Source organism: Ruminococcus sp. XPD3002 (genome assembly GCA_900119535.1).
GTDB classification, from domain to species: Bacteria; Bacillota; Clostridia; order Oscillospirales; family Ruminococcaceae; genus Ruminococcus; species Ruminococcus flavefaciens_H.
Genome location: FPJT01000003.1, coordinates 57,672 through 115,342, shown reverse-complemented (window position 1 = coordinate 115,342; position 57,671 = coordinate 57,672). Strand labels below are relative to the sequence as shown.

Here is a 57,671-nt window from a genome sequence, read left to right as displayed (position 1 = left end):
AACGGTACAGAGACCGTAAAAAATCAACGACCGAAAGGAATCAAATATCATGAAAAAGTTTATTGTAAATGAGAACAGCATAGGATACAAGTTATACGAAATGCATTACGCTTTCACAGAAGTCATCTTCTGCTTACTGATACTCCTTGATATCTTCACTCCTGTCAAGCTCACTACAATGGGAGCTATCGGACTGTATTCATGCATGCTCATCTCAAACATCATAAACATCATCGTAAAGAAGCACACAGTAAAAACAATAACAGCTGAATAAGGAGAATAATTATGGAACTGCTTAAAATAGAAAATATCGAGAAATACTACGGAAACAAATCAAGCCTTACAAAAGCACTGGACGACGTATCATTCACAGTAAACAAGGGCGAATTCGTTGCAATAATGGGCGCTTCGGGAAGCGGAAAGACAACTCTCCTGAACTGCATATCAACTATCGACCGTGTAACAGCAGGTCACATCTATCTTGAAGACACCGACATCACAAAGCTCAAAGGCAAGGAGCTGAACAAGTTCCGCCGCGACAAGCTGGGATTCATCTTCCAGGATTTCAACCTTCTTGATACTCTCACGGCTTACGAGAACATAGCACTTTCACTTTCGATACAGAAGACACCTGCAAAGAAGATAGAAACTGCTGTAACAACAGTTGCCGAGCAGCTTGGTATCACAGATGTACTTAAGAAGTACCCTTATCAGATGTCAGGCGGACAGAAGCAGAGAGTTGCATCAGCAAGAGCTATAGTTACTTCACCGAAGATAGTTCTTGCAGATGAGCCTACAGGAGCGCTTGACTCAAAGTCATCAAAGATGCTTCTGGAGCGCTTCAACTACCTCAATCAGGAGCATGATACCACAATAATGATGGTAACTCATGATTCATTCTCTGCAAGCTATGCTTCAAGAGTAATATTCATCAAGGACGGCAAGCTCTTCAATGAGATAAGCCGCGGAAACAGCTCCCGCAAGGAGTTCTTTGACAAGATAATCGATGTTGTAACACTTCTCGGAGGTGACGTTAGCGATGCTCTTTAAGATATCACTCAGCAATATACGCAAAAGTCTTCGTGACTATACTATCTATTTCTTCACACTTATAATCGGCGTAGCAATTTTCTATGTATTCAACGCTATCGGTACTCAGACAGCATTCCTTAAAGTATCTGAGAGCACAAGAGAGATAATCGACATACTCAAGACTCTTCTTTCGGGAATGAGCATATTCGTATCATTCATCCTCGGACTTCTTATAGTGTATGCAAGCCGCTTCCTGATGAAGCGAAGGAACAACGAGTTCGCACTTTACATGCTATTGGGTATGGGCAAGGCAAAGATATCCGCTATACTTCTTATCGAGACCATGATAATCGGAATAGCTTCACTTGTTTGCGGACTTCTCATCGGTACGGGACTCTCTCAGGTTATGAGTGCCCTTGTAGTAAACCTCTTTGACGCAGATATGACAGCTTACCGCTTTACAATATCAGGCGAAGCTATCATCAAGACTATCATTTTCTTCAGCATCATGTATGCAGTTGTAATGGTATTCAACAGCATCGTGATAAGCAAGTGCAAGCTTATCAACCTTATCCAGTCGGGCAGACGCTCAGAAAAGATAAAGATGAAGAACCCGTGGCTCTGCACATTCGTATTCATCGTAGCAACAGCACTTCTCATCTGGGCATATCTGACAGTTAACTCTGAAACAATTTTCGCAAAATCAATGAATCTTATGATAATCTGCATCATTGCAGGTGCAGTAGCAACACTCCTTATCTTCTGGTCTGTTTCAGGACTCATCCTCCGTCTTGTTATGTCAGCCAAGAAGCTTTACTTCAAGTCACTCAACAGCTTCACATTCCGTCAGATAAGCAGCAAGATAAACACAATGGTAGTTTCTATGACACTTATCTGCCTTATGCTCTTCGTAACTATAGGCACTCTTTCAACAGCATTCTCTATCCGTACTTCAATGAACGAATCCCTTAAGACTCTCTGCAACGCAGACGCTGAATTTTTCGGAGACAATATTGATGCGAAAAAAGATTTTGATGTAGTTGAGAGATTCAGAGAATTCGGATTTGATCCTGTTAAATACTTCGACGAATATGTAACAGTGTCTTCAAACGGCTTAAGCAACATCAGTATCAGAGATACAATGGGCGAGGTGGCAGACACCAACGATTCTATTCTCATAACTGCATTAATGGATATGCAGGAGGAAGTTATAAGCCTCAGCGAATACAACAAGGCAGCAGAATTCTTAGGCAACCCTACTTTCACTCTTGACGAGGATCAGTATATCATCGTATGCGATATGCCTACAGTTGACGAGATGCGTAATGCTGCTCTTTCAACAGGCATAAAGATAACGGTTAACGGTCACGAACTTTCACCAAAGTACAAGAATGTACAGGAAGGTTATCTCATTATCAGTGCACAGCACATGAATGTAGGACTCATTGTAGTACCTGACAGTGTTGCAGAAGGTTTTACAGAAACAAGATCATACCTTCTCGGAAATTATCCCGAAGGCGACAAGGAGACTATCCGCAGAACAGATGAAGCCCTCATCAATGAGTATAATTCAAAGATACAGGGAAACTACGAGCAGTTCGTAGGAAACGATAAAGGGCTTTATGTTGGACTCGATACACACCTGATGATATCTGATTCTTCCATCGGACTCGGTGCAATGGCTACATTCCTCGGGCTCTATCTCGGTATAGTATTCCTCATTTCAAGTGCAGCAGTTCTCGCACTTAAGGAGCTTTCAGAAACTATCGACAGCATTGGCAGATATGACATGATCCGCAAGCTTGGTGCTGACGAAAAGGAGATATCACGTTCACTTTTCGCACAGACAGGAATATTCTTCCTTATCCCTATGGTTCTTGCAGTTATCCACTCTGTATTCGGTATACAGTTCGCACAGAATCTCCTCAGAGCGGCAGGCATCAGTAATTCGATCAGCTCGCTTGTTGCAACAGCAATAATAATCCTCGTTATCTACGGCGGATACTTCATCGTAACTTACCTTTGCAGCAAGTCGATGATAAAAGAACGCAAGTAATCTTCCATACATCAATTTCCATAACGGCAGTACCCTCATCCACGGATGAGGGTACTCAGCTTGTCAAAAAAGCACAGATTTATAAGGGAACGCCCTCTCTTGCAGGGCGTTCCCTCTTTCAAAACAGTCCACCGGACTGTTTTGAAATTCACCCTTTGCTGAGCGCTTATAAGGCTATATGTGGGGCTTTGCCCCACACCCCACCAAAGGCTCTGCCTTTGGAATCCGCTAAAGGGATAGTATCCCTTTAGAATCCCCGAATTAATTATTTCATTCTTTTTTAACACCTTCAGTACCTTCATCTGCGGATGAGGGTACTGTTTTTTAGTTCAGAAACTCATTTGAAAATATTTATTAAAAAAGTCATAAAACTATTGAAACTTCTGTAAAAGTGTGGTATGATTATAGGTAGAGAAAGATGTATTTTGTTAAATAGAGAGATTTTAACCAAATATAAAGGATTGAGACGATGAAAAGAATAAAATATTTTGCGGCACTTCTCACAGTGACCGCTGTTTGCCTTTCGAGTTTTCTGTCCTGCGGCAGAGTCGTTCCAAAAGCTGAGGTGAGAAACACTCACTCGGTACAGCAGGAAATGAACGACGCAGGCAGTGAGGGCGAAGCAGATACAGAAACGGATCCCGAAACTGTTGCCTACATCTGCGGACGTCTGATAGATACCCTCGGAAGCTATGATACAAAACTGACCATAAGCGGTCATGTTTCAAAGGAAGAAATGGCTGATGCAGTAAGGATGATGAAGGACAAGGCTCCCGATATTTTCTGGATGAACGGCTATACTATAACAACGGATTCGACCATGACGCAGATAGAATTCCGTGTGCTGAACGGTTATACAGCCGATGACCTGAGTTACATGCACACGCTTCTTGAAGAAGCTGCGGACGAGATCATCTCTCAGATACCCGATTATTACGACGATTACGAGAAGATACTCTACGTCCACGATCAGATCATCGAAAAAACCGACTATGACACTTCCGGTGCGGCTGCGGACAGGAATGGTATCTGGGGTACATCATACGGCTGCCTTGTGAACGGAAAGGCAGTTTGTCAGGGCTATGCGGAGGCTTTCACCTATGTCATGAACCGTCTCGGCATCGAGAACGGATTTTGCTGCGGAGATTCCTACAGGGGACGCCATGCCTGGAACTACGTCAAGGTGGACGGCGAATACTACTGGATAGACGTTACATGGGATGATCCCGAAAGCGACTTCTCCGAGGAAGGCGAGCTTCGTCATACCTATTTCCTGATAAACGACGAGATGCTTCTCAGGACAAGAAGTCTCGATCCCGTACAGAAGGGACTCCCCGAATGTACATCTCTTAAGGACAACTATTTCCAAAGGAACGGCGCATATTTCAGCAGCTATTCCTCCGCTTCAATGGGACGTCTCCTTGCTTCAAGCGGAAGCGGACGTACACAGGAGTATATGTTCTCGGATGAGAATGTGTACAAAGAAGCGGTAAAGGGACTGTTTGAAGAGGACGAGATCTGGGAGCTTGGTGACTACGTTGAGCTCGGCGAGGAGATATGCTACTCCCAGGACGATATGATGTATGTGATAAAGATAGGCTACTGAAAGCTAAAAATGATAACAGCCATAAGAGATGATGTTCTCCTATGGCTGTTTTTGTATTGTTATGACTCGAAATCAAAGCGCAGGTTTATTTCAGATACGGTTTGAGGTACTGACCTGTATAGGAATCCTTGCATGCGGCGATCTCCTCGGGAGTACCGCAGGCAACGACCATACCTCCGCCGTCGCCGCCCTCGGGACCAAGGTCGATGATATGATCTGCGACCTTGATAACGTTCAGGTTATGTTCGATCACAAGTACCGTATTTCCCTGATCGGTAAGCTGCTGGAGCACATCGATAAGCTTGTGGACGTCCGCAGTGTGGAGTCCCGTCGTTGGCTCGTCGAGGATGTAGATAGTTTTTCCTGTGGAGCGTTTTGAAAGCTCTGTGGAGAGCTTAACACGCTGAGCCTCACCGCCTGAAAGTGTAGTTGCAGGCTGACCTATCTTGATGTAGCCGAGTCCGACATCCTGTAGAGTTTTCAGCTTGCGGGCGATCTTCGGAAGATGCTCGAAGAACTCAACTCCCTCATCGACTGTCATTTCAAGTACGTCGTAAATGGACTTGCCCTTGTAATGTACTTCGAGAGTTTCTCGGTTATAGCGCTTGCCTTTGCAGACTTCGCATGGTACATAGATATCGGGGAGGAAGTGCATCTCTATCTTAAGGATACCGTCACCCTCACAGGCTTCACATCGTCCGCCCTTGACGTTGAAGCTGAAGCGTCCGCTGGAATATCCTCTTGCCTTAGCGTCTGGAGTCTGTGCGAAAAGGGTGCGTATATCGTTGAAAACGCCTGTATAAGTTGCAGGATTGGAACGAGGAGTACGTCCGATAGGGGACTGGTCTATGCAGATGACCTTGTCGAGGTTTTCGGTACCCTCAATCGCTCTGAACTTGCCTGCCTTTATCTTTGCGCGGTTGAGCTTTGCCGCAAGGTGCTTGTAGATGATCTCGTTCACAAGAGAGGACTTTCCGGAACCTGATACACCTGTTATGCAGACCAGTTCGCCGAGCGGTATTTTAACATCTATGTCACGGAGGTTATGCTCCTGAGCGCCGAGTACGGTGAGGAAATTTCCATTGCCCTGACGGCGCTTTTTAGGTATCGGAATGGACTTCTTTCCGCTGAGATAGAGTCCCGTAATGGAGTCCTTGCATTTGAGAAGCTTGTCCACAGTACCCGAGAACACAACGTTTCCGCCGTGTATACCTGCACCGGGACCGATGTCCACGATGTAATCTGCGGCAAGCATGGTATCGTCATCGTGTTCGACTACTATAAGCGTGTTGCCAAGATCTCGGAGGCGCTTCAAAGTAGCTATCAGTTTGTCGTTGTCGCGTTGATGCAGACCGATACTCGGCTCGTCGAGGATGTAGAGGACTCCTACAAGAGAAGAGCCTATCTGAGTTGCAAGGCGTATACGCTGACTTTCACCGCCTGAGAGTGTACCTGAGCTTCGTGAAAGAGTGAGGTATTCCAGTCCCACGCTGCTGAGGAATCCGAGACGCTCCTTGATCTCCTTGATGATGCGTTCACCGATGAAGGCTTCCTGCTTTGAAAGTTTAACCGAGTTGAAGAAGCTGAGAGCGTTTTTTACCGAAAGGTCTGTAAGGGCGCTTATATTTTTGTCCCCGACAGTTACCGCAAGGTATTCGTCACGGAGTCTTTTGCCCTTGCATACGGGACACTCCACTTCGCTCATACATTCTTCTATCTCGTTTTTGGAGTATTCACTGTTTGTTTCGCTGTATCGGCGTGAAAGGTTATTGCAGATGCCCTCGAAAGGGGTACTGTACTTTCCTCCGCCAAGCGACTTGGGACGTGTGAGTTCGAGTGTCGTATCTCCAGTACCATAGAGGAAAACATCAAGCTGTTCCTGAGACAGTTCCTTTACAGGGACATCGAGAGGAATACCGTAGTGCTTGGAGATCGCACGGTAGTACATCATTGCTATCGAGGTCTCGTCGAGACTGTTCCAGCCAGAAGCCTTTATAGCGCCTCCCTCAATGGTAAGTTCCTTGTTGGGAACGATGAGGTCGGGATCGATATGCCTGAAAACTCCAAGTCCCATGCACTTCGGACAAGCACCCATCGGGTTGTTGAAGGAGAACATTACAGGTTCAAGCTCGCCTATACTTATGTTATGCTCGGGACATGCGTAGTTCTGTGAGAACAGCATTTCCTCGCCGTCAATGACGTCTACTACTGCAAGTCCCTCGGTGAGCTTGAAGATAGTTTCAAGGCTGTCGGTGATACGGGACTCGATGCCCTCCTTGATGATTATACGGTCAACTACGATCTCTATGTTGTGCTTCTTGTTCTTGTCGAGCTTTATCTCGTCCGCAAGCTCGTACATGATACCATCTATCCTGACTCTTACGAAGCCCGATCTTCTTGCACTGTCCAGTTCTTTAGCGAACTGTCCCTTCCTGTTTCGTGCTATGGGAGCAAGAAGCTGTAATTTAGTACCCTGGGGCAGTGCCATAATAGCATCAACCATCTGGTCAATAGTCTGCTGAGAGATGACTCTTCCGCATTTCGGACAGTGAGGAACACCGATACGTGCATACAGCAGACGGAGATAATCGTATATCTCGGTAACGGTGCCGACGGTTGAACGAGGGTTCTTGGAAGTCGTTTTCTGGTCTATGGAGATAGCAGGGGAGAGACCTTCGATGCTGTCCACATCAGGTTTTTCCATTTGTCCCAGGAACATTCTTGCATAGGATGAAAGGCTCTCGACGTATCTTCTCTGACCGTCGGCGTAAATCGTATCAAAGGCAAGGGAAGATTTACCCGAACCCGAAAGTCCTGTCATGACGATAAGCTTGTCACGGGGGAGTTCAAGGTCGATATTTTTAAGGTTGTTAGTCCTTGCACCTTTGATAATAATTTTATCTATCATAAGATAACTCCTTTAACGAAACATTTATTCTATCAGGAATATTATAATATAATAAAGGGAGAAAGTCAAGGCGAAAAAAGTAATATACTGCATAAGCAGAGAACAGAGATCAGAAAGCAGAGCGTAGTTAGCAGAAATCAGAGTGCAGAAATCAGATAGCAGTGTGTAGAGCAATAATTTATCTCCAATAATTCGTCACAATTAACGTCAAAAACTGTTCATCCGCCTAAAGAGTGCGAAAAACCTTGACAAAAACCTGTTTGCAGAATATAATTTATATAAGGGTAAAAGATCCCCGTATGAAAGTAAATATCAATTGAAACAATGGCGTTTCGATTGTGGTAGGTATGGAGCAGCGCCCATGCCCTGCAGTCGGATGCGCTTTTTTTATTATTGAGGAGGAATTTGCATGTCAGAGGTAAAAAACAGCAATGTTGCCGAGTTTTTCGGATGTAACGTGTTCAGCGATTCGGTGATGCGCGAGCGTCTTCCCAAGAACATATACAAGTCGGTACAGCGCACAAAACAGCTTGGTATCGCACTTGACAGCGAAGTTGCAGACGTTGTTGCAAACGCTATGAAGGACTGGGCAGTCGAAAAGGGTGCAACACACTATACTCACTGGTTCCAGCCGATGACAGGCGTTACAGCTGAGAAGCATGACGCATTTATCAACCCCTACGGCAAGGGCGAGGTGATCCTCGAATTCTCGGGCAAAGAGCTCATCAAGGGCGAACCCGATGCATCTTCATTCCCCTCAGGCGGACTCCGCTCCACATTTGAAGCAAGAGGCTATACAGCATGGGATCCGACTTCCTGTGCCTTCATCAAGGACGATTCACTGTACATCCCTACAGCTTTCTGCTCCTACACAGGAGAGATACTCGATAAAAAGACACCGCTTCTCCGCTCAATGGATGTACTCAGCACTCAGGCGCTGAGAATACTCCGACTTTTCGGCAATACCGAAGCAACAAGAGTTACTACTACAGTAGGTCCCGAACAGGAGTACTTCCTCATTGACAAGAAGTATTACGATATGCGTGAGGACCTTGTTATTACAGGACGCACACTTTTCGGTGCGAAGCCTCCAAAGGGACAGGAGCTTGAGGACCACTACTACGGCAACATCAAGCAGCGTGTATCCGACTATATGAAGGATCTGGACGAGGAACTCTGGAAGCTGGGCATTTACGCCAAGACAAAGCACAACGAGGTTGCTCCCTCACAGCACGAGCTTGCACCTGTTTTCACAACATCCAATATAGCTGCCGACCACAATCAGCTGACAATGGAGATAATGAAAAAGACTGCTATCAAGCACGGTCTCTACTGTCTCCTCCACGAAAAGCCGTTCGCAGGCGTTAACGGATCGGGAAAGCACAATAACTGGTCAATGTCCTCCAATGACGGACAGAATCTTCTGGATCCGGGAGACACACCACAGAACAATTTACAGTTCCTGACATTCCTCTGTGCTATCATCAAGGGCGTTCACGAGTACGCTCCGCTGCTGAGACTTTCCGCAGCTTCCGCAGGCAACGATCATCGTCTCGGTGCGAATGAAGCTCCCCCTGCAATAGTTTCAATGTTCATCGGAAGCGAGCTTGAAAGTGTTATCGAAGCTCTCGAAAAGGGCGAGAAGTTCTCATCCGTTGACAACAAGACATTCGAGATCGGCGTTGATGTACTTCCCGATTTCCCGAAGGATACAACGGACAGAAACCGTACCTCACCGTTTGCATTCACAGGCAACAAGTTCGAGTTCCGTATGCTTGGTTCATCCGATTCTATCTCATGCACAAATACAATACTCAACACTATCGTGGCTGAGGAGCTCTGTCAGTTTGCAGACGAGCTGGAGAAGTCCAAGAACTTCAAGAAGGACCTTAAGGCACTTCTTGTTAAGACTATCAAGGAGCACAAGCAGATAATCTACAACGGCAACGGCTATTCCGAAGAGTGGCTGAAGGAAGCTGTTGAAGTAAGAAAGCTCCCTAACCTTGTGTCCACCGTTGACGCACTTCCCGAGTACATCACTCCAAAAAGCGTTGCACTTTTCGAGAAGTTCCACGTATACAGCGAAGCTGAGCTTAAGGCACGTACAGATGTGTTGCTTGAAAACTACAGCAAGGTCATAAACATAGAGGCACTGACTATGATAGACATGGTCAAGAAGCAGATACTTCCTGCTGTTATGCGCTACACCAAGGAAATATGCGATGCAGGAGCTTCAAAGCAGGCAATGGGAATACCTGCGGACGTTGAAAAGGACCTTGCATCAAAGCTTTCAGCGCTCAACGAGGGCATCTACAAAGAGACTGCTGCACTTGAAAGCAAGGTAATAACAGCACAGGGCAAGACAGGTGTACTTGAAACAGCACGTTTCTACTGCGATGAAGTATTCACACAGATGCAGGTGCTCAGAGCCATAGTTGACGAGACCGAAACAAACGTCAGCGAAGATGTATGGCCGCTTGTACCGTACACAACACTTCTTTTCTCAGTATGAGACTGATCTCTCTTTTTGTCTGAGTCTTTAAAAAAATTAAGCCTGACACAGCACTCATTAATTTCCGGGTGCCGTGTCAGGCTTTAAATATGTGTCAAAAAGCATAAGGGAAACCCTTTCAAAAGGTTTCCCTCAATAAAACTCGTATTATTCCTCACTTGTAAGTAGCTTTCTTGCCTGTGGTATCTTGAAGAGAGCAAATGCGCCGATCGCTGTGAAGATGATCTCGGGAAGCATATAAGCACCGTTGTAAAGCAGGCTGTAGAGGTAAGTATTATCGGTTGAGAAGCCGTTCCAGAGTTCACCGAATGACTTCCAGATAACTACGCCGCTGAGGAAGTGGCATCCGAAGCGGAGAAGAAGTGCGAAGATAGTACCGAATATCCAGCCGACTGCGCCGCCCTTGCGAGCTATGCCTGCGAAGCCGATGACCGTATAGGCAAGCAGGTAATCAAGGAAGATGCACGCAAGAAGCATACCGATCGAGAGTCCCCAGCCGAAGAGACCGTCCGTGATACCCTGAATGAACTGGAAGAGAGCGAATACGAAGCCTGCACAAAGTCCCTTGCCTACGCCGTACTTTATACTGTAGAGACATATGGGGAGCATGGAAAGGAGAGTTATCGAACCTCCCCAGGGCAGCTTGTACACTCTGATGAAGCTGAGTACGATCGCAAGAGCTACCATTACAGCGCCCTCAACGAGCATTTTGATGTTAGTCTTTTTCATAAAAAACCTCCTGATAAAATATAAGCGCGTATCTGTCAGATACGCGCTGAATTACATTCAAGCTTCCTATCGCTTCTGACGGACAGGTTCAAAGGGTGTGATCTCAACTGTACGGGACAGTACCCCTGCTTATGCTGTTTCTATACTGTTTGCGTTGTGGAGTTTGAGCTTCTCTACAGCCTGTTCTCTCATCTTATATTTGAGTATCTTACCTGCTGCATTCATCGGGAAACCGTCAACGAAGTCCACATATCTCGGACACTTGTGCTTTGCCATACGAGCGAGGCAGAAGTCCTTGATCTCCTGTTCGGTAGCTGTTTCGCCGTCCTGGAGGATGATGCATGCCATTATTTCCTCACCGTAGTCCGCATCGGGAACACCGATTACCTGAACATCCTTTACCTTCGGGTAAGTGTAGAGGAAGTCCTCGATCTCCTTGGGGTAGATATTCTCACCGCCGCGGATTATCATATCCTTGATACGGCCTGTGATCTTGTAGTAACCGTCAGATGAACGGCGTCTTGCAAGGTCACCTGTGTGGAGCCAGCCCTCAGAGTCGATAGCTGCGGCAGTAGCTTCGGGCATCTTGTAGTAGCCCTTCATAATGTTGTAGCCTCTTGCAACGAACTCTCCGTCTGTATCGTCGGGGAGATCCTCGTTAGTCTCGGGATCAACGATCTTGCACTCTACACCGAAAATAGGTCCGCCGACTGTATTGACACGCTGTTCAATGCTGTCGGTAGTCTTGCTCATTGTAGTTGCAGGGGAAGCCTCAGTCTGTCCGTAAGTAATGCATATCTCGGACATGTGCATCTTCTCGATAACTTCCTCCATAGTCTTGATAGGACAAGGTGAACCTGCCATGATACCTGTTCTCATGTAAGAGAAGTCTGTCTTGTCGAAGTCCTCGTGACCGAGCATAGCTATGAACATGGTCGGTACGCCGTGGAAGCAGGTTATCTTCTCCTTGTTTATGCAGGCAAGTCCCTTTCTCGGTGAGAAACGGGTGATAGGTGACATAGTAACGCCGTGTGTAACGGAAGCTGTCATAGCGAGTACCATACCGAAGCAGTGGAACATAGGAACCTGTATCATCATGCGGTCAGCAGTTGAGAGGTCCATGCAGTCGCCGATAGCCTTACCGTTGTTGACAACGTTGTAGTGAGTGAGCATAACGCCCTTCGGGAAGCCTGTAGTACCAGAGGTGTACTGCATATTGCAGACATCGTGGATGTCGATAGTCTTACGGACAGCCTCGACTTCGCTGTAAGGAACTTCCTTAGCCTTTTCGAGAGCTTCTTCCCATGTAAAGCAACCCTTGTTCTTTGAATCGCAGGTAATTACGTTTTTAAGGAATGGGAGCTTTGCGGAAACGAGTTTACCGGGCTCGCATGTATCAAGCTCGGGACAGAGCTCCTTGATAATGTCAACGTAGCTTATATTCTTGATACCGTCCGTCATAACGAGAGTCATTGTATCGGACTGTCTCAGGAGGTACTCAGCCTCGTGGATACGGTATTCGCTGTTCATGGTGACGAGTACTGCGCCGATCTTTGTGGTAGCCCAGAAAGTGATGTACCACTGCGGAACGTTAGTAGCCCAGATAGCAACGTGATCGCCGCGTTTTACGCCCATAGCAAGGAGTGCGCGGGCAAATGTGTCCACATCGTCACGGAACTCGGGATAGGTGCGTGTATATTCCAGTTCGGTATAGCGGAAAGCGTACTGATTTGGGAACTGCTCGCAGATACGGTCGAGGATATCGGGGAAGGTGTAGTTAAGGATCCTTTCCTTCGGCCACGGATACTGACCGTCGCCTCTGCTGCAGGTCTGGAGCGGATGCTTGTGCTTCTTCTTGTAAGGAGCCATATATTCAGCGAACTGAGGGATAACGATACCTGCATCGCTGAGGTCAGGAGCCCAGCGCTTTACCCATTCAAGGGAAATGTAGCCGTTGTAGTTGATAGTATCGAGAGCCTCGATCATTTCCTTTACAGGGATATCGCCGCTGCCCATAATGCGGTACTGAACCTTTCCGTCAGCACCCATAACGCTGTCCTTGACCTGTATATACTTTATGTATTCGCCGAGATTACCGATAGTAGTCTCGGGAGCTTCGTTATTGTATCTGTATGGGTGGTGCATATCCCAGAGCGCAGCCACCTTGCGGCTCTTAACAGCGTTAAGCACCTTTGCAAGACGTGCAGAGTCGCTGTAAACGCCGTTCGTCTCAACGAGGAGAGTAACATTGTACTCCTCAGCGATAGGAACGAGTTCCTTAAGAGCTGAAACTATGTAATCGTCATCGACCTCGCCGCCCGGTGCAGGCTCAAGGTCTCCGAGGATACGGATGAAAGAGGTATTGAGCTTCTGAGCAAGACGAGCGTACTCAGTTATTTCTTCCTTAATTTCAGCGAACTTATCCTTGAATTTAAGGCAGGCGCCTGAAGTAAGGCAGGGGATCTCAAGACCGAGAGAATTGAGTTTCTCTACAGTTTTTGGAAGCTGCTGCTCCGTAAAAGGCTGAGCCTTTACGGAATATATCTGATTTCCGAGACCTCTTATCTCGATTCCGTCGAAACCAAAGTCTTTTGCCATTGAATAAATATCTGTCCATGAAAAATCGGGGCAAGCTAAAGTTGAAAAACTAATTTTCAATAGTATCAGTCCTTTTCTATATGATTTTTTACGTACTTATTAATTATATCACGATAGTGGGTAAAAATCAATAGCAAAGATAAAATTTACTGATTTAACGTAGCAAAGTGATTGCGGTGCCTGTTTTTCGCTATTGCTTGACACTTATTATAATGTGTGATATAATTTTTTATTATGGGTTCGGTTCAGGGACCGTTATATAATACTTTTGGAGAAGAAATATGATAAAAGATATAGTAAAGGATCCTGTTTTCCTTCAGCTTCCCTCTGAGAAAGCCGAAAGAGAGGATCTTCAGACCGCCCGTGACCTCTGCGACACCCTTGCGGCGAACAGCGACAGATGCGTAGGCATGGCGGCAAATATGATCGGAGTCAGAAAGACTATCCTTGCGGCAGTCCTTTCGGGAGGCATAACAGTAATGATAAATCCCGTCATAAAGGATCACTCGGCAAGATCTTTCGAGACCGAGGAAGGCTGCCTTTCCCTCAGCGGAGTCCGCAAGGCTGAAAGGTATGAAATGATAACTGTTGAGTACACGGACATGAAGTTCAAAAAGCGGAAATGTACTCTCAGAGGATTCGAGGCGCAGATAGTTCAGCACGAGATCGATCATTTCAGAGGTGTTCTGATTTGAAGACAGTCAGACGCTTTATCAGTTCCCAGCCAGTACTTGCGGCGGCATTTGCGGCGGCGCTTGTTACGGTTTTCATAGTACCTCCCGACAGGGAGTACATAGGTTACGTCAACAGAACGGTGCTCATCCAGCTGTTCGGACTTATGACGGCAGTTGCTGGACTGCGTTCGGCAGGTATATTCGACTCTGCAACACGCTATCTTCTGCAAAAAACGGGAAACATCCGCAAGCTTGGACTGTTTTTCGTGTTCATATGTTATTTTTCGGCGATGATAGTTACGAATGATGTTGCACTTATCACATTTGTTCCGCTCACGCTGCTGATATACAAGCAGATAGATGACGAAAAGAGCCGTATCCTGACCATAGTCCTTGAAACGATCGCGGCGAATATGGGCAGTATGATGACTCCCGTAGGCAATCCACAGAACCTGTTCCTTTACGATCAATACAAGCTGTCGGCGATGACTTTCCTGAAAATGACGCTTCCCGCAGGTCTTATCAGTCTTGCGATACTGATAGTCCTTACACGGCTTTTGCCTGCGGAAAAATGCAAAGCTCCCGAAAGCAGTATACAGAAGATACCTGTTTACAGGACTGCGGTTTACGCACTGCTTTTCGTGGTATGTCTTTTGTCGGTATTCCGGGTTATACCCGATTATATATGTCTTGCGGCAGCAATTGTCGCTGCCCTTATCACCGAACCGAAGCTTCTCGGCAAGGCGGACTATCCGCTGCTTCTGACCTTTGTGTGCTTTTTCGTGTTCGTTGGAAATATCGCAAGGATCTCATCAGTCAGGGACATGCTCTCTCAGCTCATTGGCGGACGGGAGATCCTTTCGGGAGCGATACTCTCGCAGTTCATAAGCAACGTTCCTGCGGCTGTAATGCTGGCAGGATTCACCGATAACGGTACAAAGCTCCTTATTGGAGTAAATATAGGCGGTATGGGTACACTTATCGCATCACTTGCAAGTCTTATTTCCTTCCAGTTCTACAGGAAAGAGGGTAACGCACAGCCCGGAAAGTACATGGCTGTATTTTCCGTAACAGGCTTTGCGATGCTTGCACTGCTGCTGATACTCTGCTGCCTGATATATCAGTAAAAAAAACGAGGTGTTGAAATGAATATACAAACAGTCTTATTTGCAGTTGAAGTGCTGGTCTATCTTTGCATAGCCGTTATACTTTTTGCATGCACTTCTACGGATAATTCTCCGCTTACTTCAAAGATTAGAAAGCATTCCAAAAAAGCACTGTCCATATGCTGTATTCTTTCTTTGTTTATCATGGTACTTGGTTCAACAGCAATTAATCTCAGCGGCTACAAATATGTGGGCGGATTCAACATGGCCGCCTTTGTTGCATATCTTGTGTACGATCTGAAAGAGGGAAAGTACAGGGCTCTTAAGGCATTCCTTGCACGTTCCTTTGTAGTGTGCATAGCCGCAGAGGTATTTGTGTTCAACTTCAATTCTTCACATCTGTTCGGTGACTATACGGAAAAGACACTGGACCTGAGTACTGCTGTTACTCAGAACTACGATGCAGTATCAAATACCAATATGACCGAGGGTTATTCCACTATCGAATTTATTGGAATAAACATGCCTGTCGGAACTCTCAGCGTGGACTGTACTTCATCGACCAAGCGTTCAGTGAAGTTCAGCATCGACATAACCGATGATACAAACAGCGCAAGCTACCGTTCAAATATTGCGGCAATGGAAGCGCTGAACGACTATACACGTACACAGACGATACCGTGTAATTTCTCGGGCAATGTACACGACCTTAAGCTTTCATTCTCAGCTGATGCAGGCGAGGTGATAACCGTAAGGAGCGTCACTGTCAACAAGCCTATAATGCTTCATTTTTCACTTATCAGATTCCTGATGATGTTCCTCGGAAGCATATTTGTCTTCGCACTCAGACGCAAGGAAATGCTCTACTGCGATTACGAAAAGCGCCGCAAGTCGGTAAAGGTCATAGCGTCTTGCTTTACACTGGTGCTTATGGGATTCTCACTCTACCTTACAATGGCAGGCAAGATCACTGATAATGGTACATGGTCCCTTAAGGACGATTTCCGAATGACTACAGGAAACCAGATATCACAGGAGATAGTTGACGCATTCGAGAATGGTTCTGTTGAACTGAACGAAAAACCGGGACAGGACATACTCAGCGTTGAAAACCCCTATGACTGGAGTCAGCGTAACTGCTATTACCTCTGGGATCACCTTCTCTATAACGGCAAGTACTATTCCTACTACGGCATCGGTCCGGTACTTGCATTGTTCCTTCCTTACCACATGATAACAGGTTTCTACTTCCCGAGCTGCTGGGCAGTATGGCTTTTCGGAGTTATAGGAATCCTCTTCCTTACAAAGGCTTATCTTGCATTTGCGGACAGGTTCTTCGGTAAAACTGCCGCTTCACTGGTACTTCTCGGACTTATGATAATGCAGATGTCCACTGGTATCTACTTCTGCTATTTCCACGCTAACTTCTACGAGATAGCCCAGGCTTCTGGCTTCATTACCACTACTGCGGGAGCGTTCTTCCTTATCACCTCCAACGTTATAGGCGAGGGCAAGGTCAAGAACTGGCGCATTGCACTGTCCACATTCTGTCTTGGAATGGGAGTTCTCTGCCGACCGACTCTTGCTGTTTACTGTATAGCATCGCTCTTCTTTATCTACGCAGGCATGAAGAAAAAGCTTGCAGAGAAGAAGGACAAAGGCAGCGTAGTGCCTTACCTGTTATGTGCGCTTCTGCCGTATGTAGTTCTCGGTTCTGTACAGGTATGGTACAACTACGCAAGATTCGGCAATCCACTTGATTTCGGCATACAGTACTCACTTACCATTAACGACTTCACCAAAGCTCAGTATCATACCCACTTCGTTCTCATCGGCTTCTTCAACTATCTGCTTTCATTCCCGTCCTTTGCTGAGAACTTCCCGTTCTTCACAGCGGATTATGCAAAAACGTTCCAGCCGAACGGTTATTACTTCATAGCAACAGGAGCTTCACTCGGTCTCCTCTGGAGAGCTCTTCCGATACTTGGCTACGGTCAGGCAGTAAGAAGCTACAAGCTTTCCGAGAACAAGAACAAGAGATTCTATGCACTGCTCATATTTGCAGTATGTATAGCTTGTCCCTTTGCGATAATCTTCTCCATATGGGAAAGCGGATTCGGTACAAGATACTGCGTGGACTTTGCATGGCAGATAATACTCGGCGCACTTGTTATCTCATTCTTTATCTGGAGACGCTCACAGGAAAACACAAAGGTACATCTTAACACACTTATGATAGCTTCTGCGGGCATCAGTCTCGTAATGAACTTCATACAGATATTTACCTATGAGAACCCTCTTGAACAGTACAATACAATGTGGCAGCAGGATATAGTTGCATTTGCAAGACTCTTCGAGTTCTGGAAGTAACACAAAAGCGCTCCGATTGATCGGGGCGCTTTGTAATAACGTCTTAATGAGTGGTTTTACATTGCAACGTCTGAATGTGTTACAAATCAGATAATCTGAGGAGCGTAAAAAATTCGCGGCTCAGAAAAACTGAACCGCGAAACTGCGCTTGGCGCTGGTGCCGATGGCGGGGGTCGAACCCGCACGGTGTTGCCACCAACGGATTTTGAGTCCGTCACGTCTGCCAATTCCATCACATCGGCTGAAATTAAGTTGCCGTAAAAACAACAATACTATTATACAACATTTTAATAAAATTGTCAAGAGAAAAAAGGAGAACTGCAGGAACAGTTCTCCTTAATTTTATATACCATAGAATCTTTTGAAGTTTTCGGAAAGAATGAGACGATTTTCTTCTTCGGTGAAACCGAGAGTAAGGAAACGTTCCAGTTCATCTGTATGGCTCCACATTGGAAAATCTGAGCCGAAGAAGCATTTCTCAACGCCGTAGGCCCGTATCATGTGAGCTGCTTTCTGAGGAGAAAGGAAGGCGAGTGAGCTGCTTATATCGAAGCAAACATTTTCATCAAGTCCTGTGAGGTATTCCTCAGCTTGTTCCCAGCTCTGATATCCGCCGAGATGAGCAGCCTGGATCTTAAGCTTCGGGAAATTCTTATGTATATTGGCGATACGCTTTGGAGCTGAGAAATCGTATCTGTTATCGCCGCAGTGTATCATAAGAGGGATTATGCCTTCTATCTGCTCGTATATCTTGAAAGCTTCGGGAGAATCGGCATTGAACTTCTGGAAATCAGGATGCAGTTTAACGCCGTGGAGTCCGAGACTGAGTATCTGCTTGACATCGCCCTCGATATCCTCAGATAATGCGTGAGTAGTACCGAGCCCGTAATACTCTTTGTGTACCTTGCACTCAGAAGCTATAAAGCTGTTGATCGAAGATATCTGGTGCGGAGTTGTTGCAGTAGAGCACACAAGATAGCGTTTAACGCCAATCTTTTTACCGCTTTCGATCAGCTTGCTGCTTACGCCTGTGCTGTCCATTTCGAGTTCATAGAAATGTCCTATATTAACTGTCGCATTTTCTGCAATTTTCTCGGGGAAAATATGAGCATGTGCATCAATGATCTCATACTTTTCAAAAATTTCCTTATTCATATATTCTACTCCTTAAACCAATTTGCCAAAGAATATTATAACGCTTTCGGAGTCATTTGTCAAATAAAGTTAGCCAAGCTCAATACAAATAATCTATAGCGAGTGATAGTAAGGACAAATGTTTGCATATGAACCGTCCTTCATACGGAAACCGTCCGGGATAGTACCGAGTTGAATGAAGCCGAGACGTTCATAAAGATGTCTTGCGTGAATATTAGATTCGACAACCGCATTGAACTGTAATACTCTGAAACCGAGTTCTCTTGCCTTCTGCATACAGTGGATAATGAGCTTTTCGCCTATATGGAGTCCGCGTATATCGCTGTCAACTGCATAGCTTGCGTTGCAGATATGACCGCATCTTCCGATATTATTAGGGTGGAGGATATAAAGACCGCAGAGCTTTTCACCGACAAATGCCGCACCGCAGAATGACTGCTGTGCGAAGAATTCCCTTCCTGTTTCAAGGAAAAGAGGTTCCTCCTGAGGAAAAGCAATGCCTTCTTCAACTACCTGATTCCATATTCGTATCATGTCATCAAGGTCATTTTCTGTGTATTGTTTTATAGTTATGTCCATTTATAAAAGTCCTTTCTTAAAGTCTGCATTTGAAGTCGTCATAGCCAAATGAGCGAAGAAGCTGAGCTGAACCGTCCTCCTTAAGAAGGTAGATTGAGGGGAGCGGCATACCGTTGAAAGTATTGTTCTTGACCATTGAATAGATAGCCATATCCCCGAAAACAAGCCTGTCACCAATTGAAAGGGGAGAGTCGAAGGAGTATTCACCAATCGAGTCACCAGCAAGGCAGGTCTGTGAACCAAGACGGTAGGTGAACTTCTTTTCATCGGGGAGTCCAGAATCGAAAAGCGGGGGACGATAAGGCATTTCCAGAACATCAGGCATATGGCAGGCCGCGGAAGTATCGAGGATAGCTATTGGCATATCATTCTTAGTAATATCCAGAACTTCTGTAACAAGATATCCTGCATTGAGGGCAATTGCTTCACCCGGTTCAAGAAAGACTTCCAGACCGTACTTCTCCTGCAGGTGCTTAATGCATTTTTCAAGACGGGGGATATCGTAGTCCTCACGGGTTATGTGATGACCGCCGCCGAGATTAATCCATTCCATATCTCCGAGTATATCACCGAATTTTTCCTCAACTGCTTCAAGAGTAGCTTCAAGGTCATCTGAATTCTGTTCGCAGAGAGTGTGGAAATGCAGACCGCTTACGCCTCTGAGATCGTTCTTACGGAAGTTTGCGAGTGTGATCCCGAGACGTGATCTGGGAGAACATGGATCATATATCTCGTGACCTTCCTGAGTTGAGTGTTCGGGATTTATCCTCAGACCGATTTTTTTGCCTGCGCTTAGTACCTTATCCCTGTATTTGTCAAGCTGACTGAATGAATTGAAGATAATATGACCGCAGTAACCGATTATCTCGTCGATCTCATTTTTTCTGTAAGCAGCGGAAAAAACGTGATTTTCCTTACCCATTTCTTCATAGCCGAGTTTCGCCTCAAAAAGACCGCTGCATGCAGTACCGCAGAGATACTGACCGATCATCGGATAAAGATGGTAGCAGGAGAAAGCCTTCTGAGCAAGCAGTATTTTGGCGCCTGTTCTTTCCTGAACGCCTTTCAGTATCTCAAGATTGTGTTTAAGAACGGATTCGTCGATAACATAACATGGAGTATCAAACATATCCTTGTCGAGCATTTTATCACCTCATTAAAAAATATGCCATATTAACAAAATAAAGTTGAAATATGTTCATTTATATCGTATAATATGTATAACTTATTTATTTCGGGGGAAAATTATGAATCTGCAGTCTATTTTTATTACAAACGGTATTGGCTGCACGATCCTGATCATTCTGCTTATAAGCAGTCATCACATCAGAAAGAGAAGGATGTTAGGGGACAGACTTTTCTCAGCTATGATATTGCTAAACATATCAGCATGTGTAACAGAGTCTCTGTCGTTCTTTATCGACGGAAAGACATTCCCGTTTTCATATGCTGCCATTATGATCAGTGATATGTATCTATATGTAGTTAATATCGTTATATCGTTCATATGGTTGATATACGTTGACCTGCGCCTGTACGGCGACGTATCAAGATTGAAAAAATACTACGTCAAAGCGGCACTCCCAAGTGTTGCAGCTCTGATAATTCTGTTTTTGAATGTGCGTTTCAGACTTATATTCTATATAGACGAGGAAATGGTATATCATAGATTACCTACAGGATATCTGTTCCTTGGATTTACGCTGTTCAATCTTTTGGGAGCTGTATTCGTAAGACGCAGGCATTATATTAAGTTCGGAAATAACCAGTTCTTTCCTATGTACATGTTCATAACTCCTGTAATGGTTGGAATAATAGTTCAGATGTTAGTCTACGGAGTATCACTTGTATGGTGCTCTGTATCCCTTGGACTTGTTGGAATTTACATGACATTACAGAACGAGCTTTCGTACATTGATCCGCTTACGCGTCTGTATAACCGAAATTATCTAACTCATATGATGAGCGAGATATCCCGTAAGCACAGTGTATCAGGCGGAATAATGATAGATCTTGATTTTTTCAAGGATATCAATGATACATTCGGTCATGCAACAGGTGATGAAGCGCTTGTAGATGCTGCCAAAATAATAAAAAGTGCAGTACCGGGTGATGCATCATCGTTCCGTTTTGCAGGTGATGAATTCATTGTTATATTCCGTGATATCAATGAACTTAAGCTCAAAAAGACAGTAGCTGATATACGTGAAGAGCTGGAACAGTTCAATAACAGCGGACTAAGGGGATACACACTTTCATTTTCGATAGGATATTCGTTATTTGATCCCGAAAAAATGGGCGGTGACGACTTCCTGAACGAAATGGACCGCTATATGTACGAAGAAAAACGAAGAAAACACAGCAGACATGCTGAAATAGCCTGAAGATCGGACTTTAACAGTCCGATCTTTTTTACTTCAGAGATACCCTTAAAAGTATAGGACGGGGTTAACCGTCCTATTGTTTTATCAGTCAACGAGTACAGGATCGAAGTCCTCTTCCCAGGGAAGTCCCCACTTGTTAAGAGCATCCATGAACGGATCGGGATCGAATTCCTCGATATTGTAAACGCCTGCTTTTTTCCATGTGCCAGTCATTATCATCATAGCGCCGATCATAGCAGGTACTCCTGTAGTGTAGGAAATAGCCTGTGAGCCGACTTCCTTGTAGCACTCCTGATGATCGCAGATGTTGTAGAGGTAGTAGTTCTTATCCTTGCCGTCCTTTTTGCCGCGGAAGATACAGCCGATGTTTGTCTTGCCGACTGTTCTCGGACCAAGTGAAGCAGGATCGGGGAGTACAGCCTTAAGGAACTGAAGCGGTACTATTTCCTTGCCCTCATACATGATAGGCTCGATAGATGTCATACCAACATTTTCGAGACACTTAAGGTGAGTGAGGTAGCTCTGACCGAATGTCATGAAGAAACGTATGCGCTTGATGCCCTTGATATTGAGAGCAAGTGATTCAAGTTCCTCGTGGTGGAGAAGGTACATGTCCTTTTCGCCGACACCCTTGAAGTTATAAACGCGCTTTATCTCCATTGGTTCAGTCTCAACCCATTTGCCGTCCTCGATGTAGCTTCCCTTAGCGGAGACTTCACGGATATTTATCTCAGGGTTGAAGTTTGTAGCGAAAGGATAACCGTGATCGCCGCCGTTGCAGTCGAGGATATCGATGTAGTTTATCTCATCGAACTGGTGCTTAATTGCATAAGCGGAGAACACACCTGTAACACCGGGATCAAAGCCGCTTCCCAGTAGAGCAGTAATGCCAGCCTTCTCGAACTTCTCACGGTAAGCCCACTGCCATTTGTACTCGAACTTAGCAGTATCAAGAGGCTCATAGTTTGCAGTATCAACATAGTGAGTCTTTGTAGCAAGACAAGCGTCCATTATAGTGAGGTCCTGGTAGGGGAGAGCGAGGTTAAGGACTACATCAGGCTTGTAGCTGTTGATAAGAGCAACAAGCTCGTCCACGTTATCAGCGTTGACCTGAGCGGTCTCGATAACGGTCTTTGTTGTGGGCTGAAGCTTCTCTTTCAGCGCGTCGCACTTGGACTTGGTACGGCTTGCTATCATGATACCCTCGAATACCTCGCTGTTCTGACAGCACTTGTGGATCGCTACGGAAGCAACTCCTCCGCAGCCGATGATCATACATTTTCCCATTTTGATTCCTCCGTATCTGAAAATATTACCTTTAAAGGCTGTAGTTTATTCCGGTAATGCAGTTCATATCGGTGATACAGACTGCTGATTCAACCGGTTATCATTGATTTTATGTATAAAGCAGAAATAAGCAGGCATATTCCGCTGACAGCAAAGAGAACGATCGCAAAAGTCTTTCCTGATGTTTCCTGCGGACAGTAGTAAGTCTGAGGATCGTCAGGGTTTACATAGAATTCTACGTTGTCACCCTCATGTAATTTGAGTTTTGAAGAGTATACTCTGCTCTGAGCTGTGTAATCCTGACCTTCATATGTATAGGAGTATACAGGTGCATATGTATTTCTGTCAGATGAGCTTGAAACTATATCTGTAACGATCGCAGTAGTTTCATATGTACACTCTTTTTTCAGCTTTGTGTCATTTTTCAGGAACAGAAATCCTGCAACGAAAGTAACTATTGCCATTACGATCATAACAGCTGTACTTGCGGGTTTTGATAATGTTGCATTTCCATGTGATTTAGTTATCATAACTGAACTCCTTTATAAAGATAGTATTGATATCAATACAGATGATTATCCATGCGGTATTTGATTACGGCATTTCTTATGAAAACATAGAGTCTGTCGATACCTGTAAACAGTGTAGCGATACCTGTGAAGAACAGGATGATAGAAATGATATATGCGATCCAGTGTATCTTCAGTGCGGACGCTGCGGCGTTTACATCATCGTACTTGGTATATTTATAACCCGAGATGTGCTGTGGTTCAGCGGTAGTGACTATATACTGCGCATACGGATCATAAGAGTTTTTGTTATTGTCATCATTGGGATCTATGGCACCCATTTTTGAGAACATATCTCTCGGATTGTCAGATAAAGTCTCGTCAGCGACATCATTGATGACCTTAAGAGTATTCTTGAACTCAGTCTTGAATGTAACGATACTTGTTACAAAGCAGAAGATAGAAGCGGCTAAATAGAAAGCGAAAGCATATTTTTTAGCCTTGTTGAATAAGGGCTCGTATTTTGCCAGCTTTTTCTTCAGAGTATCGGTCTTTTTAAATTTCTGTTCCGGGACAGGTTCAGTCATTTTTTCTGCGGAAGAGTTCTCGTCCTTTTTCTTTTCGGAAACAGTTTTACTCTTTTTTTCGGAAGAAGGACTGCTTTCAGCATTTTCTTTTTTGTCAGCAGCTTTTTTTACTGTCGGAGTATTATCTGCTGCAGTTTTAGTCTTATCAGCCTTAGCTTCAGAGACCTTGACTTCCGGTTTTTCTGCCTCTGCTTCAATAGTAGCCTTGACTTCTTTTGTGGTATTTTTCTGTTGGTTACTTGGTTTCTGAGAATGTTTTTTCTTTTTGTTTTTTGCCATTTGTATCACCTGAATTATTCAGAATTAGTGTGCTTTAAACTTAATTTTTATCTTTGAATCATCCTCCGGGGTATCAGCGACGTTTATCCTTCCGTTATCGTAGCTGATACTGTTGAGCTTACTCTTTATTTTTTTAAGCTTCAAGTATAAAGAGAGGATAAATGCTGCATACATGATCGGGAAGACCAATAATACGCCATAGAGAGAAATGTTTTTACTCTGCTTCGGATCGTAAAAATGTTCAGGATCGGAAGGATCTATTTTCAGGGCTACCTTTTCGCCAACGTTGTATTTAGGAGTTTGCGAGTAGACACGGCTCTGTACATTATAGGTCTTTCCGTCAAATTCGTAGGTAAAAACAGGCGCATATGACGGATCGCTGCTGAGATCATCCTTGTTCTTTATGTGACTGTCTTCGGGATAAGAGTACTCTGTCAGTGAAGTGACCTCAGCGGTGACATTTTCTGTACAGCCTTTACTGCTTCTTTCGCTCATTGTGGAGTTAAAAAGACTGGAAAGCACTAAATACGGCAGCAGTGAGACTATAAATCCGATAACGATCAGGACAATAAGAACTGCTTTTGCAGTAGGCGAGAGATCAAGAAGTTTCTTGAATTTCTCGTATTTGCCCATTAATGAAGCGACTTTCGGATCGTCGTTATAGTATTCCATGATCTGCCTCCTTTATGACATTGCAAGGAGCATCTCACGGATGATCTTGCAGGCAACGGCAGTAGAAACTCCGCTCTGATCGTATACGGGACTAAGCTCGTTTACATCACATCCTACGATATCAAGTTCACTGCAAACAAGTGTTACAGCTTTGCGCAGCTCGTCAAAGGTAACTCCGCCTGCCTCGGGAGTACCTGTACCGGGGAATACGGACGGATCGAGAACATCAAGGTCGAGGGTGAAGTAGACCTTCTTGCCTTTAAGCTTTTCAACAGTTTCTTCGAGTCCGTCAAAATTGAAGCGGTGCATTTCGGTATGCTCATCTGCAAATACGAACTCATCACGGTCGCCGCTTCTTATTCCGAACTGGAAGATATGGCCGTCACCGACTATCTCGTGGCATCTTCTGAGGACGCAGGCATGAGAGAGCTTCTGACCGAGGTAATCGTCACGGAGATCGGCGTGTGCATCGAAGTGGATGATATAGAGGTCGCTGAACTTGTCGCTTACAGCCTTTACAGAGCCGAGAGTAACAAGGTGTTCGCCGCCTATCATGAATGGTACTTTACCGTCCGAAAGTATCCGGTCCGAGCGGACCGATATGTCATCAATAGTACGTGTAACGCTTCCGAAGGGGAGCTCAAGGTCGCCGCTGTCGAAGTAGGAGTAGTCTACCATATCCTTATCCTGATACGGACTGTAGGTCTCTATGCCGAAGCTGTCATTCCTTATGGCAGAGGGACCGAATCGCGTACCGGGACGGAAGCTTGTAGTGCCGTCAAAGCCTGCACCGAAAAGCACGATCTTAGCGTCATCATAGCTGCTGTCGCAGGCGATAAAGGTCTGTACGTTATTATTCAACATCTCTGAGCATCTCCTCAACGTAATTTGGCAGGGCAAAAGCACCGTCATGCAGGTGCGGATTGTAGTATCTTGTCTGGAGTCCAAGCATGCTCCACTTCATACCGTTATGGTCGCGGACGGGATGGTACTTCTTTGAAGCGAATCCGAAGAGCCAGTGTCCGGAGGGATATGTGGGGATATGAGCCTGATACACTCTGCTTATGGGAAAACTGTCCACTATACGCTTATGGGAGCGCTGCATAGCAGCAGCATCCTCGTCATAGAAGGGGCTTTCATGCTGATTCACCATGATGCCGTCCTCTTTAAGAGCCTTGAAGCAGCTTCCGTAGAACTCCTTGGTGAAGAGTCCCTCTCCGGGACCGAAAGGATCGGTGGAATCGACGATAATAATATCGTATTTATCTTCACAGCGTCTTATGAACTTAACTCCGTCCTCGTAGTAGATGTGAACTCTTTCATCGTTCATACGGCAGGCAGTGGTAGGAAGGTACTTTTTGCTAACCTCTACCACAAGCTCGTCAATTTCAACGAGGTCAATGCTTTCAACGCTGTTATATCGGGTGAGCTCACGGATAACACCGCCGTCACCTGCGCCGATAACGAGTATATTTTTCGGATCGGGATGAACAGCCATCGGAACGTGAGTTATCATTTCATGGTAGATGAACTCATCTTTTTCAGTGAGCATCATATAGCCGTCAAGAGTCAGAAAGCGTCCGAACTCTTTCGATTCAAATATATCTATACGCTGGAACTCACTGTTTCCGCTGTACAGCTGACGGTCAACTTTAATAGAGAATTTTACATTCGGAGTATGGCGTTCTGTGAACCATAATTCCATAGGATAACCTCCTTACGGATCATTTGTGTTTTACAACGAGTCTGATAAAAATGGGAGTGAATATCAGTATAAGAATGAAACCGAGAATAAGGTCGAGAACAAGGGACTTTCCGAAATAGGGGAGAAAGGGGATGTGTCCGCCTTGTTTCTCAGCCATTCTGCAAGCGAAAATAATCATAGAGAGAACGATAACGGGAGTATAGATAAAGTCTGAGATCAGAGCATCAATACATCTTCCGCCCATGCTCTCTTCCGAGAACAGGAATTTATGCCTTAAGTCCGATGATATTTTTCTTACAGGTATAAGCAAACCAATGATGATACTGATTATAAAGCTTATAACGAAACTGATAATAAACCCGGGAAGTGAAAAATGTCCCGACATTATATTTCCGAGCAATGACATAAAGAAGCTCAGAGTACCTCCCATGAGCAGGCTCATTGTGACAGCGATTTTCTTATTATTCATAAAAACTCCTTTGAAAATGATATTTCGATCATTTTGTCAGGTCTGTTTGCGGTCAGATATCTTTATTTTTAGCTTTTTTCGGAGCGAGTTCTTCAGGTTTTGCTACATAACTTCTGACAACACTTCCGCAATCCATGCAAATTATGTGGTAGAGAGTCTGAGATTTTAAAATACGGCAGCTGCTTGTTACCGCACCTTGATATTGCTGTAATCCTTTGGTAAATTCAGTTCCCCCGCAAAAGGGACAATGATCGATAGTGATTTTTTTCAAATTCATCCTTCTTTCTGAAACGTTAAGTCATTATATTCAGATGTTCAAGTTCAAGGTCTTCGGTACCTGTCATCTGGCATCCTTTTTCCTTTGCATACTTTATATACTCGATTATCTCGGGAGTAATCAGCTCACCGGGAGCAAGTATCGGTATACCGGGAGGATAGCACATTACGAACTCTGTGCAGACCTTTCCCGCTGCTTCATCAAGCGGAACGGATACCTTGTCCGCATAGAAAGCCTTTCGGGGAGCCTCGGATACTATGGGAGCTATATACTCGTGTGAGAGCATGTTAGCTTCGGTCTTGCCGAAGCGACGGCGTATCTCAGCCATAGCGCTTATGAGTCTTTCAATGTCGCGTTTTCTGTCGCCGACGGAGATATATGCGAGAATGTTGCCGAGGTCGCCGAACTCTATCTGTATATCGTACTCATCACGGAGCAGGTCATAGACTTCGATACCTGCAAGACCGATCGGCAGAGTGAAAACGCTGAGCTTTGATACATCGAAGTCGAAAACGCTGTCGCCGTTTATAAGTTCACGGGAATAAGCGTAATAACCGCCGATATTGTTGATCTCTTCTCTTGCGTACTCAGCCATTTCAACAGTCTGTGCGAATATCTCACGTCCGCTTAGAGCAAGACGCTTTCTGGAGATGTCAAGACTTGAAAGCAGGAGATAGGATGCGCTTGTAGTCTGAGTAAGGTTGATTACCTGACGCATGTAGTCGGGGTTTATATTCTTTCCCATAAGCAGGAACGAACTCTGGGTAAGGCTTCCGCCTGACTTGTGCATACTTACTGAAGCACAGTCCGCACCTGCCGCCATAGCGGTAACGGGGAAATTCTCGCCGAAATAGAAGTGAGTACCGTGAGCCTCGTCCACAAGGACAAGCATACCGTGAGCGTGAGCAAGTTCTGTTATCCTTCTGAGGTCGGAGCAAATACCGTAGTATGTTGGATTGTTGACCATTACAGCCTTGGCATCGGGGTTTTCACGAATAGCCTTTTCTATCTGCTCGGTAGTCATACCGAGGGCGATGCCGAGCTGTTCATTGACATCGGGATCAACGTAAACAGGTACAGCTCCCGTAAGGATAAGGGCGTTGATAGCACTTCTGTGTACATTTCTCGGCATGATTATCTTATCGCCGCTTTTGCAGGCGTACATTATCATGCTCTGTACAGCCGAGGTAGTACCTCCCACCATGAAGAAAGCGTATGCTGCACCGAAAGCATCGGCAGCGAGTATTTCAGCATCCTTGATAACAGAAACCGGGTGACATAGATTGTCGAGAGGTTTCATGGAGTTAACGTCAACGTTCATGCAGTCCTCGCCGAGAAATTCGGTAAGCTCCATATTGCCTCTGCCGCGTTTATGTCCGGGCACGTCGAAGGGGACAACTCTCATGCGGCGGAATTTCCGCAGAGCCTCGTATATAGGTGCATTAACCTGAGAAAGATCCATTTCCGAACACATTCCTTCCGCTGAATATTTCGATCATTTCCTTCCTGAGAGAGTTGGTTATATCCAGTCTGCTTCTGGGTGGAAGCTCTCTCACGTCGGTATTGAAGAGGTAGTTCTGAAGAACTATCTCCTTGATGAGCATTTTCGTGTGGAACATATTTGCCTGATAGACATTTATATCCACAGCATCGTATTTATCAAGTATCGACTCGTCTATATAGTTCTGGATAGAAGTTATATCGTGGTCGATGAATATTTTTTCGCCGTCAAGGTCACGGGTGAAGCCTCTTACGCGGTAATCCATAGTGATGATATCGGAATCGAAGCTGCCGATGAGGTAATCAAGAGCGGTAAGCGGAGTAATTTTGCCGCAGGTAGCAACGTCTATATCAACACGGAAAGTAGCGATACTTGTATCAGGGTGATACTCGGGATAGGTGTGTACCGTAACATGACTCTTATCGAGATGAGCAACAGTCTCAGAACCGCCTGCAGGTACCATAGTATCATCGGCAATAAGGAAGGTAGCTGAAGCGCCCTGAGGATCGTAATCCTGTCTTGACACGCTGAGGACCTGAGCACCAATCATCTCAGTCAGGTGAGTCATTATATCCGTGATACGTTTCGAGTTATACGCCTCATCAACATAAGCTATATATTCGAGCTGAGCCTTCGGAGTCTTGGCGTAACAGACATCATAGATATTGAAGCTCAGCGATTTGGTAAGATTATTGAATCCATAGAGTTTAAGTTTATTTTCCATAAAACACCTCACAAAAAATGCACATACAGGCTTCATCAACCTATATGTGCATGAATTTAGCTTAAACCGGCAGAATTCATAATGGTTTCAGAGTCTATATAAGCAAGATACTACCCTTTACTACTCTTATTGACCTTTCACAAGCTGATGATAACTTATAAAAATGTATCGACGTCTGGTCGAATCAATAAGGCAACAGAAGTTGCCAGCCGAATTAACGGCGGTCGGCATTTGACCCGGCTGTCCGTATGGCCTTGACTCCTGAAAATGGAGTGGTCAAAAAATCTTGCTCTGAAACAAATAGCTTCTTCTGCAATAATAATAATTTTATCATAAAACGCGAAATTTGTCAAGTGTTTAAAAGTGTTTTTTAGTATGGTGAAATGTATAAAGAAAAGGGCGGAACCAAAGTCCGCCCTTCCTGCATTAACCAATCCAATATTTTACCGGTAGAAGACATTATCTGTCCGATTTTACGTCCTTATCTTCGCTTATCATCTGAAGGATACCATTTGCTTTTTCAAGCAGAGCATTGAGTGTTTCTCTTTCTTCATCTGTGAGCTGACGATTATTGATTATGTTAAGAACATCGATGTAGTAGGAAACATTTGCATTTATTTCTTCATACCAGTGCTGACCACCTGTTTTCGCCTCATTTTCAAGATCATCCAGCCAGCTGAAATAATAATCTTTCAGATAGTACTGAGTACAGATGTAAGGCGCATCAACAGAAAGTTCCAGACCGTCTTCGGAAGAGACCTTTATAATGTTGTCCTCAATTCTGTCCGGAGCAAGAATGATGCAAAGCTCTTCTTCCGGATCGTTGTATGAAGAAAGTGAGAATTTCGGTACGTTGAGCGTGGAAACTATACCCTGCGGTCCGACACCTTTTTTATAGAGTTCGGTGGTAATGGAATCGTATGTCGGAAAAGTGTTTGACGATATATAATTGTGGACAGGGTACAGTGACCACATAGACGGCCTGTCAGGATTTGCTTCTGCTTCGACGATTTTTTCGCTGTTGAACAACGACTCGTTCTCGGAGGGCATTGCCGAATTACCGTCACGATATACCGATGAATTCCAGCTGTTCTGTCTTTTTCCCGTGTCGAAGATACTTCCGTCGGGAGCATATGAGATGATATCATAGAAATAATCGTTCTGAGAACGGTCAACACCGTGTCCGTAGAAAAGAGTTGTTTTGACAGGTATAAGTTTGTTATCCGAACTGAAGTAGTTTGAGAAAGTTGTTTCAGCAAGTGTTATAGCATTGCCTTGCGGATCGCTGAGATTGTTATGATTGTTTTCGCTGCAGTAGTTGTCGAGTATGGTGTATATATCATTGGTATTGTCGTAAAAATCGTTTCCGTCCGCAGGCGTATCATGTACCTTGACCGCAGAATCTGCGATAGCGATGAAGTTTTCCTCCGAGAAGTTATTTCCGACGTACTCTACAGCGTACATCTGTTCGGTCTGTATCCAATCTATTGTTTTTACGAAGATCCTTACCCTGACATCGTCCGTTGAGTTCGCAAGTGAACCGCCTTTCACGGAAGAGAGATCGTTGTTCTCAAATGGACAGCAGTTGAATGGTGTAACAAGCAGATCGTACTTTGAGTAGTATTCGAGTGAAACGTCATAGCTGTAATAGGTGTTGTTTTCTGTTTCGACCTTGAATTCTGCGAGTATACTGCTGTAGGATGATTGAGGCGTAGATATTTCGCACATAAGTCTGTCAATGAGACCTGTTTTGGGGATAAGTGTGATACAAACCACAGCGGCAGCAATTGCTGAAAATGCCTTTATTACCGATATGTGTTTACGTTTTCCTGTGATGTTTTCGAGATCGCTGATAACGAATTCGTCATTTGAATGATACTGTTCGATCTTCGGAAAGGCGCGTGAAGAGATCTTGTCGAAGCAATCCAGAGATGCTGACATTTCATTCATTTTATCCTTTAATTTCTTTTCGATTTTCTGATCTCTGTCAAAGTCATTATTCATTATCAACACCTGCCTTTTCCTGTAGAATTGCTATTGCCTTTTTATATCGTGATTTAACTGTTGATTCGGGACATTTCATTATTCTGGCGATCTCTTTGAAGGTCATTTCGCTGCAGCATTTTAAAATGACCGTTTGTTTCTGTTTATCATTAAGATGTTTGAGCATCTGATTGATGAATATGCTGTCCTCGACTGTCTTATCAGCCTCGCCGTAGCTTTGAATGAAGTAATCACTGTCTTCACGTTTGAACTTACGGCGCATTTCGAGAGCAACATTGCGGGCTATACGATGAATGAAACCCTTGCCGTCACCTCTTTTGGGATCGAACTTTTTTACCTGAGAAAGCCTTACGAAGGTCTCTATTACGCAGTCCTCCGCCAGTTGATAATCGGAAGTAATTGCAAACGCCAGAGCAAAAACGCTGTTCTTGAACATATTGTAAAGAGTTGAGAGACTTTCCTTTGATCTGGTACAGGAAATGATGAGATCGTTCACTGATACATCGTTTGTTTCAGATACTTTGTTAGTTTCATCTGAAGCGTATAATTGTTTTTCCTGTTTTTTGATATATAGGTTTAAAATGGCGTTGTCACCTCCGACTAACTGATTGTGGTCAGACAACATTTTGGTTCACTCCCTTTTCGGCAAGGTAATACCTGCAAGTATTTTTGACGGTTGGACCGTCAGTTTTGAAAGCTTTCATATACAAGTGTAATCAGAGGGCAAAAAAGACGAAAAAACTGAAAAAAATTTTGTAAGTGCTTTCTAACAGCTTAAAAACAGGCTGAATTCGGACTTTTTTAGCAGTATTGTAAGTAAACCTTAGTTAACAAAGGTATCTGACTGACAGTTTATTTTGTCCTATTATAGCATGAAATTAATTTTATTTCAAGAAATATTCGGAAATGAGTTGACAAATGGGGCAGAATGTGATATATTAACATATGAACAATCGTTCATATTTAAGAAAGGGTTGATCATGTGGAAAAAAGATACGAGATCAGGAATCTCTGCTGTGCTAACTGCGGCAGTAAGATAGAAGCAGCAATAAACAAGCTTGAAGAAGTCGAGTCCGCTGTTCTTAATTTTCCGATGAAGAAGATCATTATAAATGGTGAACATTCAGAAACACTGCTTGAAAAAATCAACAAGATAGCAAGATCGATCGAGCCTGATTCTGTTATTGTTCCTATAGAAGATAAGCGTCATCATCACCACCACCATGACGAGGAGTGCGGATGCGGAGAACATGAGCATCATCACCACCATGACGAGGAGTGCGGATGTGAGGAACACGAGCATCACCACCACCACCATGACGAAGAGTGCGGATGCGAAGAACACGAGCATCATCACCATCACCATGATGAAGAGTGCGGATGTGAGGAACACGAGCATCATCACCACCATGATGAAGAGTGCGGATGTGAGGAACACGAGCATCACCACCACCACCATGATGAAGAGTGCGGATGTGAGGAACACGAGCATCACCACCACCACCATGATGAGAAGTGCGGATGTGAGGGACACGAACATCATCACCACCACGATGAAGAGTGCGGATGTGAGGAACACGAACATCACCACCACCATGATGAAGAATGCGGATGCGGTGAACACGAGCATCATCATCACCATCACGGCGCTGCTGAGAAAACAGTTAAGTATACAATAAATAATCTGGACTGCGCTCATTGTGGTGCAAAGATAGAAGAAGCACTCAATCACCTGGACGGTATTGAATCCGCTCAGCTTAACTTCCCGATGAAGACAATAACTCTTCACGGTGTAATTACTGATGATACACTTCGCATAATCAACGAAAAGGCAAACGAGATAGAACCGGGAGTCGAGATAATTCATCTCAAGACCGGCAAGGGCAAGCGCTTTGTTATCAATAATATGGACTGTGCTCACTGCGGCGCAAAGATCGAAGAGGCTCTTAATCACCTGGACGGCATCGATTCTGCTCAGCTTAACTTCCCAATGAAGATCATGACTATATGCGGAAATATTGACGATCACATGATAGAACTCATCAACAAGGCCGTAAATGACATCGAACCGGGAGTTGAAATAGTTCCTGAGACAACATCATCCGAGAGTGTAAGCAGATCGGTTGAAGCTGAGGAAAGCGGTCTTAAAAAGGAAATAGTTCCTGTTATAATAGGAGTAGTTCTTTTTGCTGCAGCAGTTATTTTAAGCAAGACTACATCTTTAAAGCTGTTGTATATCATTCTCTTTGTAGCGGCATATCTTGTACTTGGTAAGGGCGTTCTTATACAGACCTGGAAAAACATCAAGGTAAAGAACTTCTTTGATGAAAACTTCCTTATGACTGTGGCTACTATCGGAGCTTTTGCACTTGGAGAATACTCGGAAGCAGTCGGCGTAATGCTGTTCTTTAAAATAGGTGAGCTTTTTGAGGAGTATGCAGTTTCCAAGAGCCGAAAGGCTATAACCGATATTGCAGAACTCAGAGTTGATGAAGCAGATGTACTGCAAAACGGTGAATTTGTACGTATCCATTCAGACGATATAGAGATAGGGGACATCCTGAGGATAAAGGCAGGAGAGAGAATAGCTGTTGACGGCGTAGTTGAGTCGGGCGATTCACGAATAGACACTTCAGCAGTTAACGGCGAGCCCGTACCTGTTGCAGTTCATAAGGGTGATCAAGTTATGTCGGGCTGCATAAATCAGGCGGATACATTTACTCTGAGAGCTACAGCAGCTGCCGAAGATTCAATGATAGCGAAGATAGCAAGAGCTGTCGAGGACGCTTCAGCATCAAAGCCGAAGGTCGACAGGTTCATAACACGTTTTTCAAAGGTGTATACACCGATAGTTATAGCAGTTGCTGTTTTAACAGCAGTTTTAGGCTCAGTGATAACACACGATCCTGCAAAATGGATATACTCGGCACTTACTTTCCTGGTAATCAGCTGTCCCTGTGCGCTGGTACTCAGTGTTCCGCTGGCATACTTCTCTGGTATCGGAGCAGCTTCAAAGCTTGGTATCCTGTTCAAGGGCGGAAGTGCAGTTGAGTCACTTGGAAAGGTAAAGACTATCGCATTCGATAAGACAGGTACTCTCACAAACGGCAGTTTTGAAGTTACAAGCTGTGATACATTCGGAGGAATGAACAGCGAGGAGCTTCTCAGGATATGTGGAAGCTGTGAGCAGTCCTCAACTCATCCTGTGGCTGAAAGCATTGTATCAGCGTGCAGAAAGAAGGATATGAAGCTCAGCGAACCTGAAAAGGTAACTGAATTCGCAGGCAGGGGAGTCGGAGCAGTTCTGGAGGGAAGAAACATTCTCTGCGGCAACGAAAGACTGATGAAGGAAAACGGTATAGCTTTACCTGACAGCGGAAATATTTCGGGAAGCGTAGTATATGTTGCCTGCAACGGAAATATCGAAGGCAGGATAGTGGTTTCGGACTCTGTAAAGTCCACATCAGCAGAAGCGGTTTCTCAGTTGAATTCAATGGGACTCAGTACAGTTATGCTGACAGGTGACAAGACGGCAAATGCTGAAGTTATTGCAAATGAGCTTGGAATCGGCACAGTTAATGGCGACCTTATGCCTGACGGAAAGCTTGCAGAGATAGGCAGGATACGTCAGGAGAGCGGTGCAGTAATGTTTGTTGGTGACGGAATCAATGATGGTCCCGTACTGGCAGGAGCTGATGTAGGCGGCGCTATGCAGACAGGTGCGGACCTTGCACTTGAAGCCGCTGACGTAGTGTTCATGAGTTCAGAGCCTGAGTCAGTTGTTAAAGCAAAGCGTATATCCGATAAGACACTGAGGATATCCTACGAAAACATTATTTTCGCACTTGTGATAAAAGCGGCAGTTCTTGTTCTCGGACTTCTCGGCCACCCGAATATGTGGCTTGCAGTATTTGCCGATTCGGGAACAGCGATGCTTCTAATACTGAATTCGATCCGTGCCCTTAGCACAAAGCAGTACTCCAAAACTGCATAACAGCAAATAAAAAGCGGTACTCATGGAAGTTATTCCACGGGTACCGCGTATTTTATATCATAAAAGCGAAGCGTTATGATATAATTGTCCGATATGCAGGGAGCAGATCAGAGATCTGCGTATCTGCAAGGACATTCAGATAAATATATAATGAATGCTTTTGCATTCATTATATCATATAGTTGTTATATCTATAAGTTCAACGTCATTTATGGTCCTGCCGGATTCAAGTACCTTTGCAAGAGCCTTAGCCGTATCGATAGCTGTAAGACTGCATATCGAACGTTCTATGGACTTCCTTCGCATCTTTACCGAGTCTCTCTCAGGAAGACGTCCCTTTGCGGAAGTAGAGATAACATAGTGTATCTTTCCGCTTTCAAGGAGGGTAACTGCATTAGGTTCACCCTCACTTATCTTACGCACAAGGTGAGCGGCTATCATATTTCTGTGGAGTACGCTCTGAGTGCCTGATGTAGCGTAAAGCTCGAATCCCATACGCTCGAACTTATCTGCAATAGGCAGTATCTCCTGTTTATCGGCATCACGTACCGATATAAGGACTCCGCCCTCACGTTTCAGGTCAAAGCCTGCGGCGATAAGTCCCTTAAGAAGGGCGTCCTCGAGGTTTCTTCCGATACCGAGACACTCACCTGTGGATTTCATCTCAGGTCCGAGCATAGTATCAACATCCGTGAGCTTCTCGAAGGAGAATACAGGTACCTTTACAGCAACGTAATCGCCTGCGGGATAGAGACCGCTTTCGTAACCCATATCCTTAAGCTTAGCGCCGAACATTATCTTTGTGGCAATATCAACCATAGGGATACCTGTTACCTTGCTGATGTAGGGAACTGTTCTTGAAGAACGGGGGTTGACCTCGATAACGTAAACTTCATGGTTGTAAACAACGTACTGGATGTTTACAAGACCGATAACGTTGAGTTCCTTTGCAAGAAGACGAGTATACTCAACGATGATTCGCTTTATACGGTCTGAAAGGTGCTGTGCGGGGTAAATTGAGATAGAGTCACCTGAGTGAACGCCTGCACGTTCGATATGCTCCATGATACCCGGGATAAGGAAATCCTCACCGTCGCATATAGCGTCAACCTCGACTTCGGTTCCCATCATGTACTTGTCGATGAGTACGGGATTCTCGATATTGTGGCTCATGATGATGCCCATATACTCGATGATATCAGCCTTTGAGTGAGCGATTATCATGTTCTGTCCGCCGAGTACGTATGAAGGACGCATAAGAACAGGGTACCCCAGTGATTCAGCGGCTTCGATAGCTTCTTCCGTATTCATTACGGTGTGACCTGCAGGACGAGGTATGCCGCACTTTTCAAGTATTTCATCGAAACGCTCTCTGTCCTCTGCGGCATCTATCATGTCTGCGGAAGTACCGAGTATCTTTACGCCCATGTCAGAGAGATGACGAGTGAGTTTTATAGCGGTCTGACCGCCGAACTGTACAACAACACCGTAAGGCTTTTCGGTCTCGATGATAGAAGCCACATCCTCCTTTGTCAGAGGATCGAAGTAAAGACGGTCGCCTGTATCGAAGTCGGTGGAAACTGTTTCTGGGTTGTTGTTGCAGATAACAGCTTCATAGCCGAGTTCCTTAAGAGTCCATACACAGTGAACGGAGCAGTAGTCGAACTCGATACCCTGACCGATACGTATAGGTCCCGAACCGAAAACTATTACCTTCTTTTTGCCTGTATTCTGATGCTCTATGAACTCAGCGGCCTCATTTTCTTCATCAAAAGTGGAGTAGAAGTAAGGCGTTTCAGCCTTGAACTCGCCTGCACAGGTATCGACCATTTTGTAAACGGCACTCTTGTGCTTGGGACACTTCTGACCTGAAAGGCGTTCGATAGTGCTGTCGAGGTAGCCGTACTGTTTTGCGATATCGTACTTTTCCTCGGTAAGTTCGCCGTCAGCAAGCCATTTTTCAAGCTCTACAAGGTTCAGCAGCTTATAGAGGAACCAGTTATCTATCATGGTTATCTCGTGTATCTCCTCGGGAGTTATACCGCGTTTCAGAGCCTCGAAGACACAGAATGAGCGTTCGTCATCGATGTCATGGAGCTTAGCTCGAACCTCATCATCGCTCAGCTTTGTGAACTTCTTGAGAGTCATTGTATCGATACCAAGCTCGATAGAACGGACTGCCTTCATCATAGCCTGTTCAAAGCTTGTACCGATAGCCATAACTTCTCCCGTAGCCTTCATCTGAGTGCCGAGAGTACGCTTGGCGTATACAAATTTATCGAATGCCCATTTCGGGAACTTGATCACAACGTAGTCCAGTGCAGGTTCAAAGCAGGCGTAAGTCTTTCCTGTGACCTGATTTATTATCTCGTCAAGAGTGTAGCCGATAGCGATCTTAGCGGCAGTCTTTGCTATAGGATAACCTGTAGCCTTTGAAGCGAGAGCAGACGAACGTGAAACACGGGGATTGACCTCGATAACAGCGTACTTAAAGCTTGTTGGATGAAGTGCGAACTGACAGTTACAGCCGCCTTCTACTTTAAGCTCCTTAATGATGTTGATAGCAGCTGTACGGAGCATCTGATACTCTCTGTCGCTGAGGGTAACAGCGGGAGCGATAACTATACTGTCACCTGTGTGAACACCGACAGGATCGAAATTCTCCATAGAACATACGGTTATTACATTTCCCTTTGCGTCACGGATAACCTCGAACTCTATCTCCTTCCAGCCGCTGATGCACTTCTCAACGAGTATCTGAGTGATAGGGGAGAGTCGCAGTCCGTTTGTAGCGATCTCGTGGAGTTCTTCCTTTGTATTTGCGATACCGCCGCCTGTACCGCCGAGGGTGAATGCAGGGCGGACGATAACAGGATAGCCGATAACTTCAGCGAAGTCCATAGCGTCATCTACATTTTCAACGACCTTTGAAGGGATACAGGGTTCGCCTATCTTTTCCATAGTGTCCTTGAAAGCCTGTCTGTCCTCAGCCTTGTGGATAGTTTCGGGATCAGCACCGAGGAGCTTGACGTTATGGGAATCAAGGAAGCCTTCCTCTGCAAGCTGCATGGAAAGAGTAAGACCTGTCTGACCGCCGAGTGTGGACAGCAGGCTGTCGGGCTTTTCAATTTCAATTATGCGCTTGATAACGTCGAGAGTAAGAGGTTCGATGTAGACCTTGTCTGCCATAGCCTTGTCGGTCATAATGGTAGCAGGGTTAGAGTTTACGAGAACTACTTCCAGTCCTTCCTGTTTGAGCGCACGGCAGGCCTGTGTGCCTGCGTAGTCGAATTCGGCAGCCTGACCGATAACGATCGGGCCGGAGCCGATAACAAGTACCTTTTTTATATCATTTCTGAGTGGCATTTCTATTACCTCCAAATTAACAGCAAGTATCATTGTAGGGAACGGCGCCCTCGCCGTTCGATAAAATATATCACTTATGCGGAACGCCGAGGGCGGCGTTCCCTACTGATCATTTTTTACTCATCGTTTTTACGAAGTCGTCAAACAAATACGATGTGTCAAGCGGACCGCCGTGTGCTTCGGGGTGGAACTGAACAGTAAATGCGTTGACGGAGGTATAGCGTATGCCTTCACAGGTCTTATCGTTTGCGTTGATATGGGAAACATGTCCCACAGAAGGATCGATGCTGTCACCGATAACAGCGTAGCCGTGGTTCTGGCTCGTAACGTATGTCAGACCGCTTTCAATGTCGATAACAGGCTGATTTGCGCCGCGGTGACCGTATTTCAGCTTCTCGGTCTTACCGCCGTTTGCAAGAGCCATGAGCTGATGACCGAGACAGATGCCGAATATCGGTATACCGAGCTTTTCGATTTCTTTGATATTGTCGATTATTTCAACATTTTCCGCAGGATCTCCGGGGCCGTTCGAGAACATTATGCCGTCGGGAGCTATAGCCTTTACTTCCTCAGCTGTTGTGTAAGCGGGGACTACTATGACTTCACATCCGCGCTTTACAAGTTCCTGACGGATATTGCGCTTGTAGCCGAAGTCGAAAAGGACTACCCTGAACTTCTTCTCATCTGGGGTATATGTAAGAGTGTCCGAATTAGTTACGCTCCTGACCGCATCCCTTACAGAGAAAGCACGGATCTTTTCAAGAAGCTCGTCCTTTTTAGCATAAACATCTTCGGTAGTGATAACACCGTTCATAACACCTACCTCACGGATGATACGTGTAAGGCGGCGTGTATCGATGTTGTGTATACCGATTATGTTGTGTTCGATGAGAAAATCGTTCACATTTCCCTCACAGCGGAAGTTTGAAGGAGCATTGCACCACTCCCTTACGATATAGCCGCTGACGTAGGACTTAGCGGACTCGTTGTCCTGAGAATTTACGCCGTAGTTTCCTATAAGGGGAAAGGTCTGTGTAACGATCTGACCGTAGTAGCTGGGATCGGTGAGAGTTTCCTGAAAGCCTGTAACTCCTGTAGTGAAGACAACTTCACCGATCACTGTACCCTTGGCGCCGAAGCTTCTGCCCTCGAACACCTGTCCGTCGGCGAGCATAAGGTAAGCTTTTTCGCCCATGTTGAATAATGACATTTTAGTAGTCCTCCTTGAAATGAAAAATAGAGGTTAAGAAGTATATGAACATCCGAACGCCATTGTACGGATGATACTGTATATCAACGGACCATAGTCCGCATTGATCACTTTAAGTTAATGTACTGAGTAATATCGTCTCTCATGCGGATAACTTCTCTTCTTGCAGCCTTAGCGAAGTCGCGCTCGTCGCACTCTTCCTTCTTGTAAGCGCACATAACTGCACGGGAGGAGTTTACGATAGCGCCGAGACCATTCTCGTCGAATCCGCCCTTAAGACCTTCTGCGCCGCCGCCCTGAGCGCCGTATCCGGGAACAAGGAACATAGTGTGCGGAAGTCTCTGTCTGAGTTCTGTGAGCATTTCGGGGTATGTAGCACCAACAACGGCACCAACATCGGAGTAGCCGAATTTGCCGATAGCTTCCGATCCCCATTTTTCGCACATATCACCCATTGCTTCGTAGATAGTGCGTCCGTCAGCGAGTTTCATATCCTGAAGCTCACCTGATGAAGGGTTGGAAGTTTTTACCAGTACGAAAATACCTTTATCGCGCTCACGGCAAACCTTAAGAAGTGGGTTGATGCCGTCCGAACCGAGATAACCGTTAACTGTGAGAGCATCAGCACCGAAAGCCTCGATATCGTTCTCGCCTACAGCAGTAACACCGATGTGAGCGTTTGTATAAGCCTCCATAGTAGCGCCGATATCGTTTCTCTTGCCGTCTGTCATAACGAACATGCCGTTGAGCTTTGCATAGCGGATAGTTTTTTCGAGGGTTCTTATGCCGTAGTGACCGTACATCTCATAGTAAGCAGCCTGCGGCTTGATAGCAGGGACAATATCGTGTATCTCGTCGATAATAGCCTGATTGAAGTCGAATATAGCCTTTGCAGCAGCTTTAAGAGTCCAGCCGTCGTTATCGAGGTAGCGGCGCTTGATAAAATCAGGCACATATTCAAGCTTCGGATCGAGACCTACTACAGTAGGGTTCTTCTTTTCTATGATCTTTTCAATAAGTCTGTCAAATGACATATTTTTCTCACCTTTCGTCGTAGCGTATTTTTCCTTTGGATATAGTAACAAGAGCTTTACCCGTAAGAGTCATGCCCTTGAAAACCGTATTATGTGATTTGGAATGGAGCTTATCGGGGTCTACAGTCCACTTCCTGTTTATGTCAGCGATAACAAGGTCAGCCGCAGAGCCTTCACGTATTGAAGGTACTTCAAGACCGAGTATCTTTCTTGGGTTTGCACTCATAAGCTCAACGACCTTGTTAAGAGTTATCTCACCTGTATGGTAGAGAGCTGTAAGAGTTGCGGCAAGAGAAGTTTCAAGACCGACAACACCGTTCGGAGCTTTTTCAAAGTCGGCCTTTTCCTCAGCTGTGTGAGGAGCATGATCGGTAATGATGCAGTCTATAGTGCCGTCCTTTATAGCGTCTATGATAGCACGAACATCCTCGGGCGTTCTCAGGGGAGGGCTCATTCTGTAATCCGCATCACGCTTTTCAAGGAGCTTATCCGTAAGCATGAAATAGTGTGGAGCTGTCTCGCAGGTCACTTTAACTCCTCTGGACTTTGCAAAGCGTATCATAGCGGCGCTTCCCTCAGTGCTTACGTGGCAGATATGTATTCTTGCGTTGACAGAGGAAGCAAGGATCATTTCTCTTGCAGTGATGTAATCCTCGGAAGCACGGTCCATTCCTTTGACTCCGAGTTTTGCGGAGGTCTCACCTTTGTTGATTATACCGCCGTTGATAATGTTCAGATCCTCACAGTGTGAAGCTACAAGCAGGCCATTCTTGTTGGAGAGTTCGAGTGCCTGACGCATCTGCTCAGCATTTTCAACAGGTCTGCCGTCATCGGAGATACAGATGCAGCCTGCGGCTTTAAGTGCATCATAGTCACAGAGCCCATTTCCGCACATACCGCCTGTTATGCAGCCCACGGGATAGACTTCAACGCCCGTATCCTTTGACTTGTCTATGATATAGCGGATAGTATCGGGGTTATCGCATGGCGGCTTGGTGTTCGGCATTGCAAGGACTCCCGTAACACCGCCTGCAAGTGCAGCGGCACAGCCTGTCAGGACATCTTCCTTGTGGGTGAGTCCCGGATCACGGAAGTGGACATGCATATCGAACAGGGAAGGCATAAGTACAAGACTGTTTCCGTCGATGACTGTATCGGCAGATTCTGCGATATTGTTTCCTACCTTTGCGATAATACCGTCACTGATGAGTACATCAGTGACCTTATCGCATTCTGTATCAACTGCACGTATGTTTTGTATGAGGATTGATGACATAAAAACCTCCGATCGTAGTGTATGTTTATTTTTGTTCTTTCAGGAAGATAGCCACACTGTCAGAGCCGTCAAGCTCAGTGACAGATACCTTTACCACCTCGCTGTGGGAGGTAGGAAGGTTTTTGCCCACATAGTCGGGACGTATAGGCAGTTCACGGTGACCACGGTCCACGAGTACAGCGAGCTGTATCGAGCGGGGTCTGCCGCGTTTTATAAGAGCATCAATAGCAGCACGAACGCTTCTTCCCGTAAAAATGACATCATCCACAATGATAACATTCTTGTCCCTTACGGGGAAAGATATATCCGTTTCATCCTGAGGTATATCATCTGTTTTGTCGTCACGGTAGGGAGTAATATCGAGTGTACCGAACGGCACGTCGTTATTTTCAAGCTCCATTAGTTTAGCGGCAATACGTTTACCGAGGGGAGCGCCCCTTGAAAGTATGCCGACTATGCAGATATCATCCGTACCCTTATTGCGCTCGATTATCTCATAGGAGATACGCGCGATAGCACGTCCCACAGCCTTGTCGTCCATAATTATGCGTTTTTCTTCCATAGCTGACTCCTGAATAAAAAATACCCGCCTGCAATGACAGACGGGTAAAAGCTTTTTATTGTACACGCACAGAAATACACAGCTATAGTGAAGCTGTTGTGCATAATATACGATTGCTTCTAAAATCAAACCGCCTTGTCAACCTCACAGGATCGAATTAAAGGATATTTGTAATAGACTTTATATATTATATCACATACAGAATGATTTGTCCAGTGATTTCAGAAAAATTACAAAATGTTAACATTTGACATCGGGACTGCTGTCAAAGTATCATGCAGTTCACTCGGTTTTTGTGGTGAAATCTGGAAATGTGGTTGCTTTTCCGAGAACATATCCGTTAAGGAGGACAAGGTCATTTATATTAACTTCACCGTCTCTGTCAGTATCGGCAGATATCTTTTCATAGTCATCTTCAAAGCCGTCTGTAAGACCGTGACGAGCGGAGACCAGGTCGAAGGTGTTTATTTTACCGTCCCCGTTTACATCGCCCATAATGATAACGGGAGCAGGTCCTGCACCTTCTATTTCGGTGCCTGCCTGTGCGCCGACAGCATCATCGATGAAGAAATCGCATGTGCCTGAATCTGTTTCCGCATAGATATACAGGTCGGATGCGTCCTGAGGGATAGTGAACTCCTTGTTTGCAAGCTGTATCCATTTGCCCTTTACTGCTGTACCCGAGGCGATCTTTTCATAGTGAGCAACATCCTCTGAGTCGTTATACTGCAAAGTAAGGTGGAAAAGTTCGGAAGAAGGACCTTCCCTGTAGCAGATATTTGTGCTGAAGCTGTATGTCTCACCCGGTCTGAAAGCGGAGCTGAGAGGGAGAGAAGTACCGTTCCATGCGGAAGTTCTTTCGGTTACAGCAAGAGCCTTCTGACCTGAGAAAGAAGCTATATCACTTACTGCAACAGCTGCGGGACCTCGTCCAGTCCATTTTTCCGTACCGTTTTCAAAGCTGCTGCGGAAATATAACCCGTTCTCATCGGGAACGATAACTGTAGGTGCGTTCCATTCTGTTCGGCTGTAGTCGAAGAAATCGAAGTCAGCGTGACCGCCTGTGCTGGAGGTCGCAAAGCTGTATATCGCACTTCTGTAGCCTGTGAACATTTTCAGGTCATAGGTCATACTGAGTTCTTCACCGAGCTTAGTCCAGTCCGAACCGTTGTAGGAATAATAGAAATTGGCCTTGTCGATATTATTTGATGAACTCATATCGCTCTTGATATCGTTGAACTTGAAATCCACCTTGAGGTAGATCTCATCGCCGTTGAGAGGAGCTTCTTCGATTATTTTTTCACGGCTGTCGGTGATTGCGGAGTTGCCTGAATATCCGCCGTTCTTTGCCATGTATACTTTTTTGTTGCCGTTTCCGTCAACATATACGCCTATATTTCCGTAATTGAACTGGAAAGCTGAAAGACCGGCATGATCTCCGGGTTTCAAGCCTGATGCGTCCATTTTCACGATGCTGCTGCAAGCAGGACCTTCGGTACGCATAGTAAGTGTATTACGGGCGTTGAGCAGGTCTGTAGCTTTATTGTTGTTGTGCAGTCTGAGCCAGCCGCTTCGCTCTGTAACGGACCATGACTTATTATCGGGATTGTGGTTCCACTGCCATTCCAGTTTCAGTTTATCCGAATCGTAGCTGAAATCATCCGATACAGCGAGGGAAGTACCTGCGATATCTCCGTCGATCTCAAAAGTAACGGGAGCCTTGCCGTTAACGCCCATTATGGGCCAGCCATTCTCCCATGTTACGGGAACGAGTACGGGTATACGTCCTACAGCGCCGTGATCCTGGAACAGCATACCGTACCATTTGCCGTCGGGAGTATCCACGATACCGCCCTGAGCAGCACCGCTTCCGTAAGAACCTACACCCGAGTTGAGGACGGTCTTGCTTTCGTAATTGCCGAGGAGTTCCTTGGAGCGGTAGCATATCTCTATACGTCCGCTTCCGTTTGGCCATGCGATTATGAATACATAATAGTAATCGCCGATCTTCTGGATGTGGGAACCCTCTCCCGCAAGACCTGTCAGACCTGTTTTGAAGAGAGTTTTCTCGGTCCCGCCCCATTTGAAACCTGTCATTTCGGAGTTGAGTTCCTTTATTTTGATCTCGCCGCCTCCGCCGTATACCAGGTAGTTGCGTCCGTCATCGTCAAAAAGAATCGATGCATCGTGGTACATTCCGTTTATCTCGCTTCGTGTCCACTTACCGTTTTCTATATCGTCGGTAGTATAGATGTAGGATTTTCCTGTACCGTAGCTTCCGAAGAAAACATAGTAGTGACCGTTGTTGTAGCGGAGACTTGCTGCCCATTGTCCGTGGGAGTAGTCATGTTTTCCGTTAGTCAGGTTCTGTACATCGCCGTCAGCCATGGTGTCGTAGACGTAATTGCAGATCTCCCACGATACAAGGTCTTTGGACTTCATTATCGGTGCGCCGGGGCTGAAAAACATTGTCGTACTGACCATGTAATATGTATCGCCAACACGGATCACATCGTTATCGGGTACATCTGACCAGATAACGGGATTGTGGACTTCTGCTGCGGAAGCAGCCAGCGAGAAAGACATCCCCGATGAACACAGGACCGCTGATGTGGTGTTAAGCAGCACAGCAGCAGCCGATAAAGCGGCTAAACGTTTTGATATTTTCATAATATTACCACCCTTTCAGTGCTAAATTTTCCCAATATCATTATAATATTTTTGTTACAATGTAACAACCGAGAAAATGAAGAAATGGTGCATATTATGAAGAAAGCAGGCTGTCCACCTGCTTGATGCAACATTACACAACACTGTAAGGTGTGTTTTGTGCGGTGTTACTTTAATTTTTTATAGAAACTTACGTGGGAACATAGTTCACCAAAACCGTTCTTCTGATAGAAACGGTACGAAGGCTTATCGTTATCAGTCTGAAGGAAAATTCCGAAGATATCTTTCTTTTTGATATCCTCCTCTATCATTGCCATAAAGCGTGAACCGGTACCGCTGCCCTGATAGTCGGGCGAGACGCAGAATTCCTCGATATTGTAGTTTGTACCTTCCCACCAGTGACGTATCATACCGACTGACATCGCGATTAGCTTATCATCCAGGAAAAGACCGTAATTAAGGGCGTTATAGGAACATGATATCTCCTTCATGTATTCCATAAGCTGTTCTGTATCGTTCCAGTCGTCGTTCCAGGGTTCGCCGCCGAAAGCGTTTTTGTATAGTGCAGCCATTTGCGGAAGAGCTGAACTGTCGAGCGCTCTGAATTGTTCTTTCATGGTCATAGATCATCTCCTGTGTTTGATATATCGTAAAGCCGTCCCTGCCATGTATCGAGTTCGGCGAGTTTTTTATCGATTCCTCCGAGTACAGCGATCTTGTCCGCAGTCCACATGGGAGCGATAAGCTTTGATTTGTCTCCGTCGCCTGTAATGCGTTCTATGACCGTTTCGGGAGGGATAACTTCAAGCTGATGTGCGACGATATTTATGTACTCGTCTCTTGAAAGCATGGAGAACTCGCTGTTTAAGTACATTTCTTCAAGTCGGGTACCTTTTATAACATGAAGCATCTGTATTTTTACTGCATCGGGATACATTTCGGCTGTACGCAGTGCGGTTTCCAGCATCATTTCGTGAGACTCAAAGGGCAGTCCGTTGATGATGTGAAGACAGGTGCGTATCCCTCTTTTTTTCAGCTTATCGTATCCTTTCACGAATTCAGAGTGTGTACAGCACCTGTTTATCAGTCGGAGTGTTTCCTCGTGAACTGTCTGCATACCGAGTTCAACGGTGAGATAAGTTCTGCTGTTCAGTTCTTCAAGAAGGTCAAGGACGTCATCGAAAAGGCAGTCTGCACGGGTGCCTATGGACAATCCGACAACATTCTCGTGAGCAAGCGCTTCGGTGTAAAGCTTCCTGAGGTGAGAGATATCACCGTAAGTGTTGGTATTTGCCTGAAAATAGGCTATCATTTCTGCATTTTCGTACTTCTTTGAAAGCCTGTTGTATTCGGAATCAAGCTGCTGAGTTACAGTGAGGTCGGGACGGGTGAAATAACCGCTTCCGCCGTCGCAGAAAATACATCCTCCGATACCTTTTGTGCCGTCGATGTTCGGACAAGTGAAGCCGCACTCTATAACAGCTTTGTATATTTTTCTGCCGAACCTGCTTTTTATATGGTAGTTCAGCGTATGATACCTTTTATTATCGAGAGAATATCTGAATGGACTTTTCTGCATTTTATTCACCTCATGAACATGATATCATACTATTTTTTCTGTGTCAAATATTTTCCTTTGCAGTATTGACTTTTACGGCCTGCGGGAGTACAATGATAGTATAGTTAACAGAGGAGGAAAAAGGTTGAAGAATAATATCGTACTTATCGGTATGCCCGGAGTCGGAAAAAGTACAGTAGGAGTAATACTTGCCAAAATACTGGGATACAGTTTTGTGGACAGTGACCTTGTGATACAGGAGACGGAAAAGAAGCTCCTTAAGGATATAATCGCAGAAAAGGGCGTGGACGGATTTATCGAAGTTGAAAACCGTGTGAACAGCCGGCTTGAAGCCTACAGATCGGTAATAGCAACAGGCGGAAGCGTTGTCTACGGGAAAGAAGCTATGGAACATCTTTCGGAGATAGCCACTGTAGTGTACCTGAAACTTGATTACAGAAAGCTCCGCTACAGGCTCGGAAACATAAAGAACAGGGGAGTGGTTATACGTGAAGGACAGCGATTATCCGATCTGTATAAAGAACGTGCTCCGCTTTACGAAAAGTATGCTGACATAATTATCGACGAAAATGGCTGCGATATTGAGAAGACAGTTCAGAAGATAGTTGAAAGTCTTAAATAAACCTTTGGCAATGTTGCACAATGTTGAACCGTTGAAAAAGGTTAATTGCACAATTTTCTAATTTGAAGCAAAAACTTCTTTGACAAAATAAGACACTTGTGATATAATGTACATTAGGATTATTATTGAGTTACAGGATGAAGCCCGCGTTAGCAAGCGGATTTCGGAAAGGAATGCATATGTCTAAAATTATTGCGGTAACTTCAGGAAAAGGCGGCACAGGAAAATCAACTGTCTGTGCAGGACTCGGCTACACTCTTGCTAAACAGGGACATCGCACTCTGCTCATTGAGCTCGACTTCGGACTCAGATGTCTCGATATCATGTTCGGCGTTGAGGATTCCATTAAATACGACCTCGGCGATGTACTCAACGGCCGTCAGGACGTTTTAAAGGCTGTTGCACAGGTCCCGATGGCATCCAACCTTAATATTCTCTGCGCTCCGAAAACTCTTACAAGTGTATCGGCAGAACAGATCGTTGAGATCTGCCGTTCGGTAAAGAAGTATTTCGAGTACATCATTATCGATACAGGCGCAGGTATCAACTCACACGTATTCGATATAGTTGAGCAGGCTAACCTTATTCTCGTTGTTTCAACTCCCGATCCTGTCTGCATCAGAGATGCAAGCCTCATGTCGGACGAGTTCTACAACAGAGGAAATAAGAGTCAGCGTCTCATTATAAATAAAATAAGCAAAAAGTTCATCGGTGAAGCTCTTATCGCTAACCTCGATGAGATCATAGACAAGGTAGGCGTTCAGCTTATCGGCGTTATACCTGATGACTTCAAAATGACAATTGCTACCGGAAAGGGAACACCTATCCCTACCGATTCATCTGCTCTTAAGGCGTTCGATGCTATATCCAAGCGTCTCGGCGGTGAATTCGTTCCTCTTACGGTAAAGACTTCATAATACTATATCGACTATGTCGGAGAAAGGACAGATATAAATGAAGATCGCTATTATGGCACATGATGCCAAGAAAGAACTTATGGTGCAGTTCTGCAGTGCATACTGCGGTATCCTGTCCAAGCATACTTTGATGGCAACAAATACAACAGGAAAGCAGGTCAGTGAGGCCACAGGACTTCCGATAAGACGCTATCTCAGCGGACGAGGCGGTGCTGAGCAGATACTTGCGCTGTTAGCATGCAACGAGGTCGATATACTCCTGTTTTTCAGGGATCCTATCAATCCGAAGACTACCGATGTTAACGATATGAACCTTCTCAGACTCTGCGATGTACATAATGTACCTGTTGCAACGAATATCGCAACTGCCGAGGCTCTCATCCTTGCTCTTGAAAGAGGAGACCTCGACTGGAGAGAAGTGGGAAATCCAAGCATCTGACCTGATAATATCAGTAAGATAAAGTTAAATTGTCCCTTTTCAGGGACAATTTTCATGTAAACAATGAATAAACGGAAAGGCTGAATAATATGGCTATTAATATCAAACGCCCGAACGGTACAGAGGATATGCTCCCGAAGGACGCTCACAAGTGGCACACGATCGAGAAGATCACCCGTGAGACAGCAGAAAGCTTCGGCTTCGGCGAGATGCGTACCCCTACTTTTGAGAATACCGACCTTTTCCTGCGTTCCGTAGGCGAAACTACCGATGTAGTTCAGAAGGAAATGTATACCGTTATGGCAAAGGAAACGAAGTTCACTCTTCGTCCTGAGGGTACAGCAGGTGCGATCCGTTCGATGCTTCAGAACGGACTCCTTAACGAAGCGCTGCCACAGCGTATATACTACATCACTTCATGCTTCCGCCACGAGAGACCTCAGGCAGGAAGACTCCGCGAATTCCACCAGTTCGGAGTTGAAATGGCAGGAAGTGCTGCACCTGCGGCAGACGCAGAGGTCATCTCACTTGCAAAGACTATACTGGACCGTCTTGAGATAAAGAACATCAAGCTACTTATCAATTCGATAGGATGTCCTGAATGCCGTGCTAAGTACCATGAGGCGCTCAGAAGCTATTTTTCAGCCCGTGAGGACGAGCTTTGCGATACATGCAAGGAAAGACTCGAAAAGAACCCAATGAGACTTCTGGACTGCAAGAGTCCTATATGCAAGGAAATAGGAAAAGATGCTCCACTCATTATCGACTACCTTTGTGAAGAGTGCAGCAGCCACTTTGAAAGCGTCAAAAAGTATCTTACCAAGCTCGGAATAGAGTATGAAGTTGATCCTAAGATAGTAAGAGGACTCGATTACTACACAAAGACAGTATTTGAATTCGTTACTACCGAGATAGGTGCTCAGGGTACAGTCTGCGGAGGCGGACGCTATGATGGACTTATAGAACAGCTCGGCGGTCAGCATGTTCCCGCACTCGGCTTCGGTATGGGACTTGAAAGACTTCTTCTCGTAATGGATAAGCAGAACTGCGATTTCATTTCACCGAAGAAATGCGACCTTTATTTCGCAACAATGGGTGATGCAGCACTTGAAAAAGCTATGGAACTTTCAAAGCAGCTCCGCGAATTCGGCTACTGTGCAGAGTATGACCTTATGGGACGCGGACTCAAGGCTCAGATGAAGTACGCAAACAAGAAGGATGCGGTTTATACTGTAGTTCTCGGCGACAACGAGCTTGAAGAAGGCAAGGCAAAGCTTAAGGATATGGAATCGGGCGAGGAGAAGGAAGTTCCTCTTAACGATAAATTCGTCCTTTGCTTTGAGGATAACTATATGAATAAAATGATGGATATGATAGAAGAGGACGAAAACGGCGGACTTCTATTCAATTTCAACGGGGAGGAAAACTGAAAATGGCAGAAAGTATGAACGGACTCAAAAGAACGCATTACTGCGGAGAGGTAACTCAGGAAGGTCAGGAGGTCGTAGTCGGCGGCTTCGTTGACAGAATAAGAGACAAGGGCGGAGTTATCTTTATAGTTCTCCGCGACAGAACAGGAGTTGTTCAGCTTACATTCAGCGATAAGTCTGATCCTGCTGTATTTGAAAAAGCATCTACCTGCAAGAGTGAGTATGTACTCATGGCAAAGGGCATGGTACAGGAGCGTGAAAGCAAGAATGACAAGCTCAAGACAGGTCACGTTGAGATATTCGTAACTGAACTGAGGATACTCTCAAAGGCTCAGACTCCACCTTTCGAGATCGTCAGCGAATCGAACGTAAACGAGGAATTAAGACTGAAGTACCGCTATCTCGACCTTAGAAGAGCACCACTTCAGCAGAACATAATCATGCGTCACGATATTGCAAGGGTTACACGTGAGTATTTCTACGAGAACGGCTTTATCGAGATAGAAACACCTATGATGATGAAGTCCACTCCGGAGGGAGCAAGGGACTACCTCATCCCTTCAAGAATACACAAGGGTAAGTTCTACGCACTTCCACAGTCACCGCAGATCTACAAGCAGCTCCTTATGGTATCGGGCTTTGACCGCTATATCCAGCTTGCAAGATGCTTCCGTGACGAGGATCTCCGTGCAGACCGTCAGCCTGAGTTCACTCAGATAGACCTTGAAATGTCCTTTGTTGATGCAGAGGATATCCAGGAGTGCGTTGAGGGATTCATCCAGAGAGTATTCAAGGAAGTTATCAACGTAGATGTACCTACACCGCTTCCGCGTCTCACTTTTGCCGATGCTATGAACCGTTATGGTTCGGACAAGCCTGATACACGTTTCGGCTTTGAGATACAGGATATTACCGAAACCGTAAAGGATATCGATTTTGTTGTATTCAAAAATGCGATCGAAGAAGGCGGAAGTGTACGTGCTATAAACGTAAAGAACGGTGCCGCAACTTACACACGTAAGGAGATCGACAAGCTTGTTGATCACGCAAAGGGTATCGGTGCAAAGGGACTGGCTTACATTCGCTGGGCAGATGAGCCAAACTGCTCATTCAAGAAGTTCCTTGGTGAAGGAGACCTTGAAAAGATATGTGCAGCAGTTGATGCTCATGAGGGTGACCTCGTACTTATCTGCGCTGACAAGACAAAGACAGTTCTTTCAACTCTCGGAGCTATCCGTCTTATCTGCGGTAAGAAGCTCGATGTTATCCCTGAGGACAAGTACAACTTCCTTTGGATCACAGAAATGCCGTTCTTTGAGTATGATGACGAGAACAATACATGGGTAGCAGCACACCACCCATTCACAATGCCTATGGAGGAGTGTCTTGAATACCTCGACACAGATCCTGCAAATGTACGTGCAAAGGCATGGGATCTTGTACTTAACGGCACTGAGCTTTCAAGCGGTTCTATGCGTATCACTGATTACGAGTTACAGCAGAGAATGTTTGAAGCGCTCGGCATGACAGACGAAGAAATTGAAGCTAAATTCGGATTCTTAGTTGATGCTTACCGCTACGGCGCACCACCTCACGGCGGCATGGGTATCGGTATTGATCGTCTTGCAATGATAATGTGCAAGAGCGACAGTCTCCGTGATGTAACAGCCTTCCCGAAGATACAGAATGCAAGCGAGCTCATGAGCGAGTGTCCTTCTGTAGTTGACAAGGAAAACCTGGATGTACTCGGTATAACAGTTACAGAGACAGAGGAATAATTTACAGTATAAAAAATAAGTCCGCAGGAGCAATTCTCTTGCGGACTTTTTCTGTTCAAGAAGCGAACTGACTGTTATACAGTTCTGCGTAGAAGCCGTTCTGAGCCATCAGTTCGGAGTGGCTTCCCTGTTCGATGATGTTGCCGTTTTTCATAACGAGTATGACATCCGAATTTTTGATAGTTGAGAGTCTGTGAGCGATAATGAAGCTTGTTTTGCCTTCCATGAGCTTGTTGAACGCTCGCTGTATACGATGCTCTGTTCGCAGGTCAATGGAGCTTGTAGCTTCGTCGAGGATGAGCATAGGCGGATCCATAAGCATTATCCTTGCGATACAAATGAGCTGTTTCTGACCTTGTGAAAGTCCGCAGTCCTCGGAAATGATCGTATCATAACCCTTTGGAAGACGCTTTATAAAGCCGTGAGCATGTACAGCTTTTGCTGCTGCAATAATGCTTTCAAGTGAGGCATCAGGCATACCGTAGGCGATATTTTCTGCTACAGTACCTGTGAATACCCACGTTTCCTGCAATACCATACCGAAACAGCTTCTGAGGCTGTTGCGTGTGAATTCGGTGTAATTCCTTCCGCCGATGCTGATGCTTCCGCTGTTTATGTCATAGAACCTCAGCAGCAGGTTGATAATAGTTGATTTACCGCATCCCGTAGGACCTACGATAGCGATACGCTGTCCGGGTTTTACGCTGAGACTGAAATCCTGTATCAGTTTCACTTCGGGAACGTACGAGAAGCAAACATTATCGAAATTTATCTGACCTGAGCGGTCTGAAAGCTGTTCCTTATCGGAATCGTCGGGAACTTCTTTTTCGTCCAGAAGGTCGAAAATACGCTGAGCAGAAGCAACTGCATTCTGAAGCTCCGCAAAGACTCCCGATATCTCGTTGAAGGGTTTTGTGTACTGATTGGAGTAGGCAAGGAAGCTCGAAAGCTTACCAACTGACATCGCACCTATAAAAGACGAGTAACCAATAGCGCCGAGAGCTCCGAGAAGTCCTGCGGCGGCATAAATGATACCGTTTACAAAACGTGTTGTGGGATTGGTCATTGAACTGAAGAAAGTAGCCTTTATACCGATATCCTTGTATTTGTTGTTTATTTCAGCGAACCTCTTTTCAGCCTGTTCACCGTAAACGAAAGCCTTGACGATCTTCTGGTTTCCTGCCATTTCTTCTGCAAGTCCAACCATATCGCCTCGCAGTTTGGACTGCTTGACGTATGAATCGTGTGAAGCCTGAGTTATTTTTGAAGCTGCAATGAAAGAGAGAGGCGTAAGCAGTACTACCACAACAGCAATCTTGACATTAATGGTCATCATGAAGATAAGAGTGCCGATTATAGTCATTATACCGCTGAAAAACTGAGCGAATCCCTGCAAAAGACCGTCCGAGATTATTTCCACGTCGTTGATGACTCTGCTTGAAAGCTCACCCTTTGTGTGACCGTCGATGTATTTAAGCGGAACTCTTTCGAGTTTTGCGAATACATCTGCTCTGAGGTCACGGACTGTACCGAAAGCGAGCTTATTTGTGGAGAAAATCATTATCCACTGGAAAATACCGCTTGCTATAACTGTACATGCAAGCTTTATCACGATGGTGAGAAGTTTATCGAAGTCCACATTATCCTTGCCGACACACTGATCAACAGCCTGACCGATGAATATCGGCACAGCAAGTGAGAGTGAAATGCCTGCGGCGGCGAAAACAATAGTCAGAACGAAGTAGAGGATATAGGGACGTGCATAGGAGAAAACGCGTTTCAGTGTACTTATCATGATGCTGATTCCTCCTTTTCATTCATCTGGGACTTGTATATCTCCCTGTATACCTCACAGGAATCGATAAGTTCGGAATGAGTTCCTGTACCGACGGCTTTTCCGTCATCAACAACGACTATCAGCTCGGCGTCCTTAAGAGAAGTTGTACGCTGTGATATCATAACGACGGTGGTATCAGGAAGGTCGGTTTTCAGCGCTTTTCTGAGAGCGAGATCGGTTGAGTAGTCGAGAGCGCTTGTGGAGTCATCAAGTATCACGATATCGGGATCTCCGACGAGCGCCCTTGCAATGGAGATACGCTGTTTCTGACCGCCTGAGAGGTTTTTACCTCCCTGAGAGATAACGGAATCAAGTCCGTTAGGCATTTTTTCAACGAATTCCCATGCCTGAGCAGTTTTCAGCGCATTAATTATTTCTTCATCAGAAGCATCCTGATTCCGCCACTTCATATTATCACGTACAGTACCAGAAAACAGTACAGCCTTCTGCGGGACATAGCCGATCTTCTGCCTTAACTTTTCGGGATCGCAGTCATTGACGTCCTGACCGCCGACAAGTACACAGCCTTCTGTGGCACGGTAAAAGCAGGGGATAAGGGAAGCGATCGTAGATTTACCGCTTCCTGTTCCGCCGATGATTCCGAGCATCTCTCCTCGTCCTATAGAGAATGATATGTTATGAAGGGCATCGTCGCCTGAGTTGTCGTAGGCAAAGCGTACACCGCGGAACTCTATCATTCTTTCAGAAGAACTGTCGGGAACGAGTGAACCTTTTTCCTCGGACGGGATATCGAATACCTCTGAAATGCGGTTAGCTGATGCAAAAGCTTTAGTGAATATGATTATCAGGTTTGCGAATACGATGAGAGCAAGGAGTATCTGAGTCATGTAGTTTGTGAATGCGGTAAGTTCGCCCTGAGTAAGATCGCCGATATTGATACGTTTTCCGCCGAACCAGAGTATAGCAACGATTCCGAGGTTCATTATCATGAATGAGACGGGATTGAGTATTGCGGATATCTTACCTACAGCAATGGAGCATTTTTCTATTTCGTCCACAGCGGAGTTGAATTCATCTATTTCCTCCTGTTGGCGTGAAAAAGCACGGATAACCCTTGCACCTTCGAGGTTTTCCGAAGTAAGCATAGCAGCGTGGTCGAGCTTCTGCTGATTGGTCTTGTACATGGGAACGGTTTTACGCATTATGAAGAATATCACCGCTGAAATGAGTGGAGCGGCAACAAAGAATATCATCGAAAGCTTCACATCTATGGATACAGCCATTACCGCCGCACCAATGATAAGGAAAGGCGCTCTCACAGCAAGGCGGATGAACATATTAACGCCGTTCTGAACGGTATTTGTATCGTTGGTAAGACGGTTAACAATGGAGGAAGTACCTATCTTGTCGATACCGCTGAAGGACAGTGTATTAATGTGCTTGTACAGCGCCTCACGGAGTTCCGTACCGAATCCGTAGGCACATCTTGCCGCAAGGTATTGACAGGTAAGAGCGAATCCGAGCCCGAAAACACCGAGAAGAACGATGAGACCGCTCATGCGGAAGATATAACCGCTGTCATTATTGGCGATGCCATTGTCGATTATTTTAGCCATAACAACAGGTACTATCAGTTCAAATATTGCTTCGAGGAGCTTGAAAAAGGGACCGAAAACCAGTTCCTTTTTATAGTTTGTCAGGAATCTGAGAAGTTTTTTCATAAATCAACCACCGTAAAAAATAATTGACATAGGAAAGACACTCTCTGTAGGAAGAAAGTGTCTTTAGTGATCATAATTCAATGCCGTTTTCTTTGAGAAGTTCACGGGCGGATTCAACCGAATCAACGCCCTTGGCATTTTTTATGGGAGCGAACTCCTTGTTTCTTACCACTTCATACGGAAGACATGAATCGTGTTGATGTACCATGTCGAGAACGAGTGTTTCAAACTTGTGACCGTTAGGCTTTTCGGGAGTTACGAATCTGCCGTTTTCGTCCATATGAGGTATCTTCTTTTCAACGATATGAACGGGTAGGTCATTTCCGTAGATGTTCATGAGCTTTTCAACGCTGAAAAGGTAATTGAGTATAACGCCGTACTTATAGGCAAGCTGACCGTTCTCTTTTCTGAGATTGATCATATCCGGAGTCATTTCGTAGTACTCAACGATAGAAGGCTTGTCATCTTCAAGACAAAGTACACCTACTTTTTCCTCAGGAGCAGCTTTGCTTACGACCTTGCCGCCGGACTCACATCCCGACCTTATGACTGCACCTATGAACATAGGATCGGCTATCTGCTGTAGAACGTTGTCCACAGCAAAAACGTTTATCCACTCTACGCCTTTTTCCTTTATTTCGTCAAGGAGTCCCGCTCTAACCAGTGAGGAGAACCAGCCGCCGTTGCCGTTCGGAGATGAGCATATCTTAGATTTGCTCTCCATATAGATCTTGCCGTTGAAGTCAACAGCAGGAGCCATATCCTGTATGAAGAAGCGTACGAACTCCTTATCGTATCCGAAGTAGTCATGCTCTTCGAGGAAATCAACGGTATCACGGTTGTTTATCTCACTTGTCATTATATACAGCGGGACCATAGTCCCAGCCATGTCAGTAACTTTTTTAAGGTTATTGATAAGACATTCAAAGATATAAAGTTCCCTGTCCACACCTACGTTGAACATGCCCTTGGGTTTATCGAACCCGAGACGAGTACCCTGACCGCCTGCAAGGAGGACAGCGGCAGTTTTACCGTTTTTAATGGCATCAAGACCAACTTTCAAATAATCTTCACGATTGGAAGCTATATCTTCGGTCGTAACAGCGTCGAGAGGCTTGAAAACGCCTCTTTTGAGGTTTGAGTTCTTTTCCTTATCGAGATTATCGAGGAGAGAAAAATCTATATTTTCGATCTGATCCAGAAGAGATCTCTGTTCGGTTTCTGTCAGTTCGCCGAAGTGTTTCAGGATATGTTCCTGACCGTATTCAGCGAGTATTTTTTCAGCGTCGTTATATGTTAGCATACGTTCTCCTTATGATTGCATAAAACAAATATAATGAATGCTCAGTATTTGCTCAGCATTTATTATATCATATTATTTAGTATGTGTCAATTAATTTTTATGGAATATTACATAATGAAAATGCTCACAGAATTTTCACTTGCAATTAGTACGGATTTATAGTATAATAAGTATTATCTAAATTATTGAGAAGAATAATGGATCAGATCAAAGAGATAAAGAGAAAAAAGAAATGTGGTGAAAACTATG

Annotated in this window: 45 protein-coding genes and 1 tRNA gene (1 of these 46 only partly in view); 16 read left to right on the top strand and 30 right to left on the bottom strand. The window is 45.2% G+C overall.

What is annotated here, in order from left to right:
* The first annotated feature begins 49 nt into the window (after positions 1–49).
* The 4 genes from BT127_RS03535 (at position 50) to BT127_RS03520 (ending at position 4,694) form a co-directional block, all read left to right on the top strand.
* The gene (locus tag BT127_RS03535; RefSeq protein ID WP_075423655.1) at positions 50–274 is read left to right on the top strand and encodes a hypothetical protein; all 225 of its coding nucleotides are present in this window, start codon (positions 50–52) and stop codon (positions 272–274) included.
* A gap of 11 nt (positions 275–285) precedes the next feature.
* Positions 286–1,050 (top strand): ABC transporter ATP-binding protein, encoded by a 765-nt coding sequence (locus BT127_RS03530; RefSeq protein WP_075423654.1) that lies wholly within the window; start codon positions 286–288, stop codon positions 1,048–1,050.
* On the top strand, positions 1,040–3,088 hold the full coding sequence (locus tag BT127_RS03525; RefSeq protein ID WP_075423653.1) for an FtsX-like permease family protein: 2,049 nt from the start codon (positions 1,040–1,042) through the stop codon (positions 3,086–3,088). Before BT127_RS03530 ends, BT127_RS03525 begins: the two co-directional genes overlap by 11 nt.
* Before the next feature lie 469 nt (positions 3,089–3,557).
* A complete protein-coding gene (locus BT127_RS03520; protein WP_075423652.1) occupies positions 3,558–4,694 on the top strand; it encodes a transglutaminase domain-containing protein in 1,137 nt (378 codons plus the stop codon).
* Between the two features lie 85 nt (positions 4,695–4,779).
* Here the strand turns inward: BT127_RS03520 and uvrA are convergent, their stop codons facing one another.
* Positions 4,780–7,602: an excinuclease ABC subunit UvrA gene (gene uvrA / locus BT127_RS03515; RefSeq protein ID WP_075423651.1), complete on the bottom strand. Its 2,823-nt coding sequence runs from the start codon at positions 7,600–7,602 to the stop codon at positions 4,780–4,782.
* A 409-nt stretch (positions 7,603–8,011) separates the two neighbouring features.
* Here uvrA and BT127_RS03510 point away from each other — a divergent pair, with 409 nt between their 5' ends.
* Positions 8,012–10,114 carry a glutamine synthetase III family protein gene (locus tag BT127_RS03510; protein WP_075423650.1) on the top strand — a complete coding sequence of 701 codons (2,103 nt, stop codon included), beginning with the start codon at positions 8,012–8,014 and terminating at the stop codon, positions 10,112–10,114.
* A 147-nt stretch (positions 10,115–10,261) separates the two neighbouring features.
* Here BT127_RS03510 and BT127_RS03505 read toward each other — a convergent pair whose 3' ends face one another.
* Positions 10,262–10,843 carry an energy-coupled thiamine transporter ThiT gene (locus BT127_RS03505; protein WP_075423649.1) on the bottom strand — a complete coding sequence of 194 codons (582 nt, stop codon included), beginning with the start codon at positions 10,841–10,843 and terminating at the stop codon, positions 10,262–10,264.
* Positions 10,844–10,972: 129 nt separating this feature from the next.
* Entirely contained in the window at positions 10,973–13,441 is a 2,469-nt protein-coding gene (locus BT127_RS03500) for an AMP-binding protein (RefSeq protein WP_502687132.1), read from the bottom strand.
* Positions 13,442–13,722: 281 nt separating this feature from the next.
* On the opposite strand from BT127_RS03500, the gene BT127_RS03495 reads away from it, so the two are divergent.
* From BT127_RS03495 to BT127_RS03485, 3 genes are read left to right on the top strand one after another with little or no spacing between them, the layout of a single operon-like run.
* Positions 13,723–14,136, top strand: coding sequence for a peptide deformylase (locus BT127_RS03495; RefSeq protein WP_075423647.1), 414 nt, complete (start codon positions 13,723–13,725; stop codon positions 14,134–14,136).
* A complete protein-coding gene (locus BT127_RS03490) occupies positions 14,133–15,242 on the top strand; it encodes an SLC13 family permease (protein WP_075423646.1) in 1,110 nt (369 codons plus the stop codon). The genes BT127_RS03495 and BT127_RS03490 overlap by 4 nt, the downstream gene beginning before the upstream one ends.
* A gap of 18 nt (positions 15,243–15,260) precedes the next feature.
* Positions 15,261–17,591 (top strand): hypothetical protein, encoded by a 2,331-nt coding sequence (locus tag BT127_RS03485; protein WP_075423645.1) that lies wholly within the window; start codon positions 15,261–15,263, stop codon positions 17,589–17,591.
* Positions 17,592–17,746: 155 nt separating this feature from the next.
* Here the strand turns inward: BT127_RS03485 and BT127_RS03480 are convergent.
* From BT127_RS03480 to nspC, 4 genes are all read right to left on the bottom strand, one after another.
* A tRNA-Leu gene (locus tag BT127_RS03480) sits at positions 17,747–17,833 on the bottom strand.
* 100 nt (positions 17,834–17,933) lie between these two features.
* The gene (locus BT127_RS03475; RefSeq protein ID WP_075423644.1) at positions 17,934–18,746 is read right to left on the bottom strand and encodes an amidohydrolase family protein; all 813 of its coding nucleotides are present in this window, start codon (positions 18,744–18,746) and stop codon (positions 17,934–17,936) included.
* Between the two features lie 93 nt (positions 18,747–18,839).
* Entirely contained in the window at positions 18,840–19,325 is a 486-nt protein-coding gene (locus tag BT127_RS03470; RefSeq protein WP_075423643.1) for a GNAT family N-acetyltransferase, read from the bottom strand.
* A gap of 16 nt (positions 19,326–19,341) precedes the next feature.
* Positions 19,342–20,469: a carboxynorspermidine decarboxylase gene (gene nspC, locus BT127_RS03465; RefSeq protein ID WP_082334882.1), complete on the bottom strand. Its 1,128-nt coding sequence runs from the start codon at positions 20,467–20,469 to the stop codon at positions 19,342–19,344.
* A gap of 103 nt (positions 20,470–20,572) precedes the next feature.
* On the opposite strand from nspC, the gene BT127_RS03460 reads away from it, so the two are divergent.
* On the top strand, positions 20,573–21,709 hold the full coding sequence (locus BT127_RS03460; RefSeq protein WP_075423642.1) for a GGDEF domain-containing protein: 1,137 nt from the start codon (positions 20,573–20,575) through the stop codon (positions 21,707–21,709).
* Positions 21,710–21,793: 84 nt separating this feature from the next.
* Here BT127_RS03460 and BT127_RS03455 read toward each other — a convergent pair whose 3' ends face one another.
* The 12 genes from BT127_RS03455 to BT127_RS03400 form a co-directional block, all read right to left on the bottom strand.
* Positions 21,794–22,996, bottom strand: coding sequence for a saccharopine dehydrogenase family protein (locus BT127_RS03455; RefSeq protein WP_075423641.1), 1,203 nt, complete (start codon positions 22,994–22,996; stop codon positions 21,794–21,796).
* A gap of 89 nt (positions 22,997–23,085) precedes the next feature.
* Positions 23,086–23,526, bottom strand: a complete 441-nt coding sequence (locus BT127_RS03450; protein ID WP_075423640.1) for a DUF3592 domain-containing protein — start codon at positions 23,524–23,526, stop codon at positions 23,086–23,088.
* A gap of 32 nt (positions 23,527–23,558) precedes the next feature.
* On the bottom strand, positions 23,559–24,371 hold the full coding sequence (locus tag BT127_RS03445) for a hypothetical protein (protein WP_075423639.1): 813 nt from the start codon (positions 24,369–24,371) through the stop codon (positions 23,559–23,561).
* A 24-nt stretch (positions 24,372–24,395) separates the two neighbouring features.
* Positions 24,396–25,043, bottom strand: coding sequence for a DUF3592 domain-containing protein (locus tag BT127_RS03440; RefSeq protein ID WP_075423638.1), 648 nt, complete (start codon positions 25,041–25,043; stop codon positions 24,396–24,398).
* A 12-nt stretch (positions 25,044–25,055) separates the two neighbouring features.
* Positions 25,056–25,907: an agmatinase gene (gene speB / locus BT127_RS03435; RefSeq protein WP_075423637.1), complete on the bottom strand. Its 852-nt coding sequence runs from the start codon at positions 25,905–25,907 to the stop codon at positions 25,056–25,058.
* Positions 25,897–26,748 carry a polyamine aminopropyltransferase gene (gene speE, locus BT127_RS03430; RefSeq protein WP_075423636.1) on the bottom strand — a complete coding sequence of 284 codons (852 nt, stop codon included), beginning with the start codon at positions 26,746–26,748 and terminating at the stop codon, positions 25,897–25,899. The genes speB and speE overlap by 11 nt, the downstream gene beginning before the upstream one ends.
* Before the next feature lie 19 nt (positions 26,749–26,767).
* The gene (locus BT127_RS03425) at positions 26,768–27,217 is read right to left on the bottom strand and encodes a hypothetical protein (protein WP_075423635.1); all 450 of its coding nucleotides are present in this window, start codon (positions 27,215–27,217) and stop codon (positions 26,768–26,770) included.
* A 52-nt stretch (positions 27,218–27,269) separates the two neighbouring features.
* Positions 27,270–27,488 carry a hypothetical protein gene (locus BT127_RS03420; RefSeq protein ID WP_075423634.1) on the bottom strand — a complete coding sequence of 73 codons (219 nt, stop codon included), beginning with the start codon at positions 27,486–27,488 and terminating at the stop codon, positions 27,270–27,272.
* A 22-nt stretch (positions 27,489–27,510) separates the two neighbouring features.
* Positions 27,511–28,956, bottom strand: coding sequence for an aminotransferase class I/II-fold pyridoxal phosphate-dependent enzyme (locus tag BT127_RS03415; protein ID WP_139275387.1), 1,446 nt, complete (start codon positions 28,954–28,956; stop codon positions 27,511–27,513).
* Positions 28,937–29,719, bottom strand: coding sequence for an adenosylmethionine decarboxylase (speD, locus tag BT127_RS03410; RefSeq protein WP_075423632.1), 783 nt, complete (start codon positions 29,717–29,719; stop codon positions 28,937–28,939). The genes BT127_RS03415 and speD overlap by 20 nt, the downstream gene beginning before the upstream one ends.
* 459 nt (positions 29,720–30,178) lie before the next feature.
* On the bottom strand, positions 30,179–31,723 hold the full coding sequence (locus BT127_RS03405; RefSeq protein ID WP_075423631.1) for a hypothetical protein: 1,545 nt from the start codon (positions 31,721–31,723) through the stop codon (positions 30,179–30,181).
* Positions 31,716–32,348 (bottom strand): RNA polymerase sigma factor, encoded by a 633-nt coding sequence (locus BT127_RS03400; protein ID WP_075423630.1) that lies wholly within the window; start codon positions 32,346–32,348, stop codon positions 31,716–31,718. The genes BT127_RS03405 and BT127_RS03400 overlap by 8 nt, the downstream gene beginning before the upstream one ends.
* A 357-nt stretch (positions 32,349–32,705) precedes the next feature.
* Between BT127_RS03400 and BT127_RS03395 the strand changes: the two genes are divergently transcribed.
* A complete protein-coding gene (locus BT127_RS03395) occupies positions 32,706–35,717 on the top strand; it encodes a heavy metal translocating P-type ATPase (RefSeq protein WP_075423629.1) in 3,012 nt (1,003 codons plus the stop codon).
* A gap of 174 nt (positions 35,718–35,891) precedes the next feature.
* Here BT127_RS03395 and carB read toward each other — a convergent pair whose 3' ends face one another.
* The 8 genes from carB to mnmL all read right to left on the bottom strand — a co-directional run bounded on the left by carB (position 35,892) and on the right by mnmL (position 47,414).
* Complete coding sequence (gene carB / locus BT127_RS03390; RefSeq protein ID WP_075423628.1) at positions 35,892–39,083, bottom strand: carbamoyl-phosphate synthase large subunit; 3,192 nt, start codon at positions 39,081–39,083, stop codon at positions 35,892–35,894.
* A gap of 109 nt (positions 39,084–39,192) precedes the next feature.
* Positions 39,193–40,293 (bottom strand): carbamoyl phosphate synthase small subunit, encoded by a 1,101-nt coding sequence (locus BT127_RS03385; RefSeq protein WP_075423627.1) that lies wholly within the window; start codon positions 40,291–40,293, stop codon positions 39,193–39,195.
* Between the two features lie 107 nt (positions 40,294–40,400).
* The gene (gene pyrF, locus BT127_RS03380; protein ID WP_075423626.1) at positions 40,401–41,327 is read right to left on the bottom strand and encodes an orotidine-5'-phosphate decarboxylase; all 927 of its coding nucleotides are present in this window, start codon (positions 41,325–41,327) and stop codon (positions 40,401–40,403) included.
* 7 nt (positions 41,328–41,334) lie between these two features.
* A complete protein-coding gene (locus BT127_RS03375; protein WP_075423625.1) occupies positions 41,335–42,603 on the bottom strand; it encodes a dihydroorotase in 1,269 nt (422 codons plus the stop codon).
* Positions 42,604–42,628: 25 nt separating this feature from the next.
* Positions 42,629–43,165 carry a bifunctional pyr operon transcriptional regulator/uracil phosphoribosyltransferase PyrR gene (gene pyrR / locus BT127_RS03370; protein ID WP_075423624.1) on the bottom strand — a complete coding sequence of 179 codons (537 nt, stop codon included), beginning with the start codon at positions 43,163–43,165 and terminating at the stop codon, positions 42,629–42,631.
* Positions 43,166–43,447: 282 nt separating this feature from the next.
* Positions 43,448–45,835, bottom strand: a complete 2,388-nt coding sequence (locus BT127_RS03365) for a family 43 glycosylhydrolase (RefSeq protein WP_075423623.1) — start codon at positions 45,833–45,835, stop codon at positions 43,448–43,450.
* Positions 45,836–46,002: 167 nt separating this feature from the next.
* Positions 46,003–46,458: a GNAT family N-acetyltransferase gene (locus BT127_RS03360; protein ID WP_075423622.1), complete on the bottom strand. Its 456-nt coding sequence runs from the start codon at positions 46,456–46,458 to the stop codon at positions 46,003–46,005.
* Positions 46,455–47,414 (bottom strand): tRNA modification radical SAM protein MnmL/YtqA, encoded by a 960-nt coding sequence (mnmL, locus tag BT127_RS03355; RefSeq protein ID WP_075423621.1) that lies wholly within the window; start codon positions 47,412–47,414, stop codon positions 46,455–46,457. Before mnmL ends, BT127_RS03360 begins: the two co-directional genes overlap by 4 nt.
* Positions 47,415–47,538: 124 nt before the next feature.
* Here mnmL and BT127_RS03350 point away from each other — a divergent pair, with 124 nt between their 5' ends.
* The 5 genes from BT127_RS03350 (at position 47,539) to aspS (ending at position 52,600) form a co-directional block, all read left to right on the top strand.
* A complete protein-coding gene (locus BT127_RS03350) occupies positions 47,539–48,036 on the top strand; it encodes a shikimate kinase (RefSeq protein ID WP_350339273.1) in 498 nt (165 codons plus the stop codon).
* 179 nt (positions 48,037–48,215) lie between these two features.
* On the top strand, positions 48,216–48,953 hold the full coding sequence (locus BT127_RS03345; protein ID WP_075423620.1) for a nucleotide-binding protein: 738 nt from the start codon (positions 48,216–48,218) through the stop codon (positions 48,951–48,953).
* Between the two features lie 37 nt (positions 48,954–48,990).
* Complete coding sequence (locus BT127_RS03340) at positions 48,991–49,392, top strand: methylglyoxal synthase (protein ID WP_075423619.1); 402 nt, start codon at positions 48,991–48,993, stop codon at positions 49,390–49,392.
* Between the two features lie 89 nt (positions 49,393–49,481).
* Positions 49,482–50,822, top strand: coding sequence for a histidine--tRNA ligase (gene hisS, locus BT127_RS03335; protein ID WP_075423618.1), 1,341 nt, complete (start codon positions 49,482–49,484; stop codon positions 50,820–50,822).
* Between the two features lie 2 nt (positions 50,823–50,824).
* On the top strand, positions 50,825–52,600 hold the full coding sequence (gene aspS / locus BT127_RS03330; protein ID WP_075423617.1) for an aspartate--tRNA ligase: 1,776 nt from the start codon (positions 50,825–50,827) through the stop codon (positions 52,598–52,600).
* A gap of 55 nt (positions 52,601–52,655) precedes the next feature.
* Here aspS and BT127_RS03325 read toward each other — a convergent pair whose 3' ends face one another.
* The 3 genes from BT127_RS03325 to BT127_RS03315 all read right to left on the bottom strand — a co-directional run bounded on the left by BT127_RS03325 (position 52,656) and on the right by BT127_RS03315 (position 57,422).
* A complete protein-coding gene (locus BT127_RS03325; protein WP_075423616.1) occupies positions 52,656–54,395 on the bottom strand; it encodes an ABC transporter ATP-binding protein in 1,740 nt (579 codons plus the stop codon).
* The gene (locus BT127_RS03320; RefSeq protein WP_075423615.1) at positions 54,392–56,119 is read right to left on the bottom strand and encodes an ABC transporter ATP-binding protein; all 1,728 of its coding nucleotides are present in this window, start codon (positions 56,117–56,119) and stop codon (positions 54,392–54,394) included. Before BT127_RS03320 ends, BT127_RS03325 begins: the two co-directional genes overlap by 4 nt.
* A gap of 70 nt (positions 56,120–56,189) precedes the next feature.
* A complete protein-coding gene (locus tag BT127_RS03315) occupies positions 56,190–57,422 on the bottom strand; it encodes a UTP--glucose-1-phosphate uridylyltransferase (protein ID WP_075423614.1) in 1,233 nt (410 codons plus the stop codon).
* 246 nt (positions 57,423–57,668) lie between these two features.
* On the opposite strand from BT127_RS03315, the gene lon reads away from it, so the two are divergent.
* A protein-coding gene (lon, locus tag BT127_RS03310; RefSeq protein ID WP_075423613.1) for an endopeptidase La crosses the window boundary here: on the top strand, positions 57,669–57,671 show its 5' end (the start). 2,340 nt of this gene lie beyond the right edge of the window; the window shows 3 of its 2,343 coding nt (coding positions 1–3); it begins with the start codon at positions 57,669–57,671; its stop codon lies off the right edge, out of view.

Excerpts from the sequence above, each read along its gene's own strand:
- BT127_RS03535 (WP_075423655.1), top strand. The coding sequence starts at position 50 with ATGAAAAAGTTTATTGTAAATGAGAACAGCATAGGATACAAGTTATAC.
- BT127_RS03530 (WP_075423654.1), top strand. The coding sequence starts at position 286 with ATGGAACTGCTTAAAATAGAAAATATCGAGAAATACTACGGAAACAAA.
- BT127_RS03525 (WP_075423653.1), top strand. The coding sequence starts at position 1,040 with ATGCTCTTTAAGATATCACTCAGCAATATACGCAAAAGTCTTCGTGAC.
- BT127_RS03520 (WP_075423652.1), top strand. The coding sequence starts at position 3,558 with ATGAAAAGAATAAAATATTTTGCGGCACTTCTCACAGTGACCGCTGTT.
- uvrA (WP_075423651.1), bottom strand. The coding sequence starts at position 7,602 with ATGATAGATAAAATTATTATCAAAGGTGCAAGGACTAACAACCTTAAA.
- BT127_RS03510 (WP_075423650.1), top strand. The coding sequence starts at position 8,012 with ATGTCAGAGGTAAAAAACAGCAATGTTGCCGAGTTTTTCGGATGTAAC.
- BT127_RS03505 (WP_075423649.1), bottom strand. The coding sequence starts at position 10,843 with ATGAAAAAGACTAACATCAAAATGCTCGTTGAGGGCGCTGTAATGGTA.
- BT127_RS03500 (WP_502687132.1), bottom strand. The coding sequence starts at position 13,441 with ATGGCAAAAGACTTTGGTTTCGACGGAATCGAGATAAGAGGTCTCGGA.
- BT127_RS03495 (WP_075423647.1), top strand. The coding sequence starts at position 13,723 with ATGATAAAAGATATAGTAAAGGATCCTGTTTTCCTTCAGCTTCCCTCT.
- BT127_RS03485 (WP_075423645.1), top strand. The coding sequence starts at position 15,261 with ATGAATATACAAACAGTCTTATTTGCAGTTGAAGTGCTGGTCTATCTT.
- BT127_RS03475 (WP_075423644.1), bottom strand. The coding sequence starts at position 18,746 with ATGAATAAGGAAATTTTTGAAAAGTATGAGATCATTGATGCACATGCT.
- BT127_RS03470 (WP_075423643.1), bottom strand. The coding sequence starts at position 19,325 with ATGGACATAACTATAAAACAATACACAGAAAATGACCTTGATGACATG.
- nspC (WP_082334882.1), bottom strand. The coding sequence starts at position 20,469 with ATGCTCGACAAGGATATGTTTGATACTCCATGTTATGTTATCGACGAA.
- BT127_RS03460 (WP_075423642.1), top strand. The coding sequence starts at position 20,573 with ATGAATCTGCAGTCTATTTTTATTACAAACGGTATTGGCTGCACGATC.
- BT127_RS03455 (WP_075423641.1), bottom strand. The coding sequence starts at position 22,996 with ATGGGAAAATGTATGATCATCGGCTGCGGAGGAGTTGCTTCCGTAGCG.
- BT127_RS03450 (WP_075423640.1), bottom strand. The coding sequence starts at position 23,526 with ATGATAACTAAATCACATGGAAATGCAACATTATCAAAACCCGCAAGT.
- BT127_RS03445 (WP_075423639.1), bottom strand. The coding sequence starts at position 24,371 with ATGGCAAAAAACAAAAAGAAAAAACATTCTCAGAAACCAAGTAACCAA.
- BT127_RS03440 (WP_075423638.1), bottom strand. The coding sequence starts at position 25,043 with ATGGAATACTATAACGACGATCCGAAAGTCGCTTCATTAATGGGCAAA.
- speB (WP_075423637.1), bottom strand. The coding sequence starts at position 25,907 with ATGTTGAATAATAACGTACAGACCTTTATCGCCTGCGACAGCAGCTAT.
- speE (WP_075423636.1), bottom strand. The coding sequence starts at position 26,748 with ATGGAATTATGGTTCACAGAACGCCATACTCCGAATGTAAAATTCTCT.
- BT127_RS03425 (WP_075423635.1), bottom strand. The coding sequence starts at position 27,217 with ATGAATAATAAGAAAATCGCTGTCACAATGAGCCTGCTCATGGGAGGT.
- BT127_RS03415 (WP_139275387.1), bottom strand. The coding sequence starts at position 28,956 with ATGGATCTTTCTCAGGTTAATGCACCTATATACGAGGCTCTGCGGAAA.
- speD (WP_075423632.1), bottom strand. The coding sequence starts at position 29,719 with ATGGAAAATAAACTTAAACTCTATGGATTCAATAATCTTACCAAATCG.
- BT127_RS03405 (WP_075423631.1), bottom strand. The coding sequence starts at position 31,723 with ATGAATAATGACTTTGACAGAGATCAGAAAATCGAAAAGAAATTAAAG.
- BT127_RS03400 (WP_075423630.1), bottom strand. The coding sequence starts at position 32,348 with ATGTTGTCTGACCACAATCAGTTAGTCGGAGGTGACAACGCCATTTTA.
- carB (WP_075423628.1), bottom strand. The coding sequence starts at position 39,083 with ATGCCACTCAGAAATGATATAAAAAAGGTACTTGTTATCGGCTCCGGC.
- BT127_RS03385 (WP_075423627.1), bottom strand. The coding sequence starts at position 40,293 with ATGTCATTATTCAACATGGGCGAAAAAGCTTACCTTATGCTCGCCGAC.
- pyrF (WP_075423626.1), bottom strand. The coding sequence starts at position 41,327 with ATGTCATTTGACAGACTTATTGAAAAGATCATAGAAAAGAAGAACCCT.
- BT127_RS03375 (WP_075423625.1), bottom strand. The coding sequence starts at position 42,603 with ATGTCATCAATCCTCATACAAAACATACGTGCAGTTGATACAGAATGC.
- pyrR (WP_075423624.1), bottom strand. The coding sequence starts at position 43,165 with ATGGAAGAAAAACGCATAATTATGGACGACAAGGCTGTGGGACGTGCT.
- BT127_RS03365 (WP_075423623.1), bottom strand. The coding sequence starts at position 45,835 with ATGAAAATATCAAAACGTTTAGCCGCTTTATCGGCTGCTGCTGTGCTG.
- BT127_RS03360 (WP_075423622.1), bottom strand. The coding sequence starts at position 46,458 with ATGACCATGAAAGAACAATTCAGAGCGCTCGACAGTTCAGCTCTTCCG.
- mnmL (WP_075423621.1), bottom strand. The coding sequence starts at position 47,414 with ATGCAGAAAAGTCCATTCAGATATTCTCTCGATAATAAAAGGTATCAT.
- BT127_RS03345 (WP_075423620.1), top strand. The coding sequence starts at position 48,216 with ATGTCTAAAATTATTGCGGTAACTTCAGGAAAAGGCGGCACAGGAAAA.
- BT127_RS03340 (WP_075423619.1), top strand. The coding sequence starts at position 48,991 with ATGAAGATCGCTATTATGGCACATGATGCCAAGAAAGAACTTATGGTG.
- hisS (WP_075423618.1), top strand. The coding sequence starts at position 49,482 with ATGGCTATTAATATCAAACGCCCGAACGGTACAGAGGATATGCTCCCG.
- aspS (WP_075423617.1), top strand. The coding sequence starts at position 50,825 with ATGGCAGAAAGTATGAACGGACTCAAAAGAACGCATTACTGCGGAGAG.
- BT127_RS03325 (WP_075423616.1), bottom strand. The coding sequence starts at position 54,395 with ATGATAAGTACACTGAAACGCGTTTTCTCCTATGCACGTCCCTATATC.
- BT127_RS03320 (WP_075423615.1), bottom strand. The coding sequence starts at position 56,119 with ATGAAAAAACTTCTCAGATTCCTGACAAACTATAAAAAGGAACTGGTT.
- BT127_RS03315 (WP_075423614.1), bottom strand. The coding sequence starts at position 57,422 with ATGCTAACATATAACGACGCTGAAAAAATACTCGCTGAATACGGTCAG.